Genomic DNA, 54,211 nt, shown 5'->3' on the forward strand with positions numbered 1-54,211 from the left:
GGCACCGATCCAGCCTGCCACGCTGGGCCCGAACATCAGCCCAAAACCCACGGCCCAATACAGCAGTGCCGCCACCGCAAAGTCCGACAGGTTCTTGGCGGCGACGTTGATCGAGTTTTTGGTCCGCGTCAGGCCCGACTCAAGGCAAAGAAAGCCGGCCTGCATCACAAACACCAGGCCGGCGCACAGCAACACCCACAGCAGATCGACGACGGCTGACATCGGTGTCCCCTCCAACGGGGGTGCCGCGCACCCCGACGGGGGGATGTGAGCAAAAGACGTGCCGGGCTCTGTGCAGGCGACGTGAGCGCCCGGGACGCCATCGTGGCGGCGGCTTGGCAGGCCGCTGCCGCGTGCGCGTCGCCCGATGCACCATGATGGTGCATCGGGCGGTGGGCGTGTTCAACCTTCGGTGACGAACGGTGCGCGCACAAAGCCCCGAAACCGCGCCCGCCCGCCCCGCACCGGTGGCGCGCTGAGCGCGTAGCGCGGAAAGCGCGCCAAAAAGCGCCCGATGGCGATGCGGCCCTCCAGCCGCGCCAGGCTCAGGCCCGCGCACTGGTGCACGCCAAAGCCAAACGCCAGGTGCCGGTTGTCGCTGCGCGTCAGGTCCAGGCGCTCGGGGTCGGCGAACACCGCCGGGTCGCGGTTGGCCGCGCCAATGCACAGCGTGACCAGGGCACCCTCGGGCAGGGGCACACCCCCCACCACGGCCGCGCGCAGCGCACGGCGGTTGCCGAGCTGGTTGCTCGATTCAAAGCGCAAAAACTCATCCACCGCGGCGGCGAGGACGGCCTCGTGTTGTTCGGGTCGGTCGCGTGTTGCGTGCAGCCGTTGCAGCAGCCGCGCCTTCTCCTGGGGCCACTCGTGCAGGCACACCAGGGCGTTGCCGATCAGGTTGGTCGTGGTCTCATGGCCAGCGTTGAGCAGGAAGATGCAGTTGTGCAGCAGTTCGGTCTCGCTCAGGCGTTGGCCATCGGCTTCGCCCTGGATCAGGCGCGTGAGCACGTCGCGCTGGGGGTCCAGCGGGTGGCGGCGGCGGTCGGCCACGAGCGCGCGCAGGTACTCCAGCATCTCCCGCACCGCACGTTCGCCCGCCTGCCGTTGCACGGGGGTCAGCACCGGCTCCAGGGCCCCCAGAATCGCCAACGACCAGCCGCGCAGCGGGCCGCGCTCGTCGTGCGGCACGGCCAGCAGGTTGCCGATGATCTCGACCGGGATGGCCGCCGCGTAGTCCTCGATCAGGTCGCCCTGGCCGCGGGCTTCGATTGCATCAAGCAGCCGGTCCACCAGCGCCACCAGGCCCGGCTCCACGTCGGCGATGGCGCGGCGCGTGAGCGCCCCCATGATGAGTTTGCGCACCCGGGTGTGCAGCGGCGGATCGTTGAACACCAGGCTCGTCGTGTGGTGCTCGTACAGCGGCGAGTCGGTGCCGTACTTGGGCGCGAACTCGACGTGCTTGTCCGAGCTGAAGGTGGCGGCGTCGCGGTACACGGCCACCAGGTCGGCGTGCCGAGTCAGGAACCAGCTGCCATCGGGCATCGCCCGCACCGGCTCGCGCTCGCGCAGGGCGGCGTACACCGGGTAGGGGTTGGCCAGAAAGTCGGGTGGCAGCGCGTGCAGGTCGAACGTGCTGGCGATCGCGGCGGCGCGCTCGGGCGTCATCGGCGGCGTGATGGCCTCGGGCGGCACGGTGGGGGTGACCATGGCGGTGCAGCAGCGCGTCCCGTCAAACCACGCCCACGGGTTGGCGCAGCCAGCCGTGCAGCGCGTCCAGCACGGCGTCGGGGGCCTCGGTCATCAGCGCGTGGCCGGCGGGCACACGCACCACCTGCACCGCCACCCCCGCGCCGCGGGCGGCGTCAATGAGCGGCTGCGCGGCTTTGGGCGGGGTCATCTGGTCGCGCGTGCCCAGCACGAACAGCACCGGGCAGCGCACCCGGCGCGCGGCTTGCTCGCCGCCCTGGTAGCCGTCACAGGCGGCAAAGCCGCGGTGAAAGACGTTGACCGCCCGGTTGCTGGCCAGCACGCGGCGCATCAGCGCGCGCGAGCCGCCGTACAGCCAGGTGCCTGGCCCCAGCGCCGACGGCGGCGGCGCCAGCGTCGAGTGGCTGTACACATTGACCATGTCGATGGCCTTCAGCGGCGCGTTGAGCGACGCTTCCAGCAACGCCGGCGACACCCGCATCGGGTACGCCGTGCCCACCAACGCCAGTTGCGACACGCGCTCGGGCGCGTCGGCCGCCGTCTGCAGCGCGATCAGCGAGCCCCAGCTGTGCCCCACCAGCGCGGCGCGCGCCACGCCCAGCGCGTCCAGCAGGCCGACGACCGCGTGCGCCGCCGCTTCGACGCTGGCCGGCGCCTCGCCGCCGCTGCGGCCGTGGCCGGGCAGGTCGATGGCCAGCACGTTGAAGCCGTGGTGCGCCAGGTAGCGGCTTTGCAGGATCCACACGCTGTGGTCGTTGAGCACGCCGTGGATCATCACCACGGTGGGCTGGGTGGGGTCAAACGCCTTGCCGCCGGTGTAGGCGTACAGCGGGGTGCCGTGCACGTCGATCATCATGGTGCGCTCTCCCAGCGTCAGGCGGCTTTTTCGGCGGCCTTGAAGGCACGCTTGAGGTCGTCGATCAGGTCGTCCGGGTCTTCCAGGCCGATCGACAGGCGGATCGTGCCTGGTCCGATGCCGGCGGCGGCCAGCGCCTCGTCGCTCATGCGGAAGTGCGTCGTGCTGGCCGGGTGGATGACCAGGCTGCGGCAGTCGCCCACGTTGGCCAGGTGGCTGAAGAGCTTGAGCGCTTCGATGAAGGCACGCCCCTGCGCGCGGCTGCCCTTGAGGTCGAAGCTGAACACGCTGCCGGCGCCGCGCGGCAACAGCCGCTGTGCCAGCGCGTGGCTCGGGTGCTCGGGCAGCAGCGGGTGGCCCACGCGCGCCACCATCGGGTGCGCGGCCAAAAAAGCCACCACCTTTTCGGTGTTGGCCATGTGCCGTGCCATGCGCAGCGGCAGCGTCTCGATGCCTTGCAGGATCAGCCACGCGGTGTGGGGACTCATGCACGCGCCAAAGTCGCGCAGGCCCTCGCGTCGCGCGCGCAGGGTGAACGCACCCACCGTAGACTCTTCGGTGAACACCATGCCGTGAAAGCCCTCGTACGGCTCGGCCAGCTCGGCGTAGCGGCCGTCGCGCGCGTGCGCGGCCTGCCAGTCGAAGCTGCCGCCATCGACCAGCACGCCGCCGATGACGGTGCCATGGCCGCTGAGGAACTTGGTGGCCGAGTGGACCACCAGATCCGCGCCCAGCGCCAGCGGTTGGATCAGCCACGGGGTGGTCAGCGTCGAGTCCACCAGCAGCGGCACGCCAGCCGCGTGGGCGATGTCGGCCACCGCCGGGATGTCCAGCACATCGAGCCCCGGGTTGCCCACCGTCTCGCCAAACAGCAGCCGCGTGTTGGGGCGGATGGCGGCGCGCCAGCCGTCCAGATCGCCGGGGCGCACGAACGTGGTTTCGATGCCAAAGCGCGGCAGCGTGTAGTGCAGCAGGTTGTGGCTGCCACCGTACAGCGCGCTGGAGGCGACGATGTGGCCGCCGCTGCCCATCAACGTGGCGATGGCCAAGTGCAGGGCGGCCTGGCCGCTGGCGGTGCTGATGGCGGCGATGCCACCTTCCAGCGCCGCCACGCGCTGCTCCAGCACGGCGTTGGTGGGGTTGCTGATGCGGCTGTAGACGTGACCGGCGCGCTCCAGGTTGAACAGCGCCGCAGCGTGGTCGGCCGACTCGAAGACGAACGACGTCGTCAGGTGGATCGGTACGGCGCGGGCGCCGGTGGCGGGGTCGGGGGCGGCGGCGGCGCCGGCGTGCAGCGCCAGGGTGTCGAAGCCGGGGTCGGCGTAACCAGGCATGGTGTCTCCTCGCGTTGTGGTCTATATTAGCTGCACGGCGGCCGCAGTGGCCGCGCCCACGAGACAACAGGAGCCCCACGATGAAAGTCCGCGAAATCCTGCGCGTCAAAGGCGGCACGCTTTACACCGTGTCGCCCGACGAAAAACTGGGCCGCGCCGTGGAGACGATGGCGCAATTCGACATTGGTTCGCTGGCGGTGATGGAGCACGGCCAACTGGTGGGCATGCTGACGTTCCGTGAGGTCATCGACACCATCGCGCGCAACGGCGGCACCGTGGGCGACGTGACCGTGCGCAGCATCATGGACGACCACCCGATGACGTGCACGCCCGAAACCGAGCTCGACCAGGTGCGCCCGATGATGCTGGAGCGCCACACGCGCTACATGCCGGTGATGGACGGCGGCATGCTGATGGGGGTGATCAGCTTTTACGACGTGGCCAAAGCCGTGGTGGAGATGCAAAGCTTCGAGAACAAAATGCTCAAGGCTTACATCCGCGACTGGCCGGAAGATGACGACGCCACCACCGGCGCAGGGGCCGGGCCCGACGGCGGCGCGCCGGCCGCGCAGGGCGGGGCGGCGGCGCACTGACCACGCGCCGTGGCCGAAGGCATCGGGCCAGCGCTGGCCGCCCTGGCGGGCGGGTTGGGCCTGTTCCTGCTGGGCATGGAGCTCATGACGGACGGGCTGCGCCTGGCCGCCGGTGCGGCGCTGCAGCGCATCTTGCGGGCCTCCACGGCCACGCGCGTGCGCGCGCTCGCCGCCGGTGTGCTGGTGACGGCGGTGGTGCAGTCGTCCAGCGCCGTCACGGTGGCCACGATCGGGTTCGTCAACGCCGGCCTGCTGACGCTGGGTGGGGCGCTGTGGGTGTTGTTCGGCGCCAACGTCGGCACCACGATGACGGGCTGGCTGGTGTCGTTGCTGGGGTTCGGGTTCAAGATCGATGCGCTGGCGTTGCCGCTGGTGGGCGCAGGCGTGGCCTTGCGGCTCACCGGCGCGGGCAGCCGGCGCGCGGCGCTGGGCACGGCGCTGGCCGGCTTCGGCCTGCTGTTGTTGGGCATCGAGATGCTCAAGCACGCGTTCGATGGCGTGGCCAGCGCCGTCACGTTGCCCGCCGGTGTCGGGTGGACCGCCGTGCTGGCCCAACTGGCCGTGGGCTTGGCGCTGACGGTGTTGATGCAAAGCTCCAGCGCGTCGCTGACGGTGGTGCTCAGTGCCACCCAGGCCGGGCTCATCACCGCCCAAGGGGCCGCGGCGGCCGTCATAGGGGCCAACATCGGCACCACCGTCACCGCGGTGCTGGCGGTGCTGGGCGCCACCGCCAACGCCAAGCGTGCGGCGCTGGCGCACGTGGCGTTCAACGTCATCACCGGTGTGGTGGCGCTGGTGTTGCTGCCGTGGCTGGTGCAGGCCCTGCTGCAGGCCAAGCAGGCGTTGGGCTGGCCGCCGCTGCCGGCGCTGACGGTGGCGATGTTCCACACCATCTTCAACGTGCTGGGGGTGCTGCTGATGTGGCCACTGGCGCCGGCGCTCACACGCTGGTTGCAGGCGCGCTTTCGGACGGCGGAGGAAGACGAGGCGCGTCCGCGCCACCTGGACCCCACCGTGCTGGCGGTGCCCGCGCTGGCGCTGGACGCGTTGCGGCACGAGTTGCAGCGCCTGCAAGGCTTGGCGGTGACGGCGTTGCGCACCGTGTTGGAGCTGCCCACGCTGCACCCTGCATCGGTCGCTGGGCCAGCGCCGGACGTGGCGGCGGTGCAGCAGCGTTTGGGTGCGGCGCGCGGTGCCGCGCGTGGGCTGCAGCATGCGATCGCTGACTTCGTCGTGCGCTTGCAGCGCGCCGAGCTGGAACGCGCCAGCGCCGAGCGCCTGCCGGATCTGCTGCGTGTGGCGCGTTACGCCGACGTCGCCGTCGAGCAGGCCGACGAGGCCGCCGAGGCGTTGGCGCCGTGGTCGCAGCCCGTGCCCGGGCTGCCCTTGCTGGAGCTGAGCGCGTTTGGTCAGCGTGCCCGGGCGCTGCTGGCGCTGCTGGGCACGGGCGCCGCCGACGATGTCACCGCGCTGGAAGCGGCGCTGACCGAAGCCGAAGACGCCTACGCGGTGCTGAAAGCGGCGCTGTTGCGCTCGGGAGCGCAGGGGCTGCTGGCGCTGGACGCGATGGACGCGTGGCTGCGCGCCGCCAGCGCGTTGCGCCGCGGCCTGCAGCAAATCACCAAAGCGGCGCGTTTGTCCCGGGCCACCGAAGCAGGCGCAGGCGGCGGCGCTGCGGGATAATGCCGCGCATGAGCGGCAACACCCTGGGCACCCTGTTTCGCGTCACCAACTTTGGCGAATCGCACGGGCCGGCCATCGGCTGCGTGATCGACGGCTGCCCGCCCGGACTGGCGCTGTCCGAGGCCGACATCCAGCCGGAGCTGGACCGTCGCCGCCCGGGCAGCAGCCGATTCGTTACCCAGCGGCAAGAAGCCGACCAGGTGCAGATTCTCAGCGGCGTGTACCAGGGGCGCACCACCGGCGCGCCCATCGCGCTGCTGATCGCCAACACCGACCAGCGTAGCAAGGACTACGCCGACATCGCGCAAACGTTCCGGCCCGGACACGCCGACTACACCTACTGGCACAAGTACGGCATCCGTGACCCGCGCGGCGGTGGCCGCTCCTCGGCCCGGCTGACCGCCCCCACCGTGGCGGCCGGGGCCGTGGCGCGCAAGTGGCTGCGCGAGCGCTACGGCACCGTGGTGCGTGGCTGCCTGTTGCAAATCGGCACGGTGGCGGTGCCGTTCGAGGGTTGGCAGCATGTGGACGCCAACCCCTTTTTCGCCCCCACGGCGGATGTGTCCGCGCTGGAGGCGTACCTGGGCGAGATCCGCAAAGCCGGCGACTCGGTCGGGGCCAAGCTGCGTGTCGTCGCCGAGGGCGTGCCGGTGGGGCTGGGCGAGCCGATCTACGACCGTCTGGACGCTGACATCGCGCACGCGATGATGGGCCTCAACGCCGTCAAGGGGGTCGAAATTGGCGATGGCTTTGCCTGCGTCACCCAGCGTGGCAGCGAGCATGGCGACGCCATCACGCCGCAGGGGTTCGCCTCCAACCACGCGGGGGGCATCCTCGGGGGCATCAGCACCGGGCAGGCGATCGTCGTGACGTTGGCCATCAAGCCCACCAGCTCCATCCTGGTGCCGCGGCCGTCCATCGACACCGCGGGGACACCGACGGAGGTCATCACCAAGGGCCGCCACGACCCCTGCGTCGGCATACGGGCCGTGCCCATCGTCGAGGCGCTGCTGGCGCTGGTGCTGATGGACCACGCCTTGCGCCACCGCGCGCAATGCGGTGACGTGCGGGTCAGCCCTGGGCCGGTGGCGGCGCAGGCCCCGCTGCAACCGGCGGCATGAACGCAGCGGCCGCCCCGCGGCTGTGGCCGTACGCGGCGCTGTCGGCCGGGTATTTCGCGCACATCGGTTTTTTCAATCCGTACCTGCCGCTGTGGTTGCAGCAGCTCGGCTACGGCGTGTGGGCCATCGGGCTGTTGACCGCGCTGCAGTCGGCCACGCGGGTGTTTGCGCCCTGGCTGTGGGCCAGCCTGAGCGACCGCCACGGCGACCCGTTGCGCTGGCTGCGCTGGTGCGCCAGCGCCGCGCTGCTGCTGACGCTGGGGCTGTGGTGGCAACCGTGGCCCGGCTGGCTGCCTGTGGTGTTGCTGCTGCTGTTCACGCACACCAGCGGCATGATGCCGCTGTCCGAGGCGGCGTTGGCCCACGCGGTCAGCCAACACGGGGGGTTCGACGCGGCGCGCTACGGCCGCATCCGGCTGTGGGGCTCGCTCGGGTTTTTGGTCACCGTGCTGCTGGCGGGGTACGTGTTCGAGCGCACGGGCATGGGCAGCTTTCCGCTGTGGGCCAGCGCCACGCTGGCGCTGGTGCTGCTGGCGGTGTGGCGCTTGCCACCGCTGGCGCCGCGGCACCTGGACGCGGCGCAGGAGTGGGCGGCCCCGGCGCTGCGGCAGGTGTTGCGCCGGCCCTCGGTGCGGTGGTTTTTCGGGGCGCTGTACGGGCACGTGCTGGCCCACGTCCTTATTTACATCTTTTTTTCGCTGTACCTGGACGGGCTGGGCTACGGCAAAGGCACCATCGGCGCGCTGTGGGCGGTGGCCGTGGTGGTGGAAATCGGCTGGTTTTTCACCCAGGGTCGCTGGCTGCCGCGCTTCAGCGACGGGCAGTGGCTGCTGGTGGCCGCGCTGCTGACCGCGCTGCGCATGGCGGCCACGGCGTGGGGCGCGCACGAACTCGCGTGGCTGGTGGCCGCGCAGGTGGTGCATGCCATCACCTTTGCCGCCCATCACACGGTGTGCATCGGCTGGATCAACCGCCACTTTCCGGGCGCGCTGCGCGCCCGCGGTCAGGCGCTGTACGCGGTGGTGGGCTACGGTCTGGCGGGCGTGACGGCGGGCGCGCTGGGCGGCGCGATCAGCGCGCGGTTCGGGGTCGGGGCGGTTTTTGTGTTGGGCTTGCTGGCCGCGCTGGCGGCCGCGGCATGCGCGCTGCCCCTGGCACGCCGGGGGGATGCGGCCTGAGGACGACACGCCGTCGGGCCTGGCCGCGTGTGCGCCACCGTCAGCGCCCCAGTGGGGCGACGCCGAACAACACCGCGTGCAGCCAGAAGGCGAACACCACCCACAGCGCCACCCCGACGACCACGGTGGCCACGGTGGCTGTGCCCGACACGGGGTGACGCGGGTCAGGTTCGGCCAAGGCCGCGTCGCTGTCGTCATCATCGTCTGCGCTGGCCTGCTGGGCGGCGTCGCGTCGCCGGGCGGCGCGGTAGTTGAACACCGCCCACACCAAAAAGCCGCCAAACAGCAGCACATCGGCCAGGTTGCCGTTGGCCAGCAGGTGCGCCGTGGCCCACAGCTTGACGCTCAGCACCAACGGGTGGCCCAAGCGCACTTTGAGGGCGTTGCCCGGCACGTAAGCGGCCACGGCCAGCACGAACGCCGGCAGCGTCAACAACGCCGCGGCGTGGCGCATCGCCAGCGGCGGTGTCCACAGCACCGCCGGCTCCAGCCGCGCCTGGGCGTAACCCCACACCACCAACACCAGGCCCACCAGCGCCAGCAGACCGTAGCCCGCCTTCCACGCCAGTGGCCCCACGCGCTCGATGACCTGCGTGCGCCAGTCGTCGGCCACGATGCGTACCGAGTGCACGCCCAACAAGACGATCAACCCCAGCACCAGCCATTGCATGGTCACACCTCCGGCGGCGCAGCGTGCGCCGATGCTCGCCATGATAGCGGCCCGGGCGTGCCCTTGGCGGGGTAGGGCGGCGCGGCCGGCTATCGGCAGCATCAATAAAAACAACCCCCACGTCGGCAGGGTGGACGTACACTGCAAATGATCGACGATGGCGATGTGATGTTATGCATTGATAGCTACCGTCGATCTATCGAAGAAAGGAGCCTTGCCATGAACGCCCCCCATCAACCCGCTGCCCGTGGTTGCCCCTTCCACCAAGGGGCTGTGACCCAAGCCGACCCGGCACGCTCGCCCACCGCGTGGTGGCCCAACGCGCTCAACCTCGACATCCTGCACCAGCACGACACCAAGACCAACCCGCTGCCCGGGTTCAACTACCGCGAGGCCGTGCGTACGCTGGACGTGGAGGCGCTCAAGGCCGATCTGCGTCGCCTGATGACCGACAGCCAACCCTGGTGGCCGGCCGACTACGGTCATTACGGCGGTTTGTTCATCCGCATGGCTTGGCACGCCGCAGGTTCGTACCGCGTGGCCGACGGGCGCGGTGGCGCCAACACCGGCAACCAGCGTTTCGCCCCGCTCAATTCCTGGCCCGACAACGCCAACTTGGACAAAGCGCGCCGCCTGTTGTGGCCGATCAAGAAAAAATACGGCAACAAAATCAGCTGGGCGGACCTGATGATCCTGGCCGGCAACGTCGCCTACGAGTCGATGGGCCTCAAAACCTACGGCTTTGCCTTTGGGCGCGAGGACATCTGGCACCCGGAAAAGGATGTCGACTGGGGCGCGGAGCGGCAGTGGCTGGCGCCGGCCGATGAGCGCTTTGGCGACGTCAACGAGCCCGAGACCCTCAAGGGTCCGCTCGCCGCGGTGCAAATGGGGCTGATTTACGTCAACCCCGAAGGTGTCAACGGCCAGCCCGACCCGCTCAAGACCGCGCTGCACGTGCGTGAAACGTTCGCCCGCATGGGCATGAACGACGAAGAGACCGTGGCCCTGACGGCCGGGGGGCACACGGTGGGCAAGGCGCACGGCAACGGCAGCGCCGCCAACCTGGGGCCGGCTCCGGAAGGCGCGCCGATCGAGGAGCAGGGCCTGGGCTGGATGAACCACAGCACGCGCGGCATCGGGCGTGACACCGTCACCAGTGGCCTCGAGGGCGCGTGGACGACCCACCCCACCCGGTGGGACAACGGCTACTTCGAGCTGCTGTTCGGCTACGAGTGGGAGCTGGCCAAAAGTCCCGCCGGCGCCTGGCAGTGGCAGCCGATCGGCATCCGCCCCGAGCACATGCCGCCCGACCCCGAGGATCCGTCCAAGCGCACCATGCCCATCATGACCGACGCCGACATGGCCCTCAAGATGGACCCGATCTACCGCCCGATCGCCGAGCGCTTTTGGAAGGACCACGCGTACTTTTCCGAGGTGTTTGCGCGCGCGTGGTTCAAGCTTACCCACCGCGACATGGGGCCACGCACGCGCTACATCGGCCCCGAAGCGCCCAAGGAAGATCTGATCTGGCAAGACCCCGTGCCGCCGGGTCCAAAGGACTACGACGTGGGCGCCCTCAAGGCGCGCATCCGGGCCAGTGGCCTGAGCATCGGCGAGCTGGTGGCCACCGCGTGGGACAGCGCGCGCACCTTCCGTGGCTCCGACTACCGCGGCGGCGCCAACGGCGCGCGCATCCGCCTGGAGCCGCAACGCCGCTGGCCCGCCAACGAACCCGAGCGCCTTGCCAAGGTGTTGGCGGTGCTGGAGCCGCTGGCCCAGCAGTACGGCGCCAGCGTGGCCGACGTGATCGTGCTGGCCGGCAACGTCGGCGTCGAGATGGCGGCCGAAGCCGCGGGCTACCCCACCGAAGTGCCGTTCGCGGCGGGCCGTGGCGACGCCACACAGGCCTGGACCGATGTCGCGTCGTTCAAGTGGCTGGAACCGGTGGCCGATGGCTTCCGCAACTACCTGCGGCCCGACTGCACGGTGCCCGCGGAGGAGCTGCTGCTGGACCGCGCCCAACTGTTGGGCCTGACCGCGGCGGAGATGACCGTGCTCGTGGGCGGCCTGCGCGTGCTGGGCGCCAACTTCGGCGGCAGCCGTGACGGTGTGTTCACCGACCGCGTTGGGGTGCTGAGCAACGACTTCTTCGTGCACCTGACCGACATGGCCTACCGCTGGCAGCCCACCGGCCGCAACCGCTACGACATCGTCGAGCGCGCCAGCGGCAAGGTGCGCTTCACCGCCACCCGGGTCGATCTGGTGTTCGGCTCCAACTCGATCCTGCGTGCCTACGCCGAGGTCTACGCCCAGGACGACAACCGCGCCAAGTTCGTGCGCGATTTCGTCGCCGCATGGACCAAGGTGATGAACGCCGACCGCTACGACCTGCGGCCCTGACGCCCCGCGTGGGCCAAGCGCCGGTGTAGCATCGGCGCCATGACCACCCCGGCGCGTTGGCCCGACCTGCGCTCCCCCGCCGTGCTGCTGCGCGCGGCGGGGGTGGTGGCCGGTGTGGCCCTCGCGCTGGCCTGGTGGGCGGGGCAGGGGGTGGTCGATGCCACCCTCTGGGCGGTGCCGGCGTGGGCCACGCTGGCGTTGGCCATGCCGTTGACCCCCTGGCTGCAACGGCGTCCGTACCACCTGGTGCTGGTGTTGCTGGCGTTGACCGGCGCGCTGCTGGCGTTGGCCTGGGCTTTGCTGGTGGTGCGGGCCGGCTGGGTTGCGTTGGCGCATCCGTGGCGGCACGTCGTGGCGGCGTGGGTGGCGTTGGGCGCGGCGCTGGGGTACCTCGATTGGCGTCACCACCGGCTGGCCGCCGCGCCGGTGGAAGCGCGGTTGCAGGCGTTGCAGGCGCGCATGCGTCCGCATTTTTTGTTCAACAGCCTCAACAGCGTGCTGGCGCTGCTGCGGCGCGAACCCGCGCGCGCCGAGGCGCTGCTGGAGGACCTGGCCGAGCTGTACCGCGCGCTGCTGGCCGAGCCGCGTGCCCTGGTGCCGCTGCGCGACGAGGTGGCGCTGGCGCGCACCTATTTGGCGGTGGAGCAGGTGCGCCTGGGCGCGCGGCTGCGCCAAGCCTGGCACGTGGACACCGCCCCGCTGGACGCGTTGGTGCCTGCGTTGACCCTGCAGCCTTTGGTGGAAAACGCCATCCGTCACGGTGTGGAGCCGCGGCCCGAGGGGGCCTGTGTCACGGTGGAAGCGTTCCGCGACGACGACCACTTGGTGCTGTTCGTGCGCAACCCCACGCCGCCGCCGCAGGCCACCACGCGCGGCCACGGCTTGGCGCTGGCCAACCTGCGCGAGCGGCTGGCGCTGCTGTACCAAGGGCGCGCCAGGCTGCGCACCTACGCGTCCGAGGGCGAATTCGTGGCCCAGGTGCGCCTGCCCCTCAAGCCTGCGCCGCCTTAGCCCCGCACCTCGTCGATCAGCGTCCTGAACGCGTCCACGTCTTCGAAGCTGCGGTACACGCTGGCAAAGCGCACGTAGGCCACCTGGTCCAGCTCGCGCAGGGCCTGCATGACCCACTCACCCAACTGCTGCGACGGCACCTCGCGCGCCCCGTCGGCCAGCAGCTTTTCTTCGATGCGGGCGATCGCGGCGTCGATGCGCTCGGTGCTCACCGGGCGCTTGCGCAGCGCCAGCGCGATGCTGGCGCGCAGCTTGGCGCTGTCGTAGTCGACGCGCCGTCCATCTTTCTTGACCACCTGCGGAAACGTCACCTCGGCGCGCTCGTAGGTGGTGAAGCGCCGCTCGCAGCCGGTGCAACGGCGGCGGCGGCGCACAAACACCCCATCGTCGGACTCGCGGGTCTCCACCACCTGGGTGTCGGCGTGTCCGCACAAGGGGCACTTCATGGCATCACCCGTACACGGGGAAGCGCCGCGTCAGCTCCGCCACCTGCGCCCTGACCCGCTCGATCGTGGCCGGGTTGCGCGGATCATCCAGCACGTCGGCGATCAGGTGCGCGGTCTGGCGCGCCTCGGCCTCGCCAAAGCCGCGCGTGGTCATGGCCGGCGTGCCCAGGCGGATGCCGCTGGTGACCATCGGCTTTTCGGGGTCGTTGGGGATGGCGTTTTTGTTGACCGTGATGTGCGCCTGCCCCAGCACCGCCTCGGCTTCCTTGCCGGTGATGCCCTTGGCGCGCAGGTCCACCAGCATCACGTGGCTTTCGGTGCGGCCGCTGACGATGCGCAGCCCGCGCTGCTGCAGCGTTTCGGCCATCGCCTGGGCGTTGCGCACCACCTGCTGCTGGTAGGTCTTGAATGCGGGGCTGAGCGCCTCTTTGAACGCCACTGCCTTGGCCGCGATCACGTGCATCAACGGGCCGCCCTGCAGGCCGGGAAACACGGCGCTGTTGATGGCCTTTTCGTGCTCGGCCTTCATCAGGATGATGCCGCCGCGCGGGCCGCGCAGGCTTTTGTGCGTGGTGGAGGTGACCACGTCGGCGTGCGGCACTGGGTTGGGGTACACGCCCGCGGCGATCAGGCCCGCGTAGTGCGCCATGTCGACCATGAAGATGGCGCCGATCTCCTTGGCCACGCGCGCAAAGCGCTCGAAGTCGATACGCAGGCTGTAGGCGCTGGCGCCGGCGATGATGAGCCGGGGCCGGTGCTGGCGCGCCTTGGCTTCCATCGCGTCGTAGTCGATCTCCTCGCGCTCGTTGAGGCCGTAGGAGATGACGTTGAACCACTTGCCCGACATGTTCAGCGCCATGCCGTGCGTCAGGTGGCCGCCTTCGGCCAGGCTCATGCCCATGATGGTGTCGCCGGGCTTGAGGAAGGCCAGAAACACCGCCTCGTTGGCGCTGGCGCCGCAGTGCGGCTGCACGTTGGCCGCCTCGGCCCCGAAGAGCTGTTTGACGCGGTCGATGGCCAGTTGCTCGGCCACGTCCACGTGCTCGCAGCCGCCGTAGTAGCGCCGGCCGGGGTAGCCCTCGGCGTATTTGTTGGTGAGCTGCGTGCCCTGCGCCGCCATCACCGCGGGCGAGGCGTAGTTTTCGCTGGCGATCAGCTCGATGTGTTGCTCTTGGCGCTGGTTTTCGGCCTGGATGGCCGCCCACAGCTCGGGGTCGGTGTGTTCGATGAGGATGTTGCGGTTGAACATGCGAAGTCCTGGCGAGGTCGATGGGCCCGTGGTGCAGGTCCACGGGCTGCCCAGGCGAACGGCATCGGGCCCGGCGCGGCGCTGTGGCACGAGGTCGCGCTGGGCTGCGCGCTCCCCCGTGGTGGTCCACGTCGGCCCTGCCGTGCGGGCTGCGGCCCCAAGCCGCCCGCGGCCTATCGCCAGTCGCGCGCGGGTGCGATTGTAGCTCAGGAGGGGCGCTGGCCGACGCCGTCCGTGGCCAGGGCTTCCAGCGGAGGCGGGGGCGGCAAGTCGGCCAGCGGGGGCAGCGCCACGGGGGCGTTGAAGGGGACGCGCTGGCCGGCTGCCACACGCCGCAGTCGTTCTTGCTCAGCCAGCACACGCGTCACGTAGTCGCTCGCGTCAACGGTGATGGCCCCCACGTACAGGCGCAACCCGCCGGCCACGCTGCCGGCCTTGCGCACCGCGTCGTGCAGGATTTGCGCGCCCACCCGAAGGTTGCTGATCGGGTCAAAGGCGGCCTGGGGGCCGCCGTGCGGCTCGAATTTGTCGATGTGGGCCCGGGTGAGCACTTGCATCAAGCCATGCGCACCCCAGGGGCTGGCGGCCAGCGGGTTGAAGCGCGACTCGTTGGCCATCACGGCCAGCAACAGCGCCGGGTCCAGCCCAAACTGCTTGCCCACGCTGTGCGCTTCGGCCACCAGGGCAGCCAGCGGCTCGGCGGCCACACGGTACTTGCGCGCCAACCAATCGGCCATCCGCGCTTGCGCCGCGGGCAGGGCGGCCACGGGCGTGGTCGCCTCGGCGCCGGTGATGTCGGCTTCGTTGTCCGTCAGTCCTTCCAGACCCTGGCGCACCAGCAGCCATTGGGTCACGTTCTGTTCCATTTCGGCGCGCAGCTGCGGTTGGCTGGCCAGCAGCAGCGCCAGCCCCACCGTGGCCAAGCCCACCAGCGACATGCCGTGGTGCAGCGCACGCCACACGCGGCGTGCTGCCGTGATCCACGGCTGGGTGGGGGCGGCCGGCGCGCCGATCATCTCGGTGCATGCATCCATGCCGTCGCTCCTTTCCTTGAGGTCGAGGTGTCTCCGGGGCGCGGCGATGTATCCGGGTTTGACCCTATTGCGCGCCGCCGGGGACGGTTTTGTGATGCAACGGGGCGCGATGGTAGGGGTCTCAACATACGAAGTCAAGACTTACAACATCACTTTTTATTCTTTTGGATTATGAAAGGATGGACCAGGCGACCAGCGGCGAAGCGCGCCGGCGCGGTCCAGCCACGTGGGCATACGGGCCGCGGGCAATCGGCGCTGGGCCGGCCATCAAAAAATTCCAGCATCTAGGGGGCCGGATGGCGCTACACTGAAACCGCCGTTGGTTGGCTCATGGGCCGGTTGTCCCGCCGCCAACGGCAGGCCCGCACCGGTGGGTGACCTCGGTGCCTGGCCATCCAGCTTGGGGGCCATCCCTGGCCTCCGGCGGCGTGTGACGATGTCCCTCCGCGCCGCCCACGACGGGCACGACCTGGCTGGCGTGCCAAGGCCCCGCGGGGTTCAGCCCGGCGGGGCCTTTTTCGTGAACGGGCTGCAAGGCAAGCGGCTAGGGCCCATCCGCTGTGGCGCGCCGCTGCACCTCGGCCAGGTAAGCCGCCCCGTCTGGCGGGCGGCCGTGCGTCTGGCTCTCCCACAGCATGCGCCCCAGGCACTCCATCACTTCGTGGTGCGCCGCGTGCAGCGAGCCGCGGCGCGCCGCCAGCAGTTCCACCGCCTGGCGGATGCCGGGCGGTTGGTCGATCGAGCACTGCTCGCTGATGCTCAGGTGCATCGACAGGTGCAAAAACGGGTTGTCGCGCGCCTCGTGCACCACGTGCATCGAGGCCAGCGCGGCCTCGAGGTCGGCCAGCTCGGTGTGGTACTCGGGGTGGCGCTCGATCCACTGCCACGCCAGCAGCTCCAGCGGTTCCATGGGCAGGCCTTGGCGGCCCTTGGCGTACGCGCCGCAAAAAAAGCGGCGCACATCGGCTTGGCTTGGGGTGAACATGGTTGCGATTGTCGCCTGGGCGGCGACGCGCTGGCACTGTCATCGGCCGGACAGGGGCGCGCGGCGCGCGTCCGCTACAGTGCGGGCATGCCCACGTTCGACACCTTCCAAGCCATGCAGGCCGCCGTCGGCACCGAGGTGGCCGTGACCGACTGGCTCGACATCACCCAGGCGCGCATCGACCGCTTTGCGGACGCGACCGACGACCACCAGTGGATCCACGTGGACGCGGCGCGCGCGGCGCAGGGGCCGTTTGGGTGCACGATCGCGCACGGTTTTTTGACCTTGTCGCTGCTGTCGCGCTGGATGGCCGAAGCGGTGCACGTGCCCGCGGCACGCATGACCATCAACTACGGCGTCAACCGCGTGCGCTTTCCGGCGCCGGTGCCGGTGGGTAGCCGGCTGCGGGCGCGGCTGGTGCTGCATGCGCTCGACCCCGTGGCGCCGGGCCAGTGGCAGGCCACTTGGCAGGTCACGGTCGAGCGCCAGGGCAGCGAAAAGCCCGCCTGCGTGGCCGAGATGCTGGTGCGCCACTACGCCTGAGTGGGCAGCGGGGCGGCCCCGACGAAGCCGAGCTGACGCCACGCCTCGTACACCGTCACCGCCACGGCGTTGGACAGGTTGAGGCTGCGCTGCTGCGGCCGCATCGGCAGGCGCAGCCGCTGCGCCGGCGGCAGCGTGTCCAGCACGGCCGCGGGCAGGCCGCAAGACTCGGCGCCGAACACCAGCACGTCGCCGGCGGCGAAGCTGGCCTCGTGCACGTGGCGAGTGCCGCGCGTGGTGAGCGCAAACCAGCGCTCGGCCGGCACGGGCAGCGCCGCGCGCAACGCCGCCCAGTCGACGTGACGGCGCACGTCGGCGTACTCGTGGTAATCCAAACCTGCGCGGCGCAGCAGTTTGTCGTCCATCGAAAAGCCCAGCGGCTCGACCAGGTGCAGCGTGCAGCCGGTGTTGGCGCACAGGCGGATCACGTTGCCCGTGTTGGGCGGGATTTCGGGGTGGACCAGCACGACGTGAAACATGGGGGGCGCATTATGCGGCGGCCCCGGCGTCGTCCGGCGCTGGGGTGCGGGCCAGCACCAACGCGCTCACCGCCGCCGCCCCAGCGTCGAGCAACGCGCGCGTGGCGGCGGTGAGCGTGGCGCCCGTGGTCATCACGTCGTCCACCACCAGCACGTGGCGGCCCTGCACCGCGTGGCGCTGCGCCGGCGGCACGTGCATCAGGTGGTCGGTGGCGGCCAGGCGCTGCGCACGCCCGAGGTGGTGCAGCACAGGCGCGTCGGCGGCGCGTTGCAGCGCCTCAGGCAAGGCCGCAGGGGTGGGATGTTGGCGGGCCAGGGCTTGCATCAGCGTCCAGGCCTGGTTGTGCCCGCGTTGCGCCAGCCGTGCGGGCGACAGCGGCACCGGCAGCCATGCATCCGCGTCGGCCAGCAGCGTGGGCACCGCCGGGTCGTCCAGCCACAGCGGGGCCAGCACCTGCGCCCAGCCGCTGCCGCCTGCGCCTTTGAGGCCCAGCACCAGCGCGCGCCAGGGGTGCACGTAGTCCAAGCGCGCGTGCACGCGTCGCCACGGTGGCGGGGTGGCCTGGCAAACCGCGCACGGGCGCGTGTCCGCCGCGGGCAGCGCGCACCCGGGGCAGCGTGGCACCAGCGGCGCCAGCTCGCGCCGGCACGGCGGGCACAACGGGCCGTGCGGCCATACCCCGCACACGGCGCAGCGCGCCGGCAGGCTGGCCCGTATGGCGTTGCCGATCCGCTGTCCCCACGCGCTGCGTGCCCCCATGGCCTGCCACTATACTGCGACGCCCATGGCCAGCCCACCCCCCTTGACCCCGCGCCCACCGGGTTTGGACCCGGTGGCGGCGGCACGCTGGTTGCGCCGCGTGCCCAGCACCAGCCCCTGGCTGCACGAGTGGGTGGGCGAGCGCATGGCCGAGCGGTTGGCCTGGATTCGGCGGCAGCCGCGCCACTGGGTGAGCTGGTCGCCGCTGTTGGCGGGGGAAGCCGCGCACCGGCGCGTGGCGCAGCGCTACCCACAGGCCAGCGTCTGGCTGGCGGGCGAGCTCGCGGCCGCGACCGCCGCCCGCTGGGGGGGGGGCGCCCGCCCACGGCGCCGCTGGCCGTGGCAGCGGGCGGCGGCCACGCGCGCCGAGGCCGAGCCGCCACGCGTGGCGCCCGACGGCGTGCCCCCGGACGCGGTGGACATGGTGTGGGCCAACATGCTGCTGCACGCCGCGCCCGAGCCGCGCGCATTGCTGATGCAGTGGCGCGACTGGTTGGCGGTGGATGGCTTTGTGATGTTGTCGTGCCTGGGGCCGGACACCGCACGCGAGCTGCGCGCCCTGCACGCCGCATGCGGCTGGCCGACGCCCGCGGCCGATTACGTGGACATGCACGACTGGGGCGATCTGCTGGTCGAGGTAGGGTTTGCCGAGCCGGTGATGGACATGGAGCGCGTCACGCTCACCTACCCGGACGCCGAACGCCTGCTGGCCGACCTGCGCCAATGGGGGCGCAACTGGCACCCGGCGCGTCACCCAACGCTGCGCGGACGGGGGTGGCGTCAGCGTTGGCTGCATGCCGTGCAGCAAGGGCTGCCGCGCGACGGGCAGGGACGCCTGCTGCTGACGGTCGAGGTGATCTACGGCCACGCCTGGCGCCCCGCCGACCGCGCCGTGGACGGCGTGGTGCGCGTGCCGTTGCAGCGCTTGCGCGACCAGCTGCCGCAGCGCCGCCCCGGCTGAGCCTGCGGGGCCGCCAAACCCCCTGCCGTTTCCCACTACAATTGATTTAGATCAAAGGCGGCCGGGTGCGTGTGACGCGCCGCGGCAAGGGGACAACGGTGGGCACGGGGTGTGGTGGTGCAGCAGGGTGATGGCACGCTTGCGCACGGTGGTGGGTGCCTGGGTCAGCGCAGCGCGCACGGCTGGCGTTGGTGCCTGCGCCGCAACGGCGCGTTGACGCCGCGCCAGTGGACGGTGGCGTTCGTGTTGGCGGGCGCGGCGGTGCTGGCGGTGGCGGGGCTGTTCGCGGCGCTGGGCGCGGTGCTGGTGTTGCCATTTGCCGCGCTCGAGCTGGTCGTCGTGGTGCTGGCGTTTGCCTGGATGGCGCGCCACGCGGCGGACCGCGAAGTGCTCGAGCTGGACGCCGAAGCGCTGCACGTGGCTCGCCACTGCGGCCCCCGGTGCACCCGTGTGCGCTTGCCGCGCGCGCGTGTGCGCGTGCACCCGCCCGGAGGCGCGCAAACCCTGGTCGCTTTGCAGGCAGGGACGCAGACGGTGGAAGTGGGTGAGCACGTTCCCCCGGTGCTGCGCCGCCAGCTGGCGCGTGAACTGCAGTGGGCGCTGGCATCGACCGGCGGCGTGGCGCCGACCACTGGCCATTGGGGATAGTCCTTAGGGTAAAGGCTAGCAAAGTTTGGTGTAATCCGCGTTGACATAAATCAACGCTTATATTCGAGGCAAACGACGTGAGCACGATGAAGCAGTCAGGTCAAGCGTGGTGCCGGCATGGGGCCGGTGTCTGGCAGCGGGCGCGGGGTGCGGTGGGCACCGCGATGCTGACGGCCGCCGTGTGGGCCACCGAGGCGCAGGCGCGGGTCAACGACCTGCCGGGTGGCCCCGCCGTCAACCAGCTCAACTTCCACCCGCCCGCCACCCGCATCGCCGAAGAGCAGCACTGGCTGCACTGGTTCATGCTGGCGATCTGCGCCGCCATTTTCGTCGTGGTGTTTGGCATCATGTTCTACTCGATCGCCAAGCACCGCAAGTCGGTGGGGCACAAGGCGCAGGAGCTGCCCGAACCGATCTGGGTCGAGCTCGGCTGGACCATCGTGCCCCTGCTGATCGTCATCGGCATGGCGCTGCCGGCCACCAAGGTTATCGTGGCGCAAAAGGACACCTCCAACAGCGACCTCACGATCAAGGTCGTGGGCATGCAGTGGAAGTGGGGCTACGAGTACCTCAAGGGTGAAGGTGAGGGCATTCAGTTCCTGTCCACGCTGGACCCGCAGCACCGCGTGATGTCCGACAGCGGCCAAGTGGCTCCCACCGATGACTACCTGCTCAAGGTCGACAACCCGCTCGTGGTGCCGGTGGGCAAGAAGGTGCGCATCATCACCACCGCCAACGATGTGATCCACGCCTGGATGGTGCCGGCGTTCGGCGTCAAGCAAGACGCGATCCCGGGCTTTGTGCGCGACACCTGGTTCCGTGCCGAGAAGACCGGCGACTTCTACGGCCAGTGCGCCGAGCTGTGCGGCAAGGAGCACGCGTACATGCCGATCCATGTCAGGGTGGTGTCGCAAGAAGACTACTCCAAGTGGGTGGCGGAGCAGAAAAAAGCCCTGGCGGCCAAGGCCGACGATCCCAACAAGGAGTGGACGCTGGCCGAGCTGAAGGCGCGCGGCGAGCAGGTGTACGCGGCCAACTGCGCCGCTTGCCACCAGGCCAACGGCAAAGGCGCGGGCCCGATCAAGCCGCTGGACGGCTCGGCCGTCGTCACCGACGCCGACCACGCCAAGATGCTCGCCGTGCTGCTCAACGGCGCGGGTAACGGTGCGATGCCGGCGTGGAAGCAGTTGTCGGATGTGGAGCTGGCTGCGGTGATGACGTTTGCCCGCAACAGCTGGTCCAACGCCACCGGCGATGCGGTGCAACCGCGCGAGGTCGTGGCCGCGCGCAAGTAAGCTTTTGAGAACGACGTGACGAGGAACGAGCCATGAGTGCAGTACTGGACCATCCGGGCGCCCACGCGCACGACCACGAGCACCATGCGCCCGCCGGCTGGCGGCGCTGGGTGTTTGCCACCAACCACAAAGACATCGGTACGCTGTACCTGCTGTTCAGCTTCACGATGTTGATGATCGGCGGGCTGCTGGCGTTGGGTATCCGCGCCGAGCTGTTCCAGCCTGGCCTGCAAGTGGTCAACCCCGAGCTGTTCAACCAGCTGACCACCATGCACGGCATCATCATGGTGTTTGGTGCCATCATGCCGGCCTTCGTCGGTTTTGCCAACTGGATGCTGCCACTGCAAATCGGCGCGTCCGACATGGCGTTTGCGCGCATGAACAACTTCAGCTTCTGGCTGATGGTCCCTGCGGCCCTGATCCTGGTGCTGTCGTTTTTCATGCCCGGTGGTGCGCCGGCGGCGGGCTGGACGCTGTACGCGCCGCTGACGCTGCAGATGGGGCCGTCGATGGACCTGGCGATCTTCGCGATGCACATCCTGGGCGCCTCGTCGATCATGGGCTCGATCAACATCATCGTGACCATCCTCAACATGCGCGCGCCGGGCATGACGCTGATGAAGATGCCGATGTTTGCCTGGACCTGGCTGATCACCGCCTACCTGCTGATTGCGGTGATGCCGGTGCTGGCGGGCGCCATCACGATGACGCTGACCGACCGCCACCTGGGCACGAGTTTCTTCAACCCCGCCGGCGGTGGTGACCCGGTGATGTACCAGCACATCTTCTGGTTCTTCGGCCACCCCGAGGTTTACATCATGATCCTGCCGGCGTTTGGCATCATCAGCCAGGTCGTGCCGGCGTTCGCGCGCAAAAAGCTGTTCGGCTACACCTCGATGGTGTACGCGACCGCCTCGATCGCGATCCTGTCGTTCATCGTGTGGGCGCACCACATGTTCACCACCGGCATGCCGGTGACCGGGCAGCTCTTTTTCATGTACGCGACGATGCTGATCGCGGTGCCCACCGGCGTCAAGATCTTCAACTGGATCGCCACGATGTGGAAGGGCTCGATGACGTTCGAGACCCCGATGCTGTGGGCGGTGGGCTTCATCTTCGTGTTCACGATGGGTGGCTTCACCGGTCTGATGCTGTCGATGGCGCCGATCGACATCAACTTCCAGGACACCTACTACGTGGTGGCGCACTTCCACTACGTGCTGGTGGCGGGCTCGCTGTTTGCGATGTTCGCGGGCTTTTACTACTGGGGCCCGAAGTGGACCGGCGTGATGTACAACGAAACACGCGGCAAGATCCACTTCTGGTGGTCGATGATTTCGTTCAACGTCACCTTCTTCCCGATGCACTTCCTGGGTCTGGCCGGCATGCCGCGCCGCTACGCCGACTACCCGATGCAGTTCGCCGACTTCAACGCGATCGCGTCGGTGGGGGCGTTTGCCTTCGGGCTGGCGCAGGTGTACTTCTTCTTCGCCGTGGTGCTGCCGATGATGCGTGGCCAAGGCGAAAAGGCGCCGCAAAAGCCGTGGGAAGGTGCTGAAGGGCTGGAGTGGGAAATCCCGTCGCCCGCGCCGCACCACACCTTCGAGACGCCGCCCAAGCTCGACGCGACCGCAACGCGCATCGTCGGCTGAGTGGGTCTTACGACGCGAGTCTGTGCCATGACGCCTGAACAACGCCGCCAAAACGTGCGCCTGGGGCTGATCTTGGCCTCGGTGGCGCTGGCCTTCGCGCTGGGCTTCGCGGCCAAGTTTGTGCTGCTGGGCGGCTGAGGCTGGGCAGGAGGACACCGCGTGAGCCACCGTACGCGCCGCGCCGACAACCTGCGCATGACCGGCAAGCTGGTCGTGGTCGCGCTGGGCATGTTCGCCTTCGGCTACGCGTTGGTGCCGATTTACCGCGCCATTTGCGAAGCCACCGGCATCAACATCCTGGCGCTGGGCGAGCGCAACCTGCCCGGCAAGGCCAAGACCGACCCGGTCAATACCCAGGTGGACACCTCGCGCACGATCACGGTGGAGTTCGACACCAACGTGCGCGGGCCGTGGCACTTCAAGCCTGCGGTGCGTTCGGTCGAGGTGCACCCCGGGCAGCTCACGACGGTGATGTACGAGTTCCAAAACGTGCAAAACCGCACGATGGCCGCCCAGGCCATCCCGAGCTACGCACCGCGTCAGGCGGCCAACCACTTCACCAAGCTGGAGTGCTTCTGTTTCAACCAGTACACGCTGGCGCCCGGCGAAAAGCGCGAGTGGCCGGTGGCGTTCGTCATCGACCCCAAGCTGCCCAAGGACGTCAAGACGATCACGCTGTCGTACACGTTTTTCGAGGTTGGCGCGCCCACGCCGGCGGCGCCCACGGCGGCCAGCAGCGTGCGTGAAGGAGGGGCCTCGTGAGCGGGACGCCAGCGCACCGTCGGCCGGTCGCCTGGGGCGCCACGGTGAAGGCCGTGCTGTGGAGCTTTCTGGGCTTGCGGCGGCGGCGCGACTTCGAGCAGGACGTGCAGCGCCTCAACCCGATCGCGGTGATGGCCACCGGCGTGGTGCTGGCGCTGCTGTTCGTGGTGGGCTTGATGCTGATCGTGCGCTGGGTGGTCGCCAGCAGCGCCGGGGCCTTGTGAGTTTGAACAACGTGAGATCGTGACTTTGGACTGAGGAGTGAACATGTCTGCAACCACGCACGGCGGCACGCCGTACTACTACGTGCCGGGGCTGTCGCGCCATCCGGCGATGGCCGCGTTCGGGCTGTTTTTCGTCATCCTGGGCGCCGGGCAATGGATCAACGGCGTCGAGTGGGGCAAGTGGTCGCTGGCCTTCGGGCTGGCGTGGTGGCTGGCCGTGCTGTTCCAGTGGTTCCGCGACGCGGTGCACGAGAGCGAGTCGGGCCTGTACAGCCGCAAGATCGACGTCTCGTTCCGCTGGAGCATGAGCTGGTTCATCTTCAGCGAGGTGATGTTCTTCGGCGCCTTCTTCACGGCGCTGTGGTGGGCGCGCTCGCACTCGGTGCCGACGCTGGGTAACCTCGAAAACGCGCTGATCTGGCCGAACTTCCAGGCCATCTGGCCATCGGTGCAGGCGGGCGCCACGGCGTCGCCGGCGGGCATCGTCGAGCCGTTCCAGACCGTGGGGCCGTTTTGGTTGCCCACCGTCAACACCGCGTTGCTGCTGAGCTCCGGGGTGACGCTGACGATCGCGCACCACGCGCTGCAAGACGACAACCGTACCAAGGCCATCGCCTTCATGTGGCTGACGGTGCTGCTGGGCGCGACCTTCCTGGTGGTGCAGGGCTACGAGTATTTCCACGCCTACACCGAGCTGAACCTCAAGCTGAGCTCGGGCATCTTTGGCTCCACCTTCTTCATGCTCACCGGTTTCCACGGGTTCCACGTGTTCGTGGGCATGCTGATGCTGCTGGTCATCACGCTGCGGCTGCAAAAGGGGCACTTCACCAAGGACCGTCACTTCGGGTTCGAAGGTGCGGCGTGGTACTGGCACTTCGTCGACGTCGTGTGGCTGTTCCTGTACGTGCTGGTGTACTGGATGTGAGGCCGACGGCGGGTCGGTGCCGCTGAACCATCCAGCGGGGCGTCCGGCAACGGGCGCCCCGTTGTTTTGATGGTGCGCGGCGTGCGCGCCAGGCGCTCAGCCCTGCGGCAAGCCGGTGGGCTGGATCCAGCCCAGTTGGTGGGCGATGATCAAAAATACAAACAGCGCCACCGACAGCCCGATGCGCATCGTCAGTGCCCGCACCATGCGCCGCTGCCGGCGCGCGTCGCCGCTTTGCGAGTCACCCCGCATCATGGCCACGAGCGCTGAGGCGAGGCTGGCGAGGATCCCGACGAAGGCGAGGGCGACGATGGCTTTCATGGATGTCCATTATGGCCGCGCAGGCGCGGCGGCGCAGCCCTGGTGCGGGTATATCCGTAGGTGACAATAGGCTGATATGCAACGTGGCGCGCGTTTTTGGATCGTGACCGTGGCGGCGGGGGTGGCGTTGGCCACGACCACGGCGTTGGGGTTGTGGCAGTGGGGCCGCGCCGAGACCAAGCGCGCCTTGTTGGCGCAGCAGCAGGCGCAGCGCGACGCGCCCGCGCTGGATTGGGACGAGGTGCGCGGGGCGGCGGTGCAGGGGCGGCTGGACGTGCTGCATGGCCGCGCGGTGCGCCTGCGCGGGCGTTGGGTGCACGAAGCCACCGTGTACCTCGACAACCGACCGTTGCACGGGCAGGGCGGCTTCATCGTCGTGACCCCCTTGCTGGCGCCGGCGGGCACCGCGGCGCTGCTGGTGCAGCGGGGCTGGGTGCCGCGCGATCCCCGTGATCGTGCGCGCGTGCCGCCGTTGGAGGCGACCGACGGCGAGGTCGAGGTCGAGGGCCGGCTGGCCCCGCCGCCGTCACGCCTATTTCAACTCGGACCGGACGCTCGCGGGCCCATACGGCAGAATATCGACGTGGCAGCGGCGGCGGCCGAATGGCGCTTGCCGCTGTTGGCGGCGTCGGTGCAGCAAGTGGGGCAGGGCGCGCGTGCGCGCGACGGTACCCCGCTCGTGCGCGAGTGGCCCGTGGTGGCCGTTCCCCCCGAAAAACACCTGGCCTACGCCACGCAGTGGTTTGCGCTGGCGGGGCTGATCGCAGGTCTGTATGTCTGGTTCCAACTCATCCTCCCCCGCCGTCGGCGGCGTTGACGCGCGGCGCGACGAGCCGCTGACGCTGACCGTGCACACGCTGCCCAACCCCGGCGAGGCGCTGGCCCGTGATCCGGCGGCCACGCGTGCCGGGCGCGTGAAGATGTTGCTGCTGCTGTTGGTGGCGGCGTCGCCCGTGATCGCGTCTTACTTGACTTACTACGTCATCCGACCCGAGGGACGGCGCAACTACGGCGAGCTGATCGAGCCGCAGCGGCCGTTGCCGCACTGGGTTGGCGTGGACGCCCAGGGGCGCGCCGTGCCGCTGGACGCGCTGACGCACCAGTGGTTGTTCATCAGCGTGGCCGACAGCGCCTGCGACGCGCAGTGCGAGCGCCACCTGTACCTGCAGCGCCAACTGCGTGAGGCGCTGGGCAAGGACAAAGACCGCGTGGACTGGGTGTGGCTGCGCACCGGTGCGCGTGAGTTTCCCGAGCGGCTGCGCGCCGCGCTGGCGCCGGCCACCGTGCTGTGGGTGGACGAAGCGCAACTGGCGACGTGGCTGCAACCCGCGCCGGGACAGCGCCTCAGCGACCACCTGTACGTGGTGGACCCGATGGGCCACTGGATGATGCGGTTTCCGGCCCAGGCCGACCCCAAAAAGATGCTGCGTGATCTGGAGCGCCTGATGCGCGCATCGGCCTCGTGGGATCGGCCAGGGCGACCGTGAAGGAGACGGCGGTGCAAGGGTTCGAAACCTTCGTGGATTGGTCGCCTGTGGCGCGGCTGTTGCTGGTCGGCACGCTGGTGGCGGCCGGGCCGCTGCTGTGGGTCGGCTGGCGCTGGCGGGCGGCCACCCCGGTGCAGCGCCTGCGGGCGTTGACGGTGTTGACCTTGTTTTTGACGTTTGACTTGGTGTTGTTTGGGGCGTTCACCCGTTTGACCGACTCGGGGCTGGGCTGCCCAGACTGGCCCGGCTGTTACGGCGCGGCCAGTCCGATCGGCGCGCACGCCGATATCACCGCCGCGCAAAGCGCCATGCCCTCGGGGCCGGTGACGTTGCCCAAGGCGTGGATCGAAATGATCCACCGCTACCTCGCCACGGCCGTGGGCGGACTGATCCTGGTCATCGCGATCGTCAGCACGGCGCTGCGTCGCCGCGCCGGCGACACGCCGGTGCTGTGGGCCTGGCTGACGCTGGTGTGGGTGTGCCTGCAGGGGGCGTTTGGTGCGTTGACGGTGACGATGAAGCTGTGGCCCGCGATCGTGACGCTGCACCTGCTCGGGGGCATGGCGCTGCTGGCGCTGCTGCGTTGGCAGGCGGTGCGCTTCGACGGCACGCCGTCGCCGCTGGGCCCCGGGTGGCGCACGGCGCTGTGGGGCGCGCTGGCGCTGGTGGTGCTGCAAATCGCCCTGGGTGGCTGGGTCAGCACCAACTACGCGGTGCTGGCGTGCCGTGACTTCCCGACCTGCCAGGGGCGTTGGTGGCCCGAGATGGACTGGGCGCGGGCGTTCGAGCTGTGGCGTCCGCTGGGGGCGCAAGGCAGTGGCGAGGCCCTGCCGTTTGCGGCGCTGACGGCCATTCACTACGCCCACCGCCTGGTGGCGTACGTGGTGCTGGTGGCGCTGCTGGGGCTGGGCTGGGCGCTGCGGCGTGCGGGGCACATCAGGCACGCGCGCTGGTTGTGGGGCCTGGCGGCGTGGCAGTTGCTCACCGGGCTGTCCAACGTGGTGCTGGAGTGGCCGCTGCTGGCCGCGTTGGCGCACACCGGGGGCGCGGCGGCGCTGGTGGTGGTGCTGACGGGCTGGCTGGCGCCACCCGTGCGCCAACGGTCGGCGCGCGCGGCCCAGGCGGCCACGGCGGCCCGGGCGTGGCAAGGAGGGCGGGCATGACCAGCGGCGCCACCACGGCTCCTAAGCCGCTGCCCACCGTGTGGCGGCAGTACTACGTGCTGATGAAGCCGCGCGTCATCCAGTTGATCGTCTTTTGCGCCTTCATCGGCATGGTGCTGGCGGTGCCGGGCTGGCCCAGCGCCGACCAGTGGGCCACGATGGCGGTGGCGTCGCTGGGCATCTGGATGGTGTCGGGCGCGGCGGCGGCGTTCAACTGCCTGATCGAGCAGCACATCGACGCCCAAATGCGCCGCACCGCCTGGCGACCCACCGCGCGTGGGGAGCTGACGCGCACGCAGGCGCTGGTCTTTTCGGCGCTGCTGTGCACGGCCGGCTCGGTGCTGCTGTACGTGGCGGTCAATCCCCTGACGATGTGGCTGACGCTGGCCACCTTCGTGGGCTACGCCGTGGTCTACACGGTGATTCTCAAGCCGCTGACGCCGCAAAATATCGTCATCGGCGGGGCGTCGGGGGCGATGCCACCGGTGCTGGGCTGGGCCGCGATGACCAACAGCGTCACGGCGGAAGCGCTGGTGCTGTTTTTGATCATCTTTCTGTGGACGCCGCCCCACTTTTGGGCGCTGGCGCTGTACCGGGTGGAGGACTACCGCCGCTCGGGCTTGCCGATGCTGCCGGTGACGCACGGCTCGGCGTTCACGCGCCTGCACATCTTGCTGTACACCTTGATTTTGTTGGCCGCCTGCTTGCTGCCGTACCTGTTGCGCATGAGCGGCTGGCTGTACCTGGTGGCGGCGCTGGCGCTCAACGCGGGCTTCATCGTGCACGCCTGGCGGCTGTGGCGTCGCTACAGCGACGCGCAGGCACGCGCGACGTTTCGCTTTTCACTCATCCACCTGTCGCTGCTGTTTGCGGCGATGCTGTTGGACCATTACCTGGTGATGTCGGTATGAAAGCACGTGCACCCGTGCCGCGCCCATGGGACGCGGAATCTTGTGCTGAAGAGGGGGCCGGGCGGCGGCGCTGGCTGGGCCGTTTGCTGGGCTCAGCCGCCTTGGCCTTGGGGGGCGCATGGCTGGCGGGCTGCGGCGAGGCCAAGCCCGCCTTCAACGGCATCGACCTCACCGGGGCGGACTACGCCCAAGGGTTCGAGTTGCCCGACCAGTTTGGCCAGCGCCGCACGCTGGCGGACTTTCGCGGCAAGGTGGTGGTGGTGTTTTTTGGCTACACGCAGTGCCCGGACGTATGCCCGACCTCGCTGGCCGAGCTGGCCGAAGCCAAGCGCTTGCTGGGGGCGGACGGCGAGCTTCTGCAGGGCATTTTCATCAGCGTGGACCCCGAGCGCGACACGCCCGACATCATGCGCGCCTACATGGCCAGCTTCGACCCGACGTTTTTGGCGCTGCGCGCCACGCCCGAGGAGCTGCCCGCGCTGGCCAAAGCGTTCAAGGTGTACTACAAGAAGGTCGAGGGCAGCACCCCCACCAGCTACACGATGGACCACTCGGCGGGCAGCTACGTGTACGACACCCAGGGCCGGCTGCGCCTGTACCACCGCTACGGCAGCGGAGCGCAGGCGCTGGCCAGCGATGTCAAGCGCCTGCTGGACGAGGCCGGCTGAGCGCGCCCGCGCCGCGCCACGGCGCGTTCAGCTCGCGCCGGCGGCCTTGTCCGCTTCGGACGTGAAGGCGTCGGCGTAAAACGCATCGTCGGGCAGACCGGCCGCGGCGTAGTCGCGCCGCGCGGCCTCCACCACGACCGGCGCGCCGCAGGCGTACACCTCAAAGCCACGGAGGTCGGGATGGTCTTGCAGCACCGCCAGGTGCACAAAACCCGTGCGGCCTTGCCAGCCATCCTCGGGCAGGGCATCGGAGACCACCGGCACGTAGGTCAGTTGCGGCATGGCGGCAACCTGCTCACGCACCCAGGCGTCTTCGTACAGGTCGTGCGGACGGCGCCCGCCCCAGTACAGCCAGGTTGGGCGCTGGATGCCCTGGGCGCGCATCTGTTGCACGATGGCCTTGATCGGGGCAAAGCCCGTGCCCGAGGCCAGCAGGACGATGGGCTTGTTCGAGTCTTCGCGCAGGAAGAAGCTGCCGAACGGGCCTTCGATGCGCAGGATTTCCTTTTCCTTCATCGCGCCGAAGACGTGGTCGGTGAACTTGCCGCCCGGCATGTGGCGGATGTGCAGCTCCAGCTGAGGCACGTCCTGCAGCACCTGCGGGGCGTTGGCCATCGAGTAGGCGCGGCGGGCGCCGTCGCGCAGCAGGATTTCGACGTACTGGCCGGCGCGGTACTGGAACGCTTCGGTGGCGGGCAGCTGCAGCCGCACGATCATCACGTCGGGCGCGGCCCGCTGCAGGCTGAGCACGCGCACCGGCAGTTTTTTGATCGGGAAGGCGCCCGCCTCGGTGACCTGGCGCGATTCGATGACGACGTCGCTGTGCGCGGTGGCGCAGCAGGTCAGGATCAGGCCGGCCGCTTCCTCTTCGGCGCTGAGCGCCTTGCTCTGGTGCGGGCCGTGCGTGACGTCGCCGGCCAGTTTGCGGCACTTGCACGAGCCGCACGCGCCGTCTTTGCAACCGTAGGGCAGGCCCACACCCTGGCGGATGGCGGCGGCCAGCAGCGTTTCGTGTTCGGTGGCCGTGAACGTGCGGCCACTGGGCTCGACGGTGATCGTGAATGTCATACTAGGATCCAACGAAGGTGGGCGTGGCGCGGCGCCACGCGCAGGCGTGGGGCGCATTGTCGCAAATCCGCAGGTCGCGCCGATGCCCTAGGTCGAAAGTGCAAACCATCCGAAAGGCAACATGTTCGATGCGATGACAGGGACACGCCCGGCGCGTTTTCGGCGCCAGCGTGTGTTGGTGGTGGGGTGCGGCGACGTCGGGCTGCGGGTGGTGCGCCGGCTGGCCAACCGCGTGCGCGTGCTGGCCTTGACCTCCAGCCCGCAGCGGGTGCCGGCGCTGCGCGCCGCGGGGGTGACGCCGCTGGTGGGGGACCTGGACCAACCGGCCACGCTGCGCCGCCTGGCGGGGCTGGCGCCGCGGGTGCTGCACCTGGCGCCACCGCCAACCAAGGGGCTGACCGATTGGCGGCAGGATCCGCGCTCGCGCGCGCTGGCGGCGGCGCTGGCGCGGCGCGCCCCGCCGCAGGCGTTGGTGTACGCCTCCACCAGCGGCGTGTACGGCGACTGCGGGGGCGCCTGGGTTGACGAGACGCGCACGCCAGCGCCGCAGACCCCGCGCGCCTGGCGTCGGCTGGACGCCGAGCGCACGTGGCGTCTGTGGGGGCGGCGCACCGGCGCGCGCGTGATGGTGCTGCGCGTGCCGGGCATCTACGCGCCGGACCGGCCCGGTGGCCCTGCCGAGCGGCTGGCCAGCGGCACCCCCGTGCTGCGCCACGAGGATGACGTCTACACCAACCACATTCACGCCGAGGATCTGGCGCGCGCCTGCCTGCGGGCGCTGTGGCTGGCGCGGCCGCAGCGCGTCGTGCACGTGTGCGACGACACGCAGTTGCGCATGGGCGACTACCTGGATCGTGTGGCCGATCTGCTGGGCTTGCCGCGCCCGCCGCGCATCGCACGCGAGGGCGCCGAGCGCCAGTTGCCGCTGGCGCTGCTGTCGTTCATGCACGAGTCGCGCCGGTTGCGCAACGGGCGGCTCAAGCGCGAGCTGCGGCTGCGGTTGACCTACCCGACCATCGACGAGGGCTGGGCTCAGGCCGCCGCGGCGAGCTGGTCACGCACCAGCCACAGCGCGTAGCCCACGTACGCCAGCAGCAGCAACGCGCCTTCGACGCGGTTGATGCGTCCGGGCTGGCCGCGCCAGCCCCACCCGAGCACGAACAGCACCAGCGTCAGCGCCGTCATCACCGCCACGTCGCGGCTCAGCAGCGCCGCTTCGGCTTGCATCGGGGCGATGACGCCCGCCAGGCCCACCACGGCCAGCGTGTTGAACAGGTTGGAGCCGATCACGTTGCCCAACGCGAGGTCGTGCTCGCCCTTGCGCGCCGCTGCGATCGACGAGGCCAGCTCGGGCAGCGACGTGCCGATGGCCACGATGGTCAGGCCGATGACCAGGTCGCTGACGCCCAGCGACTGCGCGATGGCCACCGCGCCCCACACCAGCGCACGCGAGCTGGCCACCAGCAGCACCAGGCCCACGGCGAGCTCCAACCACGCACGGCCAATGGGCAGCGGGTGCGCCGCCAACTCAGCCTCGGTCTCCGCGGCCAGGGCATCGGCCCCGCCCCGCGTGGCTTGCCAGATCGACCACCCCATCAGGGCTGCAAACACGCCCAGCATCAGCGCCGCTTCCGCGCGCGTGACGGTCAAATCCCACAACAGCGCGACGGCCAGGGCCGTGACCCCGGCCAGGATCGGCAGCTCCTGGCGCAGCACCTGCGAGTGCACCGCCACAGGGCTCAGCACCGCGGTCAGCCCCAAGATGACGCCGATGTTGGCGATGTTGGAGCCGTAAGCGTTGCCGAGGGCAATGCCGGGGTTGTCTTCCAGGGCTGCCAGCACCGACACGGCCAACTCGGGCGACGAGGTGCCAAAGCCGATGATGACGGCCCCGATCAGCAGCGGCGGCAGCCCGAAGTGGCGCGCGATCGCCGCTGCGGCGGCCACAAAACGGTCGGCCGACCACACCAGCACCGCCAACCCCACCACCACCGCAAGCAAGGGCATGGCCAGCTCGGTCATGACGTCTCCTGATCGACGTGCCAGCCGCGGCAGCCCGCGGATGGCCGATGACAAAAAGAAACCCGCTGCGCGGGCGGGCTTCGATGCGGCGGCCCCGACGGGGGGCCAGCGTGTGCGTTGGTGCCGGAAGCCGGACTCGAACCGGCACGGTGTCGCCACCGGCAGATTTTGAATCTGCTGCGTCTACCTATTTCGCCACTCCGGCACGCGCAGAGCCAAAATTATGGCACAGCCGCGGCGCGCCCGATGCGGCGTGCGCGGCGCAGTCCCCGCGGCGTTGCGTCGGCCGCCGTAGTACGATGGCGGCCATGGCCACATCCCGCTCCTCCACCACCACCCCCAAGGCAGCGCCGCGTCGGCCGCGCGCCGTGCCGCGCTACCCCACGATCGAAGACGCCGTCGGCAACACGCCCCTGGTGGCGTTGCAGCGCATCGGGGAGCCCGACAACCGCGCGCGTGGCAACGTCGTGCTGGGCAAGCTCGAGGGCAACAACCCGGCCGGCTCGGTCAAGGACCGGCCGGCGCTGTCGATGATCCGCCGCGCCGAGGAGCGCGGCGAGATCAAGCCCGGCGACACGCTGATCGAAGCCACCAGCGGCAACACCGGCATCGCGCTGGCGATGGCGGCGGCCATCCGCGGCTACCGCATGGTGCTGATCATGCCCGAGGACCTGTCGGTGGAGCGCGCGCAGACGATGAAGGCCTTTGGTGCCGAGCTGATCCTGACGCCCAAAAGCGGCGGCATGGAGTACGCGCGCGACCTGGCCGACAAAATGCAGCGCGAGGGCAAAGGCAAGGTGCTGGACCAGTTTGCCAACCCCGACAACCCGCGCATCCACTACGAAACGACGGGCCCTGAAATCTGGCGCCAGACGCGCGGTCGCATCACCCACTTCGTCAGCGCGATGGGCACCACCGGCACCATCACGGGCGTGAGCCGCTACCTGAAGGAGCAAAACCCGGCGGTGCGCATCATCGGCGCGCAGCCCAGCGAAGGCTCGCGCATCCCCGGCATTCGCAAGTGGCCGCCCGAATACCTGCCCAAAATCTACGACCCCTCGGGGGTCGATGAGTTGGTGTACGTCAGCCAAGCCGATGCCGAAGCCATGTGCCGCCGCCTGGCGCGCGAAGAGGGCATCTTCGCCGGCATTTCGGCCGCCGGGGCGTGCTGGGTGGCGCAGCAGATCGCGCAGACGGTGCACAACGCGACGATCGTGTTCGTCGTCTGCGACCGCGGCGACCGCTACCTGTCCACCGGGGTGTTCCCGGCTTGACCCCGACGAGGGATGGGGGTTTACCCGAGGCCAGGGGGGGCGCCGCGTCGTCCTGTTTACAATCGAGGCCTCGATTAGGCAAGCCCCATGACCATGCACATCGACCGTGAACTGGACGCGCGCGGGCTCAACTGCCCGTTGCCGATCCTGAAAGCCAAAAAGGCACTGGCCGAGATGACCAGCGGGCAGGTGCTCAAGGTGATCGCCACCGACGCCGGCTCGGTGCGCGACTTCCAGGCGTTTGCGCGCCAAACCGGCAACGAGCTGCTGCACCAAGAATCCAACGGCGGCGAGCACATTTCGATTCTGAAGCGTCGCTGAACCGCCCCGCGCCAACGCCAAGGCCCCCTTGAGGGGCCTTTTGTTTGGGGGCCACGCCCGGCCCCCGCCGCGTCGTCAGCCCAGCCGCGCGCGCTGCTGCTGCAGCTTGGTCAGCGTGGCGGTGAAGTCGGCCAGGCGCTGGCGCTCCTGCTCGATGACGGCCGCCGGCGCCTTGGCCACGAAAGCTTCGTTGGCCAGCTTGCCCTGCGCTTTGGCCACTTCGGCTTGCAGGCGCGCGATTTCCTTGTCCAACCGTGCGCGCTCGGCGGCGACGTCGATCGGCATGAACAGGCACAGCCGCGCGGCGCCCACCACGGCCACCGGGGCGGCCTGCACGGCGGCGCTCCAGGCGGCTTCGTCGTCGAACACCTTGACCTCGCTGAGCTTGGCCAGCGCCTGCAGCACCGCACTGCAGCGCGCGACAAACGCTTCGTCCCCGACGACGTACAGCGGCAGCCGCTGCGCCGGGGACACGCCCAGCTCGCCGCGCAGGCGGCGGCAGGCTTCGACGATGGCTTGCAGGTGCGCCACCTCGGCCTCGGCCTGGGGGTCGATGCGCTGCGGCTGCGCTTGCGGGTACGGCGCCAGCATCACCGAGGGGCCGGCGCGCCCGGCCACCGGAGCCACTTTTTGCCACAACTCTTCGGTGATGAACGGGATGATCGGGTGCGCCAGGCGCAGGATGGTCTCGAGCGTGCGAATCAAGGTGCGCCGCGTGGCGCGCTGCTGCGCGGCGTCGCCGGTTTGCAGTTGCACCTTGGCGATTTCCAGGTACCAGTCGCAAAACTCGTCCCACACGTAGCTGTAGATGGCGTTGGCCACCTGGTCGAGCCGATACTCGGCAAAGGCTTGCGCCACCTCGGCCTCGACGCGCTGCAGCCGCGACACGATCCAGCGGTCGGCGGCGGAAAAGCTCAGGTACCCATGGAAAGGCCCGCCCGGGGCGCATTGGTCCTTGGTGTGCTCGGCCAGGCCGCAGTCGTGCCCTTCGCAGTGCATCAGCACAAAGCGCGTGGCGTTCCAGAGCTTGTTGCAAAAGTTGCGGTAGCCCTCGCAGCGCTTGCTGTCGAAGTTGATGCTGCGCCCCAGGCTGGCCAGCGCGGCGAAGGTGAAGCGCAGCGCGTCGGCGCCGTAGGCGGGAATGCCCTGGGGAAACTCCTTCTCGGTGGCTTTGCGAATGGCGGGGGCCAGTTCCGGCTTGCGCAAGCCCGTGGTGCGTTTGTCCAGCAGCGCCGGCAGGTCGATGCCGTCGATCAAGTCCACCGGGTCGAGCACGTTGCCTTCGCTCTTGCTCATCTTGCGGCCCTGGGCGTCACGCACCAAGCCGTGGATGTAGACGTGCCTGAAGGGCACGCGACCGGTGAAGTGGGTGGTCATCATGATCATGCGCGCCACCCAGAAGAAGATGATGTCGTAGCCGGTGACCAGCACCGTGCTGGGCAGGTACAGGTCGTAGTCGCTGGGGGTGGCTGTGTTTTCGCCGCTGGCGGGGCCGGCGCCGTCCGGGCTCATCCGTCCTGGAACCGGGAAATCGCCCGGTCCGGAGCCGGTCCCGCCAGCGGCCTCGGGCCAGCCCAGCGTCGAAAACGGCACCAGCGCGCTGGAGTACCAGGTGTCGAGCACGTCCGGGTCGCGGCGCAGGCCGGCAGCCAGCAGCGGCGCGCGCTGCGCTTCGCCCAGGTGCGCCACGTAAGCCTCGAACTGCTGCTGCGCCTCGGCTTCGGTGCGCGCCACGTAAACGTTGCCCTCGGCGTCGTACCAGGCCGGGATTTGGTGCCCCCACCAAAGCTGGCGGCTGATGCACCAGTCCTGGATGTTGGCCATCCACTGGTTGTAGGTGTTGACCCAGTTCTCCGGCACGAAGCGCACCTGGCCACTGGCCACGGCGTCGATGGCCTTTTGCGCGATGCTTTTGCCGCTGGGGTCGTGGGGGCTGACCTTGGTCATGGCCACGAACCACTGGTCGGTCAGCATCGGCTCGACGATCTGGCCGGTGCGCGCGCAGCGCGGCACCATCAGGCGGTGTTTTTTGACCTCGACCAGCAGCCCGGCCGCTTGCAGGTCATCGACGACGCGACGGCGCGCCTCGAAACGATCCAAGCCGCGGTAGGCGGCCGGGGCGTTGTCGTTGACCGTGGCGTCGAGGTTGAAAATATTGATCAACGGCAGACCGTGGCGCTGCCCCACCGCGTAGTCGTTGGGGTCGTGCGCCGGGGTGACCTTGACCACGCCGGTGCCAAACGCGCGGTCCACATACGCGTCGGCGATGATGGGGATGTCACGCCCGCACAGCGGCAGCCTGACGTACTGGCCCACCAGGTGGGCGTAGCGTTCGTCCTCGGGGTGCACCATGACGGCCACGTCGCCCAGCAGCGTCTCGGGCCGGGTGGTGGCCACGACCAGTTGCCCCTCGCCGCTCGCCAGCGGGTAGGCGATGTGCCACAAAAAGCCGTCTTCTTCCTCGCTTTCCACCTCCAGGTCCGACACCGCGCTCATCAGCACCGGGTCCCAGTTGACCAGGCGTTTGCCACGGTAGATCAGCCCTTGCTCGTACAGCCGCACGAAGGTTTCGGTCACCACCTTCGACAGCCGCTCGTCCATCGTGAAGTACTCACGGCTCCAGTCCACGCTGTCGCCCAGACGGCGCATCTGCTGCGTGATGGTGTTGCCGCTGCGCTCCTTCCACGCCCACACGCGCGCCACGAAGTTGCGCCGTGCTTCCTCGGGCGTGGCGCCCAGGTCGTGGCGCGACAGCCCCTCCTGCTGCAGCTGGCGCTCCACCACGATTTGGGTGGCGATGCCCGCGTGGTCGGTGCCGGGGATCCAGACCGTGTTGTAGCCGCGCATGCGGTGGTAGCGCGTCAGGCTGTCCATGATGGTCTGGTTGAACGCGTGCCCCATGTGCAGCGTGCCGGTGACGTTGGGCGGCGGCAGTTGGATGGCGAACGACGGCGCGTCGGCGCGCGCTTGCCCGGTGCCGCGCCAGCCCGCGCGGCCGTAGCCGCGTTGTTCCCATTCGGGGCCCCAGCGGCGCTCCACCGCCGCCGGTTCGAACGACTTGGACAGGCTTTGCAGCCCGGGTTGCTGCTGCACAGGGTCGGTCATGGGGAAACGCTCGTCGTTGCCAAGGAGAAAGGACGGGGCAGGGTACCCCAACGTCAAACCCGCCATTGTAGGAGGGGCCGGCGTGCTCGCGCGGGCGCAGGTGGCCCGGGCGTGCCGATTGATACCGTCTATGAACGATATTGGCCGCATCCTCTGGACGCCGGGCCCGCATCGGGCTATGGTTGCATCGTCTGCCAGCGGCGCCCGGTGCGGGCGTGCGTGGCAGCGGCTGTGTGAACCACCCTACCAGGAGATACGTTATGCCGCAACTCAAAGGCTCCAAGACCGAGCAATGCCTGAAAGACGCGTTTGCGGGCGAATCGATGGCCAACCGCCGTTACCTGTACTTCGCCAACAAGGCCGACGTCGAAGGCCAAAACGACGTGGCGGCGCTGTTCCGCTCCACCGCCGAAGGTGAAACCGGCCACGCGCACGGCCACCTGGAGTTTTTGGAGCAGGCGGGTGACCCGGCCACGGGGATGCCCATTGGCACCACGCGCCAAAACCTGGAGTCCGCCATCGCCGGCGAAACGCACGAGTACACCGACATGTACCCGGGCATGGCCAAGACCGCGCGCGAAGAAGGCTTTGACGAAATCGCCGACTGGTTCGAGACGCTGGCCAAGGCCGAGCGCTCGCACGCCAACCGCTACGCCAAGGCGTTGGCCGAGCTGGTTGACTGAAGGCGCGACACGAGCGTGGCCGTCACCGGCGGCCACGCCAGGGCGGCGTGGCCGCCGCCCTTGGCCGCAACACAACGACAACCATTCCCAGACGCACGGCGGCGGTTGGCTGTTGGGCTGCGCCCCGGTGCTCTGGACAGGAGGCACCCCACATGGCCCGCGAAGGCAACCTCGAAGCACCGACCCGCCACCCGCTGGACTGGCGCAACCCCGACTTCTACGACGAGAACAAGTGCTTCGCGGAGCTGGAGCGCATTTTCGAGATATGCCATGGCTGCCGCCGCTGCGTCAGCCTGTGCCAGGCATTCCCGACGCTGTTCGACCTGATCGACGAGGGCAAGACCGGCGAGCTCGACGGTGTGGCCAAGGCCGACTACTGGAAGGTGGTCGACCAGTGCTACATGTGCGACCTGTGCTACATGACCAAGTGCCCCTACACGCCGCCGCACGAGTGGAACCTGGACTTTCCCCACACGATGCTGCGCGCCAAGGCGATCAAGTTCCGGCAGGGCAAGGTCAAAGCGTCGGAAAAGTTTCTGGCCTCCACCGACGTGCACGGACGGTTGGCGGGCATCCCCGTCGTGGTCGAGGTGGTCAACGCCGTCAACCGCACCCGCCCCGCGCGTGCGGTGATGGAAAACGTGCTGGAGGTGCATCGCGACGCCTGGATGCCGGCGCTGGCGCGCACGACGTTGCGCCGGGCCGCGCCGCCCTCGCCGCCGCTGTCGCAGGCCGTCGCTGGCGAGCGCACCCCCGGCAAAGTGGCCATTTTTGGCACCTGCTTCGTCAGCCACAACGAGCCCAGCATCGGCGTGGACCTGCTCAAGGTGCTGGCCCACAACGGCATCCCGTACACCTTGGTGGACAAGGAGCGCTGCTGCGGCATGCCCAAACTGGAGCTGGGCGACCTGGACGCCGTGGCCGCGGCCAAGGAAGCCAACATCCCGGTGCTGGCGCGTTACGCGCGCGAGGGCTGGGCCATCCTGACGCCGGTGCCCAGCTGCACGCTGATGTTCAAGCAGGAGCTGCCGTTGATGTTCCCGGACGACCCCGACGTGCAGCTAGTCAAGGAAGCGATGTGGGACCCGTTCGAGTATTTCAGCGCGCGCCGGCGCGACGGCCTGCTCAAGACCGACTTCAAGCGGGGCTTGGGCAAGGTCAGCTACCAGGTGCCGTGCCACAGCCGGGTGCAAAACATGGGCCGCAAGACCGAAGAGGTGCTCAAACTCATCCCCGACACCGAGGTGCAAACCATCGAGCGTTGCTCCGGCCACGCCGGCACCTACGGCGTCAAAAAAGCCACGCACCCGGTGGCGCTCAAAATCGGCAAGCCGGTGTTCAAAAGCATGGCGCAGCACAAGGGCGGCGGTACGCCCGACGTCATCGGCTCGGACTGCCCGCTGGGCGGTCACCACATCGCGCAGGGTTTCGAGGTCAACCAACTGGGGGCGCCCAGGCTGATGCACCCGCTGACCATGCTGGCCACCGCCTACGGCCTGACGTGAGGCCGCTGCCCAACCCGATGTCCGAAAGGCGCGAACCATGATCACCACGATGCAACTGACTGGCAAGATCACCCGCGACACGCTGATGCCGCTGGAGGCCTACGCCAAGTGGCGCAAAGTGCACAAGCCCGAGGTCATCGCCCACCGCAAGCTGCGCACCGTGCACCTGGGCGAGCACCTGACCGTGCAGTTCGAGAGCGAGCTGTCGATGCGCTACCAGATCCAGGAGATGCTGCGCATCGAAAAAATCTTCGAAGAAGAGGGCATCCAGGACGAAATCGACGCCTACGCGCCGCTGGTGCCCGACGGCACCAACTGGAAGGCCACGCTGATGATCGAGTACCCCGACGTCCATGAGCGCCGACGCGAGCTGGCACGCCTCATCGGCATCGAGGACCGCATGTTCGTCGAGGTCGAAGGCCACGGGCGTGTGTACGCGATCGCCGACGAGGATCTGGACCGCGAAACGCCGGACAAAACGTCGGCGGTGCATTTTCTGCGCTTCGAGTTCACGCCGGCCATGCGCGCCGCGATCAAGGCGGGCGCGCAGGTCAAGCTGGGCTGCGACCACACCAACTACCCGGCGCACGTCACCATCCCGCCGGAGACGTTGGCCAGCCTGGCGGGCGACTTGCGCGACTGAGCCCCAGCGCCGCTGCCCCGCTGCGGTGCGCCGTATCATCGCACCGCAGGAGGTTGACCACCGATGCTGTTCATCTTGTCCCCGGCCAAGGCGCTGGACTACGACACCCCGCCCACCACCGCGCGCGCCACGCAGCCGTTGTTCGTGGAGCAGGCCGCCGAGCTCATCGGCATTCTGCGCGCCAAATCCCCGCAGGAAGTGGCGGCGCTGATGGACCTGAGCGACGCGCTGGCGCAGCTCAACGTCGCACGCTACCAGGCGTGGGAGCCGACGTTCGGGCCGCACAACAGCAAGCAGGCGGTGCTGGCGTTCAACGGCGATGTTTACGAAGGGCTGGATGCGCGCACCCTGTCGGAAGAGGACCTGGACTGGTTGCAGCAGCACGTGTGCATCCTGAGCGGCCTGTACGGCGTGCTGCGCCCGCTGGACTGGATGCAGCCGTACCGGTTGGAAATGGGCACCCGCCTGGTCACCCCACGCGGGCGCAACCTGTACCAATTCTGGGGTACGCGCATCGCCGACTACCTGTCGCAGCGCGCGGCCGAGGACGACGGCATCGTCGTCAACCTGGCCAGCGAGGAGTATTTCAAGGCCGTGGACCCCAAGGCGCTGCGCGCCCGCGTGGTGAGCTGCGTCTTCGAGGAGCGGCGCGGCAGCGGCTACAAGGTCATCAGCTTCTTGGCCAAACGCGCGCGCGGCCTGATGACGCGCTGGGCCGCGTTGCACCGCGTGCGTCAGGTGGAGGAGCTGCGCGGCTTCGACGCCGAAGGTTACCGCTGGGCGGCGGACGCTTCGACGCCCGAGCGGCTGGTGTTTCGCCGCGACGAGCGCGCCTGAGGCGCGCGCGGCGGCGCTACACTGGCGGCTGCGATGAGCCAGACCATCACCCCCGAGCTGCGCACCTGGATCGTGCAACAGGCGCAGGCCGGCTGCACGCCCGAGGCGGTGCTGCAAGCGATGCTGCGTGCCGGTTGGAACGAGGACGTGGCGCTGGCCGCGATGGAGCAAACGCTGCAAGAGCACGTGGCCAGCCTGCCCGCGGCGGCCCAGGCGCCCGTCGCGCCTCGGCCACAGTTGGCGCTGCGCGAGGGCGCGCACACCATCGACGCCGGCGACCGCATCGTGCACGTGCTGGCCACGCTGCGCCGGCCGCGGTTGGCGGTGTTGGGCAACGTGCTGGCGCCCGAGGAGTGCGACGCGCTGATGCGGCTGGCCGAGCCGCGCCTGAAGCGCTCGCGCACCGTGCAGACCGCCACCGGCGGCGAAGAGCTCAACGCCGACCGCACCAGCGACGGCATGTTTTTTCGCCGCGGTGAGACCCCGCTGATCCAGCGCATCGAAGCGCGCTTGAGCCGTCTGGTGCAGTGGCCGGTGGAAAACGGCGAGGGGTTGCAGGTGCTGCGCTACCGCCCCGGGGCGCAGTACAAACCCCACTACGACTACTTCGACCCGCGGGCCCCGGGCACGCCGCGCATCACCGCGCGCGGTGGCCAGCGCGTGGCCACGTTGGTGATGTACCTGAGCGAGCCTGTGCGCGGCGGCGGCACGACGTTTCCCGACATCGGGCTGGAGGTGCTGCCCCAGCGCGGTGGCGCGGTGTTTTTCGCTTACGACCGTCCGGACCCCGCGACGCTGACCCTGCACGGCGGTGCGCCGGTGCTGGAAGGCGAAAAATGGGTGGCCACCAAGTGGCTGCGCGAAACCGAATTCACCCCCTGAGCCGATCACCGTGGTGACCACAACCGAGCAAGCGCCGGCGGCGGCCGACACCCTGCACGCCACCCCGCTGGGGCGTGAAACCGCCTACCCCGACCGCTACGACCCGACGCTGCTGTGCCCGGTGCCGCGCGCGCTGGCGCGTGCGACGCTGGGGGCAGGCGCGCCGTTGCCCTTCACGGGGGCCGATTTCTGGACCGCGTTCGAGGTGAGCTGGCTCAACCCGCGTGGCAAGCCGCAGGTGGCCATCGCGCACCTGACGGTGCCGGCCGAGACCCCCAACCTGATCGAGAGCAAGTCGCTCAAGCTGTACCTCAACAGCTTCAACCAGGAACGCCTGCGCGATGCCGACGAGCTGCGCGCGCGGCTGCGTGCCGACCTGAGCGAAGCGCTGTGGCGCGGCAGCGGGCAGCCGCCGGGCAGCGTCGGCGTGCGCCTGCAGCCGCCCGCCGAATGGGCGTGCGAAGCGGTGGCGGGCCTGCCCGGCCTCAGCCTGGATCGTCTGGACGTGGAGTGCACGCACGACCACCCGGCGCCCGAGCTGCTGCGCGCCGACGCCACCCAGCCGCCGGTGGACGAGACGCTGTGCAGCGACTTGTTCAAGAGCAACTGCCCGGTGACCGGGCAGCCTGACTGGGCCAGCGTGCAGATTCGCTACAGCGGCGTCCCGATCGACCAAGAAGGGCTGCTGCGCTACCTGGTGAGCTTCCGCCAGCACCAGGGCTTTCACGAGCACTGTGTCGAGCGCATCTTCATCGACATTTGGCAACGCTGCCGGCCGGTGCGCCTGAGCGTGTACGCGCGTTTCACCCGCCGCGGCGGGCTGGACATCAACCCCTGGCGCACCAGCCACCCCCAGCCCGCGCCCAGCGTGGCGCGGCTGGCGCGGCAGTGAGGCGCGCGCGTCAACCCGTCAGCAGCCGCTGCACCAGCTCCACGGTGCTGCGCGCGCCCAGTTTGCGCATCAGGCGCGTGCGGTGCACTTCCACCGTGCGCGGGCTGATGCCGAGCTGACGCGCCGCCTGCTTGGCGGTGCAACCCTTGAGCAGCAGGGCCGCAACCTCCCGCTCGCGTGCCGTCAGCCCGGCCTGCAGCGGGCGGCGTGCCGACAGGTCCTCGAAGCTCCAGATGCCGGCGGCGTGCGGGTCGCTGCGGTCCAGCGCGCGGCCCATCACGTGGCACCAAAACGTCTGGCCGGCCTGCGGGCCGCCCACGCGGCGCATGATGCGCTCGTCGCTGTAGGTGCCGCAGGCGTTGAGGATGGGGGCGATGCGCTCGCCGATGCGCTCGAACTCGGCGGCGCTGGGGTACAGGATGCGAAAGCTCTGGCCGACGAGCTCGTCGCGCGTGGCGCCGAACATGTCGCACAACGCTTGGTTGCAGTCCACCATCACGCGGTGGCGCGACAGCGCCAAGCCCACGGGGGCGAGCTCGAACGCCAGCCGGTAGTCGTCCAGGGTGGGGCCGTGCGGGGGCATCGGTGGGGGGGTCTCAGGGTTGCCCGGTACGCGATCCTACGTACGCCAATACGTAGTATCGTAATGGCTTGTTCCCACCATCGGACAGGAGCGAGCATGAACAAGGTCTACCCCAGCGCCCGCGCGGCCCTAGAAGGGGTGGTGCGCGACGGCCAGTTGATCGCCGTGGGCGGCTTTGGCCTGTGTGGCATCCCCGAGGCCCTGATCGACGCGCTGCGTGACAGCGGCGTCAAGGATTTGACGGTGATTTCCAACAACGCTGGCGTGGACGGTTTTGGTCTGGGCAAGTTGTTGGAGACGCGCCAGATCAAAAAAATGATCTCCTCGTACGTCGGCGAAAACAAGGAGTTCGAGCGCCAGTACCTGGCCGGCGAGCTGGAGATCGAGTTCACGCCGCAGGGCACACTGGCCGAAAAGCTGCGTGCGGGTGGCGCGGGCATCCCGGCGTTTTTCACCAAAACGGGCGTGGGCACCATCGTCGCCGAAGGCAAAGAGCACCGTGAGTTCAACGGCGAGACCTACATCCTGGAGCACGCGCTGTTTCCCGAGGTGGCACTGATCAAGGCCGACGTGGCCGACCTTGCGGGCAACCTGCGCTTTCGGCTGACGGCGCGCAACTTCAACCCGGCCGTGGCGATGGCGGGCAAGATCTGCATCGCCGAGGTCGAGCGCATCGTGCCCACCGGCGCCATCGAGCCCGACGACGTGCACCTGCCCGGCATTTACGTGCACCGCATCGTGCACAACCCGACGCCGGAAAAACGCATCGAGCGCCGCACCACCCGCGAGCGCAAGGTCTAACCCCAGGCTGCCCCAAGGAGAGCGATCATGCCCTGGACGCACGACGAGATGGCCGCCCGCGCGGCCCAAGAGTTGCAAGACGGCTTTTACGTCAACCTCGGCATTGGGCTGCCGACGCTGGTGGCCAACCACGTGCCCGACCACGTCGAGGTCTGGCTGCAAAGCGAAAACGGCCTGCTGGGCATTGGCCCGTTCCCGTACGAGGACGAGGTTGACCCCGACCTGATCAACGCCGGCAAGCAGACGATCACGACGATCAAGGGCTCGGCCACGTTTGGCAGCCACGACAGCTTCGCGATGATCCGCGGTGGCAAGATCAACCTGTCGATCCTGGGCGCGATGCAGGTGACGCACAAGGGCGACCTGGCCAACTGGATGATTCCGGGCAAGATGGTCAAAGGCATGGGGGGCGCGATGGACCTGGTGGCCGGCGTGCCGCGCGTCATCGTGCTGATGGAGCACGTGGCGCGCAAAAAAGACGGCACCGAGGACCTGAAGATCATCCCCGAGTGCACGCTGCCGCTGACCGGCAAGGGTGTGGTGGACCGCATCATCACCGACCTGGGGGTGATGGACGTCACACCCGAAGGGCTCAAGCTCGTGGAGCTGGCGCCGGGGGTGACGCGCGACTTCATCCAGAGCAAGACCGGCGTGCCGCTGCTGTGATGCCGGGCTGACGGGGCGTGGCGGCGGCGGGCTTGCGCATCGGGTTGGCGCTGGGCAGCGGCGCGGCGCGCGGCTGGGCGCACATTGGCGTGCTGCGCGTGCTGCAAGAGGCCGGCATCGAGCCCGACGTGGTGTGCGGCACGTCGATCGGCGCGCTGGTGGGGGCCGCCTACGCTGCGGGCGAGCTGGATCGCCTGGAGCCCTGGGTGCGCAAGCTCGATTGGCGCCAGGTGGTGGGGCTGCTGGACGTGCGCATGGCCGGCGGGCTGCTCGAAGGCGGCAAGCTGGTGGCGTTTTTCCGCGAGCGCTTCGTGGACGGCGGCATCGAGGCGCTGGGCAAACCTTTTGGCTGCGTGGCCACCGACCTGGCCACCGGGCGCGAGGTGTGGCTGCGCAGCGGCCCGGTCATCGACGCGGTGCGGGCGTCGATCGCGATCCCCGGCGTGTTCACACCCGCGGTGCGTGACGGGCAACTGCTGGTCGATGGCGGCTTGGTCAACCCGGTGCCGGTGTCGCTGTGCCGGGCGATGGGGGCGGACGTGGTCATCGCCGTGGACCTGAACTGGCACCTGATGCGCCGCCAGCGCGTTGCGGGCCGCGCCCAGGCGCGTGACCGGCGCGGCGGGGGGCTGCTGGATGGCGTGTTGCAGCGTTGGCGTGGCGGGGATGTCGGCGTCGCCGAGCCCGGGCCCGCGCTGCCATCGCTGCTGGATGTGCTGACCACCAGCATGAACATCGTGCAGTGGCGCATCACGCAAAGCCGTCTGGCCGGCGAGCCGGCCGATGTCGTCATCCGTCCGTTGCTGGGCGACGTTGCGGCGATGGAGTTTCACCGCGCGGCACCGGCCATTGCCGCCGGGCGCAAAGCGGCCGAGCAAGCCCTGCCGGCGCTGCGCGACGTGCTGGCGCTGCTGCAGGGCACGGCCCCGGCGGCGCCTGGCGACGTGGCGCCGCCGCCGGCCACCACCGGCTAAAACGGCACCGGGCTGGCCAGCGTCAGCGGCGTGGCGTCGCTGGGGTGGGGCAGGGTCAGCCCGGCGGCGTGCAGCAGCAGGCGCGGCGCGGCGTGGCGCGCGGCCCCGTCGGCGTACAGCGGGTCGCCCAGGATGGGGTGGCCCAAGGCGGCCAGGTGCACGCGCAACTGGTGCGAGCGGCCCGTGATCGGTTGCAGCTCGACCCGGGTGGCCCACAGCGGCCCCCACCGTTCCAGACCGAGGATGCGCCAGCGCGTGTGGCTGGGCTTGCCGTGTGCAAAGGTGACCGCGCTGCGGGGTCGGCGCGGCCAATCCACCGCCAGCGGCAGGCGGATGTCGCCCCAACCGTCGGCGCCGTCGGGAGGCAGCGGCACGCCCGTCACGACCGCGACGTAGCGCTTGCGCACGCGCCGCTGGGCGAACGCGCGTGCCAGCGCCGACTGGGCCGCCGCCCCACGCGCCAGCACCATCACGCCCGAGGTGTCCATGTCGAGCCGGTGCACCACCCGCGCGTCGGGCCAGCGCCGCTGCACGCGCGCGCTGGCGCAGTCCGCCTTGTCGGGGCCGCGGCCGGGCACCGCCAGCAGCCCAGCCGGTTTGTCGATCGCCACCAGCGTCGCGTCGGCGTGCAGCACCGGCAGGTCAGCCTCGGTGTCGTCGGTGCTCACGTCTGCACCCCCTCGACGACCAGGCGGGTGCGACGCAGGCCTTGCCACTCGTCGGCGTCGAGCCGGTACGCCAGGCGCACGCGGTGGGGCAGCGCCTCGGTGTGGCCAAACCAGATCGCCTCCATCGGCTGGCCGTGCACGCGCAGGCGCAGCGCCAGGTGACGCTCGCCCACCAGCCGCTGCCCCAGCACTTCGGCGTCGGCCTGAAACAGCGGCGGCGCGAAGCCCTGGCCCCACACCTGCGCGTCCAGCAACGCCGCGGTGTCGGGGTGGTGGCGCTCGGCGCCGAGTTCGCCGTCCGTGTGCAAGCGGCGCTGCAGCGCGTCGGGCTCGAGCCACTGTTGGGCCACGTCGCGCAGCGCGGCGTCGAAGAGGGGCCAGCCGTCGGCGCGCAGCGTGCAGCCCGCGGCCATCGCGTGGCCGCCGAACCGCAGCAGCAGCCCGGGGTGGCGTTTGGCGATGGCGTCCAGCGCGTCGCGCAGGTGCAGCCCGGCGATCGAGCGGCCCGAGCCGCGCAGGCACGGCGTGCCGTCGTCCAACCGGGCCGGGGCGAAGACGAACACCGGACGGTGCAGGCGGTCTTTGAGCCGCGCGGCGACGATGCCCACCACCCCTTCGTGGAACGAGGGGTCGAAGACGGTGACCGCGGGGGCTTGCTCGGCACCGGTGGGCAGCTCGCGCTCGGCCAGTTGCAGCAACGCTTGTTCGCGCATGGCCGCCTCCAGTTCGCGCCGCTCGCGGTTGATGGCATCGAGCTGCTGCGCCAGGGCCTGGGCGTGGTCGGGGTCGTCGCTGAGCAAGCACTCGATGCCCAGCGCCATGTTGGCCAGCCGTCCGGCGGCGTTCAAGCGCGGCGCCACGGCAAAGCCGAGGTCGAACGTCGTGGCGCGTGCGGGCACGCGCCCGGCCACGGCCAGCAGCGCGCCCAGGCCCGCGGGCACTGCGCCGGCTCGGATGCGCTTGAGGCCCTGCGCCACCAGACGGCGGTTGTGCACGTCCAGCCGCACGACGTCGGCCACCGTGCCCAGGGCCACCAACGGCAGCAGCGGGTCCAGCCGGGGCTGGTCGGAGGGCTGGAAACAGCCGCGGCGGCGCAGCTCGGCGCGCAGCGCCAGCAGCACGTAAAACACCACGCCCACGCCCGCCAAGGCCTTGGTCGGGAACGGGCAGCCGGGCTGGTTGGGGTTGACGATGACGCAGTCGGCGGGCAAGCGGGGCTGGCCGTCGACCGTGAGCGGCAGGTGGTGGTCGGTGATGAGCACTTGCAGGCCCAGCGCCCGGGCGTGCGCCACGCCGTCCAGGCTGGCGATGCCGTTGTCCACCGTGACCAGCACGTCGGCCCCCAGCGCGTGCACCCGGTCGGCCAGCGCGGGCGTCAGGCCGTAGCCGTCGCGCTGGCGGTCCGGCACCAGGTGCAGCACCTGCGCGCCGCCCAACCGCTGGCCCAGCAGGCGCAGGCCGCGCACGGCCACCGCGCAGGCGGTGGCGCCGTCGCAGTCGTAGTCCGCCACGATGGCGATGCGCCGCCGGCGCTGCAGCGCGTCGGCCAGCAAGGTGGCGGCGTCGGTCGCGCCGCGCAGCTGCTCGGGCGGCGGCAGCAGGTGCAGCCCGTCGTCGAGCTCCTGCGGATCGCACACGCCGCGCGCGGCGTACAGGCGCGCCAGCAGCGTGTCCACGCCCGCCTGTTCCAAGGCCCAGGCGGCCCGCGGCGACACGGCGCGCGGCACAATGGTCACAGCCCGATCCACCATGGCGACGTGGGCTGTGCGTTCGGGGCGCGCCGCGGCCACGGCCACCAGCGCCGCCGCGGCGGGGGGGCTGCACTGCCGGGGTCGAGCCGCCAGCAGCGCCAGCCGCGCTCGCCGCACAGCGTCAGCCAGCGCGGCTGGCCGTCGTCCAGCGCGGCTTGCAGCCACGGCCCCAGGTGCTCTTGGTCCAGCCGTTGCCAGGCGTCGCGCCAGGCGGCGGCGTCGCCGGCCAGCGCGGCGGGGGTCAGGTCGTGCCAGACGCGGGCTGGCGCCTCGGCGGGGCTGGGGCCCTGGCCGCTCCACACGCCCGCGCCTTCCACCCACAGCGCGTTGACGGTGGGCAGGCCGCGCGCACGGCGCGCCTCGTTGACCGGGTGGTCGTGCCACAGCATCTGGGCTTCTTCCAGCACGCGCAGCAGGCGGCGTGCGACCGGGTCGTCGCTGTGGTCGTCCCACCACGTTTGCAGCCGCCGGTGCGCCACCCGAGCCAGGCTGGGCACCGGCCAGCGCGCCAGCAGCGCGCCGCGGGCGAGCCAGCGTGTCGGTTCATCCCCCAGCAGCTCCAGGCCCTCGCTGGCGGCGTACGGCGCCCAGGCTTCACGCAGCGCCCGCGCCTCATTGGCGTCGAGCTGCAGCGCCTCGGGCGGCAGCACCACCATGTGGTCCAGGCTGGCGTGCCAGTGGCACGGCACCAGCCAGGCGCAGGGCGCGCCGGGGCGCTGGGCGTGCCAGCCGGCCCAAGGGTAGGGGTCGACCTGCTCGGGCCAACCCAGGGCCCGCGCCAGCGCCTGCTCGTGCGGGGCGTTGAGGGTGTGGGGACCGTGGAGGGCTTCGCCCACGACGGGCGCCAGCGCCAACCAGCGCTGCAACGCGGGCAGCGCCAGGGTGGGCAGTTCGGCCAGCAGGGCAGGGTCGTCGGCGCAGGCGTGGGCGATGATCCAGTGGCGCACGGTCGGCATGGACGCGATTGTCCACGATGCCGCGCCGCCCCGGGTGCGGTTGCGGGCACAATCAGCACCCATGCCTTGGCCTTACGAATTCGTCATCGGCTGGCGCTACACGCGCGCCGGTCGCGCCGCGCGCCGCAACGGCTTCATTTCCTTCATCAGCGCGGTGTCGATGCTGGGCATCGCGCTGGGGGTGGCCGCGCTGATCATCGTGCTGTCGGTGATGAACGGTTTTCAGAAGGAGGTGCGCGACCGCATGCTGGGCGTGCTGGCGCACGTGGAGGTGCTGGCCGCCGACGGCGGTGCACTGCCCGACTGGCGCCGCACGGCCGAGGTGGTGCAGCGCCACCCACAGGTGCGCGCGGTGGCGCCGTTTGTGGCCGAACAGGGGCTGCTGGCGCGCGGTCAGGAGATGAAGGGTGTGCTGGTGCGTGGCGTGGACCCGGCGCTGGAGCCGGCGGTGACGGCGTTGGGGGCCGAGCTGGCCACGCACGCGCTGGGGCAGTTGCAGCCGGGCGGCTTTGGCGTGGTGTTGGGCGCGGCGCTGGCGCGCCAGTTGGGGGTGGGCGTTGGCGACGCGGTCACGCTGATCGTGCCCAGCGGGCAGGTGACCCCGGCCGGTGTGATGCCGCGGCTGCGCCAGTTGACCGTGGTGGGGCTGTTCGACTCCGGTCACTACGAGTACGACGCCACGCTGGCGCTGCTGCACCTGGACGATGCGCAGCGGCTCTTTCGCGTCGAAGGGCCCACGGGGGTGCGCGTGCGCTTGCAGGACCTGCACGCGGCGCGGGCGGTGGCGGTGGAGCTGGAAGCGGCGCTGCAACGCGACGGGCCGTACGGCGTGGTGGTGCGGGACTGGACGCGCGCCAACCGCACCTGGTTTGCCGCGGTGCAACTGGAAAAACGCATGATGTTCATCATCCTGACGCTGATCGTGGCGGTGGCGGCGTTCAACCTGGTCAGCACGCTGGTGATGACGGTGACCGACAAGCGCGCCGACATTGCCATCCTGCGCACCCTGGGCGCCAGCCCCGGCAGCGTGATGGCGATCTTCGTCGTGCAAGGTGCGGTGGTGGGGGTGGTGGGCACGCTGGCCGGTTTGCTGCTGGGCCTGGGGGTGGCGTTCAACATCGACACGCTGGTGCCGGCGTTGGAGCGCCTGCTGGGCCTGCGCTTCCTGCCCCAGGACATCTACCTGATCAGCCGCATGCCCAGCGACCCGCAGGCGGCCGACATCGTGCCGATTGCCCTGATGGCGCTGGGGCTGGCGTTTGTGGCCACGCTGTACCCGAGCTGGCGGGCCAGCCGCGTTGATCCGGCGGAGGCGCTGCGTTATGAGTGAGGTGGTGTTGCAGGCCCAAGGGTTGGTCAAGCGTTTCCGCGAGGGGGCGCTGGACGTGACGGTGCTGCGCGGGGTGGACCTGAGCGTGCACGCGGGTGAGACGGTGGCCATCGTCGGCGCGTCGGGGTCGGGCAAGAGCACGCTGCTGCACCTGCTGGGCGGGTTGGACGCGCCCAGCGCCGGCCAGGTGCTGCTGCAAGGGCAGCCGTGGCAGGGCCTCAGCCCCGCCGAGCAGGGGCGCCGGCGCAACCGCTGCCTGGGGTTTGTCTACCAGTTCCACCACTTGTTGCCCGAGTTCACCGCGCAGGACAACGTGGCCATGCCGTTGTGGATCCGACGGCAACCCTACGCCAGCGCGGCGCGTTGCGCCGCAGCGTGGTTGGAGCGCGTCGGGTTGGGCCAGCGTTTGCAGCACCGCCCCGCGCAGCTGTCGGGCGGGGAGCGTCAACGCGTGGCGATGGCGCGTGCGCTGGTGGGCGAGCCGCTGTGCGTGTTGGCCGACGAGCCCACCGGCAACCTGGACCGCGACACCGCCGCGGCCGTGTTCGACCTGATGCTGCGCCTGGCGCGCGAGCAGGGCACCGCCTTCGTCGTCGTCACCCACGACGAGCAGCTGGCGCAGCGCTGCGACCGCCGGTTGCGCCTGCAGGGCGGTCTGCTGCAGGGCTGATCGATACCGTTCATCGGATCCATAGCAAAGATTTTGTGCCGATTAGGGTTTACACTAATCGGTATATTCGCAAGTGCTCATATAGTCATGGTCGTGAGCATGACCGCCTCGTCCCCTGCCGCCGACGACCTGCAGCCGATCTTCGAGTCGGTGGGGCGGATCTTCGGTGTGCTGGGCGAGCCAGCGCGGCTGCGCATCCTGCACGCCCTGTGCGGGCAGGAGCGTTGCGTCAACGACATCATGCAGGCCACAGGGTTGGCGCAAGCCAACGTGTCGCGCCACCTGGCGCGGCTGCACCAGGCCGGCCTGCTGGTGCGTCGGCGCGAGGGCGCGCAGGTGTTTTACCGCGTGGCGCCCCGTGCTCCGCTGGATTTGTGCCGCGTCATCGCCGCACAGGTGATGGCGCAGCACGGCCAGGCTCCGCGTGACGGTGATCGGTGTTTCTCGGTCTTCCCTCTCGATACAAAGGAACAAGCCAGTGTCTGACAATCTCCGCGACGTGATCGGCCGGGTGTTGCCTGCCCCGGAGAACCACCTCAGCCCCGAGCTGTTGGAAAAGGCGCGCAAGGCGCGGCGCAGCTTCATGGCCAAGGCGCTGGCCATGGGGGCGGGGGCCGCAGCGGCGGGCAAAGCCATGGCAGCGCCCGAAGGCGAGGATGCCATCCTCAAGCTGCCCGAGCACACCACGGGTCTGGGCCAGCCGGTGGCCGCGCGCGGCTACGGCATGCCCAGCAAGTGGGAGTCCAACCTGCAGCGCCGCGAAAGCCCGGGGCTGACGCGTGTGTCGCAGGCGTCGGTGAGCTTCACCCCGCTGCAAGGTCTGTTTGGCATCATCACCCCCAGCGGCTTGCACTTCGAGCGGCACCACCAAGGTTGGTGGGACATCGACCCCTCGAAGCACCGCCTGATGATCCACGGCGACGACGGCCTCATCAAGCGGCCGCGCGTGTTCACGATGGACGAGCTGATGCGCCTGCCCAGCGTGTCGCGCATCCACTTCCTGGAGTGCGGCGCCAACACCGCGATGGAGTGGGCCAACGTGGCGGTGCCGACGGTGCAGTACACGCACGGCATGTGCAGCTGCTCGGAGTGGACCGGGGTGCTGCTGTCGACGCTGCTGGATATGTGCGGCATCGACCGCAAGCGTGCCAAGTACGTGCTGGCCGAAGGGGCCGATGGCTCGTCGATGACGCGCACGATCCCGATCGAGCTGGCGATGGACGACGTCATCGTCGCCTGGGGGCAAAACGGCGAGATGCTGCGCCCCGAAAACGGCTACCCGCTGCGCCTCATCGTGCCGGGTGTGCAGGCGGTCAGCTCGGTCAAGTACCTGCGCCGCATCGAGGTGGGCGACAAGCCCTGGAACACCAAGGACGAAACGGTCCACTACATCGACCTGTTGCCCAACGGCCTGCACCGCCAGTACAGCGGCATCCAGGAGTGCAAGAGCGTCATCACCACGCCGTCGGGCGGGCAAACGCTGCTGGACCGCGGCTACTACAACATTTCGGGCCTGGCGTGGTCGGGTCGCGGCACCATCAAGGCGGTTGACGTGTCGGTGGACGGTGGCCGCACCTGGCGTCCCGCGCGGCTGGAAAAGCCCATCCTGCCCAAGGCGTTCACCCGCTTCAACTTCGACTGGGTGTGGGACGGCAAGCCCGCCATTTTGCAAAGCCGCGCGATCGACTCCACCGGCTACGTGCAGCCCAAGATCAACCAGTTGCGCGCGGTGCGCGGCACGCGCTCGATCTACCACAACAACGCCATCCAAAGCTGGCTGGTGTCGGAAAACGGCGAAGTCTCCAACGTGCAGGTGTACTGATGATGAAGCGCTTCCAACGTACCGTTCGCGCGGCGGCCGTGGCCGCTGCCCTGACCGCGGGCTTTGCCGGTGCCGCGCACGCCAACCCCGCCGGCGACAAGCCCTGGGCCAACATGGGCCGCGCACCCACGCCCGCCGAGATCAAGGCTTGGGACATCGACGTGCGCCCGGACTTCAAGGGCCTGCCGAAGGGTTCGGGCTCGGTCAAGCACGGCGAAGAGGTCTGGATGGCCAAGTGCGCCTCGTGCCACGGCGAGTTCGGTGAGTCCAACGAGGTGTTCACCCCGATCGTCGGCGGTACCACCAAGAAAGACATCGAAACCGGCCGCGTGGCCAACCTCCATGTCGACAAGCACTACCCGCAGCGCACGACGCTGATGAAGGTCTCCACCGTGTCGACGCTGTGGGACTACATCAACCGTGCGATGCCCTGGAACGCGCCCAAGTCGCTGTCGGTGCAAGATGTGTACGGCGTGGTGGCGTACATCCTGCACCTGGGCGACATCGTGCCCGAGGACTTCGTGCTGAGCGACCAAAACATCGCCGAAGTCCAAAAGCGCATGCCCAACCGCAACGGCATGACCACCGACCACGGTCTGTGGCTGCCCAACTACGCGTTCAGCGGCAAGCCTGACGTCAAAAACACCCGCTGCATGAACAACTGCCCGGTGGAAGGCGACATCAAGTCGATGCTGCCGGAAAACATGCGCGACGCGCATGGCAACCTGTTCGAGCAACAGCGTCTGATCGGCCCGATGCGTGGTTGGGACACGACCAAGCCGCCGCGCAAAGAACCGCTGACGCAAAAGGTGTCGATGGCGGCGCCCGCGCCGGCTGCTGCGGCGGCAGCGGGCGGGGCCGATGCCAAGAGCCTGCTGGCGAAAAACGCCTGCACCGCCTGCCACGGGGTGGCCAACAAAATCGTCGGGCCCGGCTTCAACGAAGTGGCCGCCAAACACAAGGGCAAAGCCGACCTGGAAGCCTACTTGGTCAGCAAGATCAAGGGCGGTGGCCAAGGCGTTTACGGGGCGATCCCGATGCCGCCGCAGCCGCAGGTGAGCGACGCCGACGCCAAGGCGATCGCGGCCTGGATCGCCGCCGGGGCCAAGTGAACCCGCGCGGGCTGAATGTTCTCTAACCCTTGCCCGCACCGCGGGCCCAACCCAAGCAAACAGGAGATGACGACGATGAAGCGAGTGTTGACGATGGCCGTGGTGGCGGGCGTGGCGGCGCTGACCGCGCCGGTGCACGCGATGGACGCGGCGGCGGCCAAGGCGCTGGCGCAAAAGAACGCCTGCATGGGCTGCCACGCCGTCGACAAAAAATTGGTGGGTCCGGCGTACAAGGACATCGCCGCCAAGTACAAGGGCATGAAGCCCGAAGAGCTGGCCGCCTCGATCAAGAAGGGCGGCGCGGGCAAGTGGGGCCCGGTGCCGATGCCGGCGCAAGCCGCGCTGTCGGACGCCGACGCCAAGCTGCTGGCCGAGTGGGTGCTGGCCGGTGCGCCCGACAAGTAATAAGATACCCATCACGGTATCGTGACGAACCGTTTTTTAGGAGTCTATCGATGAAACAGAATCGACGCGCCGTGCTGAAGGCCGGCGGGGCTGTGGCGACGCTGGTGTCGCTGGGGGTGATCACGAGCGAGCAGGCGCTGGCGCTGCCGCGTGAGGCGTTTGCGAGCAAGAGTTT

Annotated in this window: 57 protein-coding genes and 1 tRNA gene (1 of these 58 only partly in view); 38 read left to right on the forward strand and 20 right to left on the reverse strand. The window is 69.6% G+C overall.

Annotated features, from left to right (window positions below; genetic code table 11):
• The 4 genes from amt to EDC36_RS09320 all read right to left on the reverse strand — a co-directional run.
• Positions 1-222: the start of an ammonium transporter gene (gene amt, locus EDC36_RS09305; protein ID WP_132962985.1), read on the reverse strand. 3,162 nt of this gene lie to the left of the window's left edge; the window shows 222 of its 3,384 coding nt (coding positions 1-222); it begins with the start codon at positions 220-222; its stop codon lies beyond the left edge, outside the window.
• A 180-nt stretch (positions 223-402) separates the two neighbouring features.
• The gene (locus tag EDC36_RS09310; RefSeq protein ID WP_243646544.1) at positions 403-1,707 is read right to left on the reverse strand and encodes a cytochrome P450; all 1,305 of its coding nucleotides are present in this window, start codon (positions 1,705-1,707) and stop codon (positions 403-405) included.
• Between the two features lie 22 nt (positions 1,708-1,729).
• A complete protein-coding gene (locus EDC36_RS09315; protein ID WP_132962986.1) occupies positions 1,730-2,563 on the reverse strand; it encodes an alpha/beta fold hydrolase in 834 nt (277 codons plus the stop codon).
• 17 nt (positions 2,564-2,580) lie between these two features.
• Positions 2,581-3,897 carry an O-acetylhomoserine aminocarboxypropyltransferase gene (locus EDC36_RS09320; RefSeq protein ID WP_132962987.1) on the reverse strand — a complete coding sequence of 439 codons (1,317 nt, stop codon included), beginning with the start codon at positions 3,895-3,897 and terminating at the stop codon, positions 2,581-2,583.
• Between the two features lie 80 nt (positions 3,898-3,977).
• On the opposite strand from EDC36_RS09320, the gene EDC36_RS09325 reads away from it, so the two are divergent.
• The 4 genes from EDC36_RS09325 to EDC36_RS09340 are packed head-to-tail and all read left to right on the forward strand — an operon-like array spanning position 3,978 to position 8,472.
• Positions 3,978-4,490 carry a CBS domain-containing protein gene (locus tag EDC36_RS09325; protein WP_132962988.1) on the forward strand — a complete coding sequence of 171 codons (513 nt, stop codon included), beginning with the start codon at positions 3,978-3,980 and terminating at the stop codon, positions 4,488-4,490.
• Positions 4,491-4,499: 9 nt separating this feature from the next.
• Positions 4,500-6,173, forward strand: coding sequence for a Na/Pi cotransporter family protein (locus EDC36_RS09330; protein WP_132962989.1), 1,674 nt, complete (start codon positions 4,500-4,502; stop codon positions 6,171-6,173).
• Between the two features lie 8 nt (positions 6,174-6,181).
• A complete protein-coding gene (gene aroC / locus EDC36_RS09335) occupies positions 6,182-7,294 on the forward strand; it encodes a chorismate synthase (RefSeq protein ID WP_132962990.1) in 1,113 nt (370 codons plus the stop codon).
• Positions 7,291-8,472 (forward strand): MFS transporter, encoded by a 1,182-nt coding sequence (locus tag EDC36_RS09340; protein WP_132962991.1) that lies wholly within the window; start codon positions 7,291-7,293, stop codon positions 8,470-8,472. Before aroC ends, EDC36_RS09340 begins: the two co-directional genes overlap by 4 nt.
• 40 nt (positions 8,473-8,512) lie before the next feature.
• Here EDC36_RS09340 and EDC36_RS09345 read toward each other — a convergent pair whose 3' ends face one another.
• Positions 8,513-9,142 carry an NnrU family protein gene (locus tag EDC36_RS09345; protein WP_132962992.1) on the reverse strand — a complete coding sequence of 210 codons (630 nt, stop codon included), beginning with the start codon at positions 9,140-9,142 and terminating at the stop codon, positions 8,513-8,515.
• Positions 9,143-9,361: 219 nt separating this feature from the next.
• Here EDC36_RS09345 and katG point away from each other — a divergent pair, with 219 nt between their 5' ends.
• Together katG and EDC36_RS13480 are read left to right on the forward strand one after the other, a co-directional pair.
• Complete coding sequence (gene katG, locus EDC36_RS09350) at positions 9,362-11,542, forward strand: catalase/peroxidase HPI (RefSeq protein ID WP_132962993.1); 2,181 nt, start codon at positions 9,362-9,364, stop codon at positions 11,540-11,542.
• 39 nt (positions 11,543-11,581) lie between these two features.
• The gene (locus EDC36_RS13480) at positions 11,582-12,553 is read left to right on the forward strand and encodes a sensor histidine kinase (RefSeq protein ID WP_132962994.1); all 972 of its coding nucleotides are present in this window, start codon (positions 11,582-11,584) and stop codon (positions 12,551-12,553) included.
• Here EDC36_RS13480 and nrdR read toward each other — a convergent pair.
• The 4 genes from nrdR to EDC36_RS09375 all read right to left on the reverse strand — a co-directional run bounded on the left by nrdR (position 12,550) and on the right by EDC36_RS09375 (position 16,267).
• On the reverse strand, positions 12,550-12,999 hold the full coding sequence (nrdR, locus tag EDC36_RS09360) for a transcriptional regulator NrdR (RefSeq protein ID WP_132962995.1): 450 nt from the start codon (positions 12,997-12,999) through the stop codon (positions 12,550-12,552). The two genes, EDC36_RS13480 and nrdR, sit on opposite strands and share 4 nt — an antisense overlap.
• Positions 13,000-13,003: 4 nt before the next feature.
• Positions 13,004-14,248 carry a serine hydroxymethyltransferase gene (gene glyA, locus EDC36_RS09365; RefSeq protein WP_132962996.1) on the reverse strand — a complete coding sequence of 415 codons (1,245 nt, stop codon included), beginning with the start codon at positions 14,246-14,248 and terminating at the stop codon, positions 13,004-13,006.
• A gap of 206 nt (positions 14,249-14,454) precedes the next feature.
• The gene (locus EDC36_RS09370; RefSeq protein ID WP_132962997.1) at positions 14,455-15,282 is read right to left on the reverse strand and encodes a transglycosylase SLT domain-containing protein; all 828 of its coding nucleotides are present in this window, start codon (positions 15,280-15,282) and stop codon (positions 14,455-14,457) included.
• Positions 15,283-15,826: 544 nt separating this feature from the next.
• The gene (locus EDC36_RS09375; RefSeq protein WP_132962998.1) at positions 15,827-16,267 is read right to left on the reverse strand and encodes a DUF1841 family protein; all 441 of its coding nucleotides are present in this window, start codon (positions 16,265-16,267) and stop codon (positions 15,827-15,829) included.
• Positions 16,268-16,354: 87 nt separating this feature from the next.
• Here EDC36_RS09375 and EDC36_RS09380 point away from each other — a divergent pair, with 87 nt between their 5' ends.
• Positions 16,355-16,810: a MaoC family dehydratase gene (locus EDC36_RS09380; RefSeq protein WP_132962999.1), complete on the forward strand. Its 456-nt coding sequence runs from the start codon at positions 16,355-16,357 to the stop codon at positions 16,808-16,810.
• Here EDC36_RS09380 and EDC36_RS09385 read toward each other — a convergent pair.
• Both EDC36_RS09385 and EDC36_RS09390 read right to left on the reverse strand, forming a co-directional pair.
• Positions 16,801-17,289: a tRNA (cytidine(34)-2'-O)-methyltransferase gene (locus EDC36_RS09385; protein WP_132963000.1), complete on the reverse strand. Its 489-nt coding sequence runs from the start codon at positions 17,287-17,289 to the stop codon at positions 16,801-16,803. The two genes, EDC36_RS09380 and EDC36_RS09385, sit on opposite strands and share 10 nt — an antisense overlap.
• A 10-nt stretch (positions 17,290-17,299) precedes the next feature.
• The gene (locus EDC36_RS09390; protein ID WP_132963001.1) at positions 17,300-17,827 is read right to left on the reverse strand and encodes a ComF family protein; all 528 of its coding nucleotides are present in this window, start codon (positions 17,825-17,827) and stop codon (positions 17,300-17,302) included.
• Positions 17,828-18,074: 247 nt separating this feature from the next.
• Between EDC36_RS09390 and EDC36_RS09395 the strand changes: the two genes are divergently transcribed.
• The 8 genes from EDC36_RS09395 to EDC36_RS09425 all read left to right on the forward strand — a co-directional run bounded on the left by EDC36_RS09395 (position 18,075) and on the right by EDC36_RS09425 (position 24,516).
• Positions 18,075-19,010 carry a class I SAM-dependent methyltransferase gene (locus EDC36_RS09395; protein ID WP_132963002.1) on the forward strand — a complete coding sequence of 312 codons (936 nt, stop codon included), beginning with the start codon at positions 18,075-18,077 and terminating at the stop codon, positions 19,008-19,010.
• A 117-nt stretch (positions 19,011-19,127) separates the two neighbouring features.
• Positions 19,128-19,658, forward strand: a complete 531-nt coding sequence (locus tag EDC36_RS09400; RefSeq protein WP_165902846.1) for a DUF2244 domain-containing protein — start codon at positions 19,128-19,130, stop codon at positions 19,656-19,658.
• A gap of 164 nt (positions 19,659-19,822) precedes the next feature.
• Positions 19,823-20,953 carry a cytochrome c oxidase subunit II gene (gene coxB / locus EDC36_RS09405; RefSeq protein ID WP_243646549.1) on the forward strand — a complete coding sequence of 377 codons (1,131 nt, stop codon included), beginning with the start codon at positions 19,823-19,825 and terminating at the stop codon, positions 20,951-20,953.
• A gap of 32 nt (positions 20,954-20,985) precedes the next feature.
• The gene (gene ctaD, locus EDC36_RS09410) at positions 20,986-22,605 is read left to right on the forward strand and encodes a cytochrome c oxidase subunit I (RefSeq protein WP_132963004.1); all 1,620 of its coding nucleotides are present in this window, start codon (positions 20,986-20,988) and stop codon (positions 22,603-22,605) included.
• 27 nt (positions 22,606-22,632) lie between these two features.
• A complete protein-coding gene (locus EDC36_RS13390; protein WP_221933974.1) occupies positions 22,633-22,743 on the forward strand; it encodes a cytochrome oxidase small assembly protein in 111 nt (36 codons plus the stop codon).
• Between the two features lie 21 nt (positions 22,744-22,764).
• The gene (locus EDC36_RS09415) at positions 22,765-23,367 is read left to right on the forward strand and encodes a cytochrome c oxidase assembly protein (RefSeq protein WP_260680223.1); all 603 of its coding nucleotides are present in this window, start codon (positions 22,765-22,767) and stop codon (positions 23,365-23,367) included.
• Entirely contained in the window at positions 23,364-23,591 is a 228-nt protein-coding gene (locus EDC36_RS09420) for a DUF2970 domain-containing protein (protein WP_132963005.1), read from the forward strand. Before EDC36_RS09415 ends, EDC36_RS09420 begins: the two co-directional genes overlap by 4 nt.
• Positions 23,592-23,634: 43 nt before the next feature.
• Positions 23,635-24,516: a cytochrome c oxidase subunit 3 gene (locus tag EDC36_RS09425; RefSeq protein ID WP_132963006.1), complete on the forward strand. Its 882-nt coding sequence runs from the start codon at positions 23,635-23,637 to the stop codon at positions 24,514-24,516.
• Between the two features lie 96 nt (positions 24,517-24,612).
• Here EDC36_RS09425 and EDC36_RS09430 read toward each other — a convergent pair whose 3' ends face one another.
• On the reverse strand, positions 24,613-24,837 hold the full coding sequence (locus EDC36_RS09430) for a twin transmembrane helix small protein (protein ID WP_132963007.1): 225 nt from the start codon (positions 24,835-24,837) through the stop codon (positions 24,613-24,615).
• A gap of 76 nt (positions 24,838-24,913) precedes the next feature.
• Between EDC36_RS09430 and EDC36_RS09435 the strand changes: the two genes are divergently transcribed.
• The 5 genes from EDC36_RS09435 to EDC36_RS09455 are packed head-to-tail and all read left to right on the forward strand — an operon-like array spanning position 24,914 to position 29,066.
• Entirely contained in the window at positions 24,914-25,654 is a 741-nt protein-coding gene (locus EDC36_RS09435; RefSeq protein ID WP_132963008.1) for an SURF1 family protein, read from the forward strand.
• A complete protein-coding gene (locus EDC36_RS09440; protein WP_132963009.1) occupies positions 25,611-26,324 on the forward strand; it encodes an SCO family protein in 714 nt (237 codons plus the stop codon). Before EDC36_RS09435 ends, EDC36_RS09440 begins: the two co-directional genes overlap by 44 nt.
• A gap of 11 nt (positions 26,325-26,335) precedes the next feature.
• Positions 26,336-27,487 (forward strand): COX15/CtaA family protein, encoded by a 1,152-nt coding sequence (locus tag EDC36_RS09445; RefSeq protein WP_132963010.1) that lies wholly within the window; start codon positions 26,336-26,338, stop codon positions 27,485-27,487.
• Entirely contained in the window at positions 27,484-28,398 is a 915-nt protein-coding gene (cyoE, locus tag EDC36_RS09450; protein WP_132963011.1) for a heme o synthase, read from the forward strand. Before EDC36_RS09445 ends, cyoE begins: the two co-directional genes overlap by 4 nt.
• Positions 28,395-29,066, forward strand: coding sequence for an SCO family protein (locus EDC36_RS09455; protein WP_132963012.1), 672 nt, complete (start codon positions 28,395-28,397; stop codon positions 29,064-29,066). The genes cyoE and EDC36_RS09455 overlap by 4 nt, the downstream gene beginning before the upstream one ends.
• 27 nt (positions 29,067-29,093) lie before the next feature.
• Here EDC36_RS09455 and EDC36_RS09460 read toward each other — a convergent pair whose 3' ends face one another.
• Positions 29,094-30,134, reverse strand: coding sequence for a CDP-6-deoxy-delta-3,4-glucoseen reductase (locus EDC36_RS09460; protein ID WP_132963013.1), 1,041 nt, complete (start codon positions 30,132-30,134; stop codon positions 29,094-29,096).
• A 133-nt stretch (positions 30,135-30,267) separates the two neighbouring features.
• Here EDC36_RS09460 and EDC36_RS09465 point away from each other — a divergent pair, with 133 nt between their 5' ends.
• Positions 30,268-31,212, forward strand: a complete 945-nt coding sequence (locus tag EDC36_RS09465; protein ID WP_243646545.1) for an NAD-dependent epimerase/dehydratase family protein — start codon at positions 30,268-30,270, stop codon at positions 31,210-31,212.
• On the opposite strand, the gene EDC36_RS09470 is transcribed toward EDC36_RS09465, so the two are convergent.
• Entirely contained in the window at positions 31,167-32,156 is a 990-nt protein-coding gene (locus EDC36_RS09470; protein WP_243646546.1) for a calcium/sodium antiporter, read from the reverse strand. The genes EDC36_RS09465 and EDC36_RS09470 overlap by 46 nt on opposite strands.
• A 118-nt stretch (positions 32,157-32,274) precedes the next feature.
• A tRNA-Leu gene (locus EDC36_RS09475) sits at positions 32,275-32,361 on the reverse strand.
• 163 nt (positions 32,362-32,524) lie between these two features.
• Between EDC36_RS09475 and cysM the strand changes: the two genes are divergently transcribed.
• Both cysM and EDC36_RS09485 read left to right on the forward strand, forming a co-directional pair.
• Entirely contained in the window at positions 32,525-33,430 is a 906-nt protein-coding gene (gene cysM / locus EDC36_RS09480) for a cysteine synthase CysM (protein ID WP_132963036.1), read from the forward strand.
• A gap of 93 nt (positions 33,431-33,523) precedes the next feature.
• The gene (locus tag EDC36_RS09485; RefSeq protein ID WP_132963037.1) at positions 33,524-33,751 is read left to right on the forward strand and encodes a sulfurtransferase TusA family protein; all 228 of its coding nucleotides are present in this window, start codon (positions 33,524-33,526) and stop codon (positions 33,749-33,751) included.
• Between the two features lie 75 nt (positions 33,752-33,826).
• Here EDC36_RS09485 and EDC36_RS09490 read toward each other — a convergent pair whose 3' ends face one another.
• Positions 33,827-36,856 (reverse strand): valine--tRNA ligase, encoded by a 3,030-nt coding sequence (locus EDC36_RS09490; RefSeq protein WP_132963015.1) that lies wholly within the window; start codon positions 36,854-36,856, stop codon positions 33,827-33,829.
• Positions 36,857-37,116: 260 nt separating this feature from the next.
• Here EDC36_RS09490 and EDC36_RS09495 point away from each other — a divergent pair, with 260 nt between their 5' ends.
• From EDC36_RS09495 to queF, 6 genes are all read left to right on the forward strand, one after another.
• A complete protein-coding gene (locus EDC36_RS09495; RefSeq protein ID WP_043698586.1) occupies positions 37,117-37,539 on the forward strand; it encodes a rubrerythrin family protein in 423 nt (140 codons plus the stop codon).
• Positions 37,540-37,691: 152 nt separating this feature from the next.
• A complete protein-coding gene (locus tag EDC36_RS09500) occupies positions 37,692-39,044 on the forward strand; it encodes a (Fe-S)-binding protein (RefSeq protein ID WP_132963016.1) in 1,353 nt (450 codons plus the stop codon).
• Between the two features lie 49 nt (positions 39,045-39,093).
• Positions 39,094-39,687: a DUF3501 family protein gene (locus EDC36_RS09505; RefSeq protein ID WP_132963038.1), complete on the forward strand. Its 594-nt coding sequence runs from the start codon at positions 39,094-39,096 to the stop codon at positions 39,685-39,687.
• A gap of 63 nt (positions 39,688-39,750) precedes the next feature.
• Positions 39,751-40,524 carry a peroxide stress protein YaaA gene (gene yaaA, locus EDC36_RS09510; protein ID WP_132963017.1) on the forward strand — a complete coding sequence of 258 codons (774 nt, stop codon included), beginning with the start codon at positions 39,751-39,753 and terminating at the stop codon, positions 40,522-40,524.
• Between the two features lie 33 nt (positions 40,525-40,557).
• Complete coding sequence (locus tag EDC36_RS09515) at positions 40,558-41,406, forward strand: 2OG-Fe(II) oxygenase (RefSeq protein WP_132963018.1); 849 nt, start codon at positions 40,558-40,560, stop codon at positions 41,404-41,406.
• Between the two features lie 13 nt (positions 41,407-41,419).
• Positions 41,420-42,298, forward strand: a complete 879-nt coding sequence (queF, locus tag EDC36_RS09520; protein ID WP_390616827.1) for an NADPH-dependent 7-cyano-7-deazaguanine reductase QueF — start codon at positions 41,420-41,422, stop codon at positions 42,296-42,298.
• Positions 42,299-42,308: 10 nt separating this feature from the next.
• Here the strand turns inward: queF and EDC36_RS09525 are convergent, their stop codons facing one another.
• The gene (locus EDC36_RS09525) at positions 42,309-42,881 is read right to left on the reverse strand and encodes a PAS and helix-turn-helix domain-containing protein (RefSeq protein ID WP_132963019.1); all 573 of its coding nucleotides are present in this window, start codon (positions 42,879-42,881) and stop codon (positions 42,309-42,311) included.
• 96 nt (positions 42,882-42,977) lie between these two features.
• On the opposite strand from EDC36_RS09525, the gene EDC36_RS09530 reads away from it, so the two are divergent.
• Genes EDC36_RS09530 through EDC36_RS09540 form a run of 3 tightly spaced genes read left to right on the forward strand, consistent with a single transcriptional unit; the run spans position 42,978 to position 45,322 of the window.
• On the forward strand, positions 42,978-43,682 hold the full coding sequence (locus EDC36_RS09530; RefSeq protein WP_132963020.1) for a CoA transferase subunit A: 705 nt from the start codon (positions 42,978-42,980) through the stop codon (positions 43,680-43,682).
• A gap of 27 nt (positions 43,683-43,709) precedes the next feature.
• Positions 43,710-44,348, forward strand: a complete 639-nt coding sequence (locus tag EDC36_RS09535; RefSeq protein WP_132963021.1) for a 3-oxoacid CoA-transferase subunit B — start codon at positions 43,710-43,712, stop codon at positions 44,346-44,348.
• 17 nt (positions 44,349-44,365) lie between these two features.
• Positions 44,366-45,322: a patatin-like phospholipase family protein gene (locus EDC36_RS09540; protein WP_132963022.1), complete on the forward strand. Its 957-nt coding sequence runs from the start codon at positions 44,366-44,368 to the stop codon at positions 45,320-45,322.
• Here EDC36_RS09540 and EDC36_RS09545 read toward each other — a convergent pair.
• The 3 genes from EDC36_RS09545 to EDC36_RS09555 are packed head-to-tail and all read right to left on the reverse strand — an operon-like array spanning position 45,319 to position 48,697.
• Positions 45,319-45,990 carry an RluA family pseudouridine synthase gene (locus EDC36_RS09545; protein WP_165902847.1) on the reverse strand — a complete coding sequence of 224 codons (672 nt, stop codon included), beginning with the start codon at positions 45,988-45,990 and terminating at the stop codon, positions 45,319-45,321. The genes EDC36_RS09540 and EDC36_RS09545 overlap by 4 nt on opposite strands.
• Positions 45,987-47,726 carry a single-stranded-DNA-specific exonuclease RecJ gene (gene recJ / locus EDC36_RS09550; RefSeq protein ID WP_132963023.1) on the reverse strand — a complete coding sequence of 580 codons (1,740 nt, stop codon included), beginning with the start codon at positions 47,724-47,726 and terminating at the stop codon, positions 45,987-45,989. The genes EDC36_RS09545 and recJ overlap by 4 nt, the downstream gene beginning before the upstream one ends.
• A complete protein-coding gene (locus EDC36_RS09555; RefSeq protein WP_132963024.1) occupies positions 47,723-48,697 on the reverse strand; it encodes a phosphoglycerate mutase in 975 nt (324 codons plus the stop codon). Before EDC36_RS09555 ends, recJ begins: the two co-directional genes overlap by 4 nt.
• Before the next feature lie 61 nt (positions 48,698-48,758).
• Between EDC36_RS09555 and EDC36_RS09560 the strand changes: the two genes are divergently transcribed.
• The 6 genes from EDC36_RS09560 to EDC36_RS09585 all read left to right on the forward strand — a co-directional run bounded on the left by EDC36_RS09560 (position 48,759) and on the right by EDC36_RS09585 (position 54,036).
• Entirely contained in the window at positions 48,759-50,027 is a 1,269-nt protein-coding gene (locus EDC36_RS09560; protein ID WP_132963025.1) for a lipoprotein-releasing ABC transporter permease subunit, read from the forward strand.
• The gene (locus EDC36_RS09565; RefSeq protein ID WP_132963026.1) at positions 50,020-50,697 is read left to right on the forward strand and encodes an ABC transporter ATP-binding protein; all 678 of its coding nucleotides are present in this window, start codon (positions 50,020-50,022) and stop codon (positions 50,695-50,697) included. The genes EDC36_RS09560 and EDC36_RS09565 overlap by 8 nt, the downstream gene beginning before the upstream one ends.
• A 99-nt stretch (positions 50,698-50,796) precedes the next feature.
• Positions 50,797-51,183, forward strand: coding sequence for an ArsR/SmtB family transcription factor (locus EDC36_RS09570; RefSeq protein ID WP_165902848.1), 387 nt, complete (start codon positions 50,797-50,799; stop codon positions 51,181-51,183).
• Positions 51,176-52,519 carry a sulfite dehydrogenase gene (gene soxC / locus EDC36_RS09575; protein WP_132963028.1) on the forward strand — a complete coding sequence of 448 codons (1,344 nt, stop codon included), beginning with the start codon at positions 51,176-51,178 and terminating at the stop codon, positions 52,517-52,519. Before EDC36_RS09570 ends, soxC begins: the two co-directional genes overlap by 8 nt.
• A 2-nt stretch (positions 52,520-52,521) precedes the next feature.
• Complete coding sequence (locus EDC36_RS09580) at positions 52,522-53,631, forward strand: c-type cytochrome (protein WP_132963041.1); 1,110 nt, start codon at positions 52,522-52,524, stop codon at positions 53,629-53,631.
• 75 nt (positions 53,632-53,706) lie between these two features.
• A complete protein-coding gene (locus EDC36_RS09585) occupies positions 53,707-54,036 on the forward strand; it encodes a c-type cytochrome (protein WP_132963029.1) in 330 nt (109 codons plus the stop codon).
• Positions 54,037-54,211 lie beyond the last annotated feature (175 nt).

Source organism: Tepidimonas ignava (assembly GCF_004342625.1).
GTDB classification, from domain to species: Bacteria; Pseudomonadota; Gammaproteobacteria; order Burkholderiales; family Burkholderiaceae_C; genus Tepidimonas; species Tepidimonas ignava.

What these genes read in the sequence shown, in the direction of transcription:
- EDC36_RS09310 (WP_243646544.1), bottom strand. Translation starts at nt 1,707, where the DNA reads ATGGTCACCCCCACCGTGCCGCCCGAGGCCATCACGCCGCCGATGACG.
- EDC36_RS09315 (WP_132962986.1), bottom strand. Translation starts at nt 2,563, where the DNA reads ATGATGATCGACGTGCACGGCACCCCGCTGTACGCCTACACCGGCGGC.
- EDC36_RS09320 (WP_132962987.1), bottom strand. Translation starts at nt 3,897, where the DNA reads ATGCCTGGTTACGCCGACCCCGGCTTCGACACCCTGGCGCTGCACGCC.
- EDC36_RS09325 (WP_132962988.1), top strand. Translation starts at nt 3,978, where the DNA reads ATGAAAGTCCGCGAAATCCTGCGCGTCAAAGGCGGCACGCTTTACACC.
- aroC (WP_132962990.1), top strand. Translation starts at nt 6,182, where the DNA reads ATGAGCGGCAACACCCTGGGCACCCTGTTTCGCGTCACCAACTTTGGC.
- EDC36_RS09340 (WP_132962991.1), top strand. Translation starts at nt 7,291, where the DNA reads ATGAACGCAGCGGCCGCCCCGCGGCTGTGGCCGTACGCGGCGCTGTCG.
- EDC36_RS09345 (WP_132962992.1), bottom strand. Translation starts at nt 9,142, where the DNA reads ATGCAATGGCTGGTGCTGGGGTTGATCGTCTTGTTGGGCGTGCACTCG.
- katG (WP_132962993.1), top strand. Translation starts at nt 9,362, where the DNA reads ATGAACGCCCCCCATCAACCCGCTGCCCGTGGTTGCCCCTTCCACCAA.
- EDC36_RS13480 (WP_132962994.1), top strand. Translation starts at nt 11,582, where the DNA reads ATGACCACCCCGGCGCGTTGGCCCGACCTGCGCTCCCCCGCCGTGCTG.
- nrdR (WP_132962995.1), bottom strand. Translation starts at nt 12,999, where the DNA reads ATGAAGTGCCCCTTGTGCGGACACGCCGACACCCAGGTGGTGGAGACC.
- glyA (WP_132962996.1), bottom strand. Translation starts at nt 14,248, where the DNA reads ATGTTCAACCGCAACATCCTCATCGAACACACCGACCCCGAGCTGTGG.
- EDC36_RS09370 (WP_132962997.1), bottom strand. Translation starts at nt 15,282, where the DNA reads ATGGATGCATGCACCGAGATGATCGGCGCGCCGGCCGCCCCCACCCAG.
- EDC36_RS09375 (WP_132962998.1), bottom strand. Translation starts at nt 16,267, where the DNA reads ATGTTCACCCCAAGCCAAGCCGATGTGCGCCGCTTTTTTTGCGGCGCG.
- EDC36_RS09380 (WP_132962999.1), top strand. Translation starts at nt 16,355, where the DNA reads ATGCCCACGTTCGACACCTTCCAAGCCATGCAGGCCGCCGTCGGCACC.
- EDC36_RS09385 (WP_132963000.1), bottom strand. Translation starts at nt 17,289, where the DNA reads ATGTTTCACGTCGTGCTGGTCCACCCCGAAATCCCGCCCAACACGGGC.
- EDC36_RS09395 (WP_132963002.1), top strand. Translation starts at nt 18,075, where the DNA reads ATGGCCAGCCCACCCCCCTTGACCCCGCGCCCACCGGGTTTGGACCCG.
- coxB (WP_243646549.1), top strand. Translation starts at nt 19,823, where the DNA reads ATGCTGACGGCCGCCGTGTGGGCCACCGAGGCGCAGGCGCGGGTCAAC.
- ctaD (WP_132963004.1), top strand. Translation starts at nt 20,986, where the DNA reads ATGAGTGCAGTACTGGACCATCCGGGCGCCCACGCGCACGACCACGAG.
- EDC36_RS13390 (WP_221933974.1), top strand. Translation starts at nt 22,633, where the DNA reads ATGACGCCTGAACAACGCCGCCAAAACGTGCGCCTGGGGCTGATCTTG.
- EDC36_RS09425 (WP_132963006.1), top strand. Translation starts at nt 23,635, where the DNA reads ATGTCTGCAACCACGCACGGCGGCACGCCGTACTACTACGTGCCGGGG.
- EDC36_RS09430 (WP_132963007.1), bottom strand. Translation starts at nt 24,837, where the DNA reads ATGAAAGCCATCGTCGCCCTCGCCTTCGTCGGGATCCTCGCCAGCCTC.
- EDC36_RS09435 (WP_132963008.1), top strand. Translation starts at nt 24,914, where the DNA reads ATGCAACGTGGCGCGCGTTTTTGGATCGTGACCGTGGCGGCGGGGGTG.
- EDC36_RS09440 (WP_132963009.1), top strand. Translation starts at nt 25,611, where the DNA reads ATGTCTGGTTCCAACTCATCCTCCCCCGCCGTCGGCGGCGTTGACGCG.
- cyoE (WP_132963011.1), top strand. Translation starts at nt 27,484, where the DNA reads ATGACCAGCGGCGCCACCACGGCTCCTAAGCCGCTGCCCACCGTGTGG.
- EDC36_RS09455 (WP_132963012.1), top strand. Translation starts at nt 28,395, where the DNA reads ATGAAAGCACGTGCACCCGTGCCGCGCCCATGGGACGCGGAATCTTGT.
- EDC36_RS09460 (WP_132963013.1), bottom strand. Translation starts at nt 30,134, where the DNA reads ATGACATTCACGATCACCGTCGAGCCCAGTGGCCGCACGTTCACGGCC.
- EDC36_RS09465 (WP_243646545.1), top strand. Translation starts at nt 30,268, where the DNA reads ATGACAGGGACACGCCCGGCGCGTTTTCGGCGCCAGCGTGTGTTGGTG.
- EDC36_RS09470 (WP_243646546.1), bottom strand. Translation starts at nt 32,156, where the DNA reads ATGACCGAGCTGGCCATGCCCTTGCTTGCGGTGGTGGTGGGGTTGGCG.
- EDC36_RS09485 (WP_132963037.1), top strand. Translation starts at nt 33,524, where the DNA reads ATGCACATCGACCGTGAACTGGACGCGCGCGGGCTCAACTGCCCGTTG.
- EDC36_RS09490 (WP_132963015.1), bottom strand. Translation starts at nt 36,856, where the DNA reads ATGACCGACCCTGTGCAGCAGCAACCCGGGCTGCAAAGCCTGTCCAAG.
- EDC36_RS09495 (WP_043698586.1), top strand. Translation starts at nt 37,117, where the DNA reads ATGCCGCAACTCAAAGGCTCCAAGACCGAGCAATGCCTGAAAGACGCG.
- EDC36_RS09500 (WP_132963016.1), top strand. Translation starts at nt 37,692, where the DNA reads ATGGCCCGCGAAGGCAACCTCGAAGCACCGACCCGCCACCCGCTGGAC.
- EDC36_RS09505 (WP_132963038.1), top strand. Translation starts at nt 39,094, where the DNA reads ATGCAACTGACTGGCAAGATCACCCGCGACACGCTGATGCCGCTGGAG.
- yaaA (WP_132963017.1), top strand. Translation starts at nt 39,751, where the DNA reads ATGCTGTTCATCTTGTCCCCGGCCAAGGCGCTGGACTACGACACCCCG.
- EDC36_RS09515 (WP_132963018.1), top strand. Translation starts at nt 40,558, where the DNA reads ATGAGCCAGACCATCACCCCCGAGCTGCGCACCTGGATCGTGCAACAG.
- EDC36_RS09525 (WP_132963019.1), bottom strand. Translation starts at nt 42,881, where the DNA reads ATGCCCCCGCACGGCCCCACCCTGGACGACTACCGGCTGGCGTTCGAG.
- EDC36_RS09530 (WP_132963020.1), top strand. Translation starts at nt 42,978, where the DNA reads ATGAACAAGGTCTACCCCAGCGCCCGCGCGGCCCTAGAAGGGGTGGTG.
- EDC36_RS09535 (WP_132963021.1), top strand. Translation starts at nt 43,710, where the DNA reads ATGCCCTGGACGCACGACGAGATGGCCGCCCGCGCGGCCCAAGAGTTG.
- EDC36_RS09555 (WP_132963024.1), bottom strand. Translation starts at nt 48,697, where the DNA reads ATGCCGACCGTGCGCCACTGGATCATCGCCCACGCCTGCGCCGACGAC.
- EDC36_RS09560 (WP_132963025.1), top strand. Translation starts at nt 48,759, where the DNA reads ATGCCTTGGCCTTACGAATTCGTCATCGGCTGGCGCTACACGCGCGCC.
- EDC36_RS09565 (WP_132963026.1), top strand. Translation starts at nt 50,020, where the DNA reads ATGAGTGAGGTGGTGTTGCAGGCCCAAGGGTTGGTCAAGCGTTTCCGC.
- EDC36_RS09570 (WP_165902848.1), top strand. Translation starts at nt 50,797, where the DNA reads ATGACCGCCTCGTCCCCTGCCGCCGACGACCTGCAGCCGATCTTCGAG.
- EDC36_RS09580 (WP_132963041.1), top strand. Translation starts at nt 52,522, where the DNA reads ATGAAGCGCTTCCAACGTACCGTTCGCGCGGCGGCCGTGGCCGCTGCC.
- EDC36_RS09585 (WP_132963029.1), top strand. Translation starts at nt 53,707, where the DNA reads ATGAAGCGAGTGTTGACGATGGCCGTGGTGGCGGGCGTGGCGGCGCTG.